Source organism: Staphylococcus rostri (assembly GCF_002902145.1).
Lineage (GTDB): Bacteria > Bacillota > Bacilli > Staphylococcales > Staphylococcaceae > Staphylococcus > Staphylococcus rostri.
On sequence record NZ_PPRF01000032.1, the window covers coordinates 1 to 57,671 of the forward strand.

Genomic DNA, 57,671 nt, shown 5'->3' on the forward strand with positions numbered 1-57,671 from the left:
AAATTATTGTATCTCATTTCCATAATATCGAAACGATGTAGGTTATATGGTATAATGCTTCCGTTAGATTATATATAAAGGAGAAAGTGCATGTTACAAGTTACGGATGTTAGTTTACGTTTTGGTGACCGTAAATTATTTGAAGACGTTAATATTAAATTCACACCAGGCAACTGTTACGGCTTAATCGGTGCAAACGGTGCAGGTAAGTCTACATTTTTAAAAATTTTATCAGGAGAACTTGATTCTCAAACAGGTCACGTATCATTAGGAAAAGACGAGCGTTTAGCGGTATTAAAGCAGGACCACTTTGCGTATGAAGATGTTCGCGTGTTAGATGTTGTAATTAAAGGTCACGAGCGTTTATATGAAGTGATGCAAGAGAAAGATGCCATTTATATGAAACCTGATTTCAGCGATGAAGATGGGATTCGTGCAGCAGAACTTGAAGGTGAATTTGCAGAAATGGACGGCTGGAATGCTGAGTCTGATGCAGCGACCCTATTATCAGGTTTAGGTATCGACACAAGCTTGCATGATAAGAAAATGTCAGAGTTAGAAAATAATCAAAAAGTGAAAGTCTTATTGGCACAAAGTCTGTTTGGTTCGCCAGATGTTTTACTACTGGATGAGCCTACCAATGGTTTGGATATCCAAGCGATTAGCTGGTTAGAAGATTTCTTAATCAACTTTGATAATACTGTGATTGTCGTATCCCATGACCGTCACTTCTTAAATAATGTATGTACACATATCGCCGACTTAGACTTTGGTAAAATTAAAATCTATGTTGGTAACTATGATTTCTGGTATCAATCAAGCCAACTTGCGCAAAAAATGGCACAAGAACAAAATAAGAAAAAAGAAGACAAAATTAAAGAATTGCAAGAGTTTATTGCACGCTTTTCTGCCAACGCGTCTAAATCTAAACAAGCAACGAGCCGTAAAAAGCAATTAGAGAAAATTGAATTAGATGATATTCAACCATCATCAAGACGTTATCCTTTCGTGAAGTTCTCTCCTGAACGTGAGATTGGTAACGACTTATTGTTTGTTGAAGGTGTTTCAAAAACAGTTGATGGCGAAAAAGTATTGGATAATATTTCGTTTACTATGAATCCAAACGATAAAGCTGTATTGATGGGTAGCAGCGAGATTGCGAAAACGACATTGTTGAAAATCTTAGCTGGCGAGTTGGAGCCGGATGAAGGAACGGTTAAATGGGGTGTGACAACTTCACAAAGTTACTTCCCTAAAGATAACTCAGCATTTTTCGAAGGTATTGATATGAACTTGGTTGATTGGTTACGCCAATATGCGCCTGAAGATGAACAAACGGAAACATTTTTACGTGGTTTCTTAGGCCGTATGTTGTTCAGTGGCGAAGAAGTTAAGAAAAAAGCGAGTGTATTATCGGGTGGCGAAAAAGTACGTTGCATGTTAAGTAAAATGATGCTTTCAAGTGCCAACGTCTTGCTTTTAGACGAGCCAACAAACCACTTAGACCTCGAAAGTATTACATCAGTCAATGAAGGCTTGAAATCTTTCAAAGGCTCAATTATTTTCACATCACATGACTTCGAGTTTATTAATACAATCGCAAACCGAGTGATCGATTTAGATGTACCAACAGGTTTATCTAAAGAGATGCCTTACGAAAGCTATTTAGAAGAAAAAGGTATTTTAAAATCAAAATAAGCGTTACGCTCAAATCGGACTGGTGACATACACTGGTTCGATTTTTTGGTAGTGGGACAGGGGTTGGGACAAAAGCGCTTAGGATTTGAGCAGAACCGAACGATGAGCAAAATTGCTTTTCAAATTTTGCCGAAATCGTGGCAGTTCTGTCGAAAATCCTGCTTTTGGGACACCGTTTATCGGTTTCCCAGTGCTTAAATTTATTGTGTCCCACCCCCGTTGTCCCAGCCCTATTGTGATTGTGTGCTTTAAGAACACGACAGAACGCATATGTGTTAACTATGATTAAGGCGCTGTTCCCCTGTTCTTTTACGGTTCTGCATCCAATATTTTAAAAGTAATTATTGTCTGTAAATTAAAAAAAGTTTGCAAATGCTGTTTACAGGTTATGTCATAGTATGTATAATATGAACCATATTAATTAAATATTTTCTGATGAGGCGCATCAATCATGAGTAGATATAATCATTTGTCTGCAAACAATTTATATCGAAAGGGTGCGATGCCGAAATAAACAGACTTTGCAGAATCTGTTTATTGGATTCTAAGGTTAAGAGCTAAGAATCTGTCATTATTCTATTGATAATGGAGTGCATCACTTGTATATAAATGAGACAAGTTCGCACGACGGACTTGTTTTTTTATATATTATGTGACTCTCCCCTAATGTGAGGAGGTCAAAAAATGAAACATATTTTGCTGAAATTGATTGATGATGGATAACAACTAAATTCATCAATAATTTATTTTCTGAATTATGTGAAATGAAAGAATAAAAATAACAATTTAAGAAGATGGAGTGAATAGCATGGTAAAATTAGTAGTCGCAGGTGCAACAGGATTAGTAGGTTCTAAAATTTTGGAGACAATTGATCGTAAAGGCATTCCTTTCGATGAACTTGTATTGTTTTCATCAAAACGTTCTGCCGGACAAGAGATTGAGTTTCAAGGTCAAACGTATACTGTGCAGGAGCTTACTGAAGCAGCGACAGACGGTGACTTTGATTACGTGCTAATGAGTGCAGGTGGTGAGACAAGTAAACGCTTCGCCCCACTGTTTGAACAACATGGTGCGATTATTATCGATAACTCAAGTCAATGGCGTATGACTGAAGATGTAGATTTAGTTGTTCCAGAAGTCAACGCGCCTAAGTTTACACGTGGTATTATTGCCAACCCGAACTGTTCAACAATTCAATCGGTCGTACCGTTGAAACCGTTACAAGATAAATACGGATTGAAACGTGTCGCATATACAACATACCAAGCCGTATCAGGTTCAGGTATGCAAGGTAAAAAAGACTTGGCAGATGGTGCGCATGGTGCAGAACCAAAAGCATATCCACATCCAATCTATAATAACGTCTTACCACATATCGACGTCTTCTTAGATAATGGTTATACAAAAGAAGAACAAAAAATGATCGATGAAACGAGAAAAATCTTAAATGAACCTACATTAAATGTTACTGCCACTTGTGTACGTGTGCCAGTGCAAGACAGCCATAGTGTTCACATTAATGTAACACTAGATCAACCAGCAACAGTTGAAGAAATTCAAGCGTTATTCGATGCAGACCCACGCGTTGTATTAGTCGATAATCCAGCGAACAACGAATACCCACTCGCAATCCATTCAACAGGTCGTGATGAAGTGTTTGTAGGACGTATTCGTAAAGATGATTCGTTAGACAATACATTCCATCTTTGGGTAACATCAGATAACTTATTGAAAGGTGCTGCACTGAATGCTGTACAAGTGTTAGAACAGGTTCTCGAATTGAAAGGAGAATAGTGTTATGACACATATTTTTGAAGGGACAGGCGTTGCAATGATTACGCCTTTTACAAATAACGAGGTAGACTATGAGGCAATTCGCCGACAAGTGAACTTTTTAATAGAGAATGGCATCCAATCTTTAATTGTGAATGGAACAACTGCAGAAAACCCATCACTAACTGGTGAAGAAAAGGATCAAATCTTACAAACGGTAATTGAAGAAAATCGTGGACGCGTACCGATTGTCGTTGGTACCGGCACAAATAATACACAACGTTCAATTGAAGCGTCATTACGTGCAAAAGAATTAGGTGCCGATGCCATTATGTTGATTACGCCCTACTATTTAAAAACGAGTCAACGTGGTTTGATTGCGCACTTTGAAACGATTGCGGATGCAGCAAAGTTACCGGTTATCTTGTACAATGTCCCATCAAGAACGAACAGCACGATTGAACCTGAAACGATTGAACATTTAAGTCAACATCCATATATTGTGGCGTTGAAAGATGCAACGAATGATTTTGATTATTTAGCAGATATTCAATCACGTGTTGATACGTCACAGTTTGCGTTATATAGCGGTAATGATGACAACATTGTGAGATATTTCAATGAAGGTGGACAAGGTCTTATTTCGGTTGCGGCAAACGTTATTCCAGCAGCGTTTCAACGTGTTTATACAGATGCTGAAAATCGTGCCAGCAACTTTGAACCGATTGGTAAGTTATTAACAGCGATGTCGGTTGACGTAAACCCTGTTCCAATTAAATATTTGGCGGCGTTAGAAGGCTTCGGTCAATATGAAGTGCGTTTGCCACTTGTAGCATTGAATGCACAAGAACAAGCGACGTTAAAAGCGGCGTATGAACAATTTAAAGCGGAGGTTCAAGCATGAAAATATTATTAATTGGCTATGGTGCCATGAATCAGCGTGTTGCACGTCTTGCAGAAGCGGCAGGTCATGAGATTGTCGCGGTGATTCCGAATAAAAATCACGATGCAATTCCCTACCCTACTGTCAATCAAATTAATGAAGCGACAGAGGCTGATGTGGCGATAGATTTTTCACATCCGAACTTGTTGTTGCCATTACTTGAACAAGATTTTGAATTGCCATTAGTGATTGCAACAACTGGTGAAAAAGAGACAATCACAGCCAAACTTCACACACTTTCTCAAAAAATGCCTGTCTTTTTCAGTGCGAATATGAGTTATGGCGTGCACGTTTTAACTAAGTTATTAGAAGTTGCTGTGCCATTGCTTGAACAATATGATATTGAGCTGACAGAAGCACATCACAACCAAAAAGTAGATGCGCCGAGTGGGACATTAGTGAAACTATACGATGTGATTGAGCATCTACGTGATGAAGTGCAACCTGTCTATGATAGAAGTCAACAAAATGCGAAACGTGAGAAAAATGAAGTCGGTATTCACTCATTACGCGGTGGTACAATTGTTGGCGAACATGATGTTCTATTTGCAGGTGTGGATGAGACAATTACCCTTTCACACCGAGCACAATCTAAAGATATCTTTGCAAACGGTGCGTTAAATGCGGCTGAAAAGCTCGTTCAACAAGAACCTGGATATTATACATTCGATAATTTATAAGGAGCGTACGTAAACATGGTCAAAAATTTTACTGCGGAAGAAATCATTCAATATATTAGCGATGCAAAAAAATCTACCCCATTAAAAGTATATGCAAATGGGAATTTCAATGGCGTCGACTTCCCCGAACAATTCAAAGTATTCGGGTCAGACGATTCAAAAGTTATTTTCTGTGAAGCAAGTGACTGGCAAGCATTTTATGAAGCGAATGCCGCTGCGATTACAGAATTAGAAATTGAAATGGATCGTCGTAATTCAGCAATTCCATTGAAAAACTTAGTAAATACAAATGCACGTATTGAACCAGGTGCTTTTATTCGCGAGCACGCGGTTATCGGTGACGGTGCCGTTGTTATGATGGGTGCAACAATTAACATTGGTGCTGTTGTTGGAGAAGGCACAATGGTTGATATGAACGCGACATTAGGCGGACGTGCAACAACTGGTAAAAATGTACACGTTGGTGCAGGTGCGGTATTAGCAGGTGTTATTGAACCACCTAGTGCAGAGCCAGTTGTCATTGAAGACAATGTATTAATTGGTGCAAATGCCGTTGTACTAGAAGGTGTGCGCGTCGGTGAAGGTGCGATTGTTGCTGCAGGCGCAATTGTGACGCAAGATGTACCTGCTGGCGCTGTAGTCGCAGGTACACCAGCAAAAGTAATCAAACAAGCAAGTGATGTTGCCGATTCAAAACGCGAAATCGTCTCAGCATTACGTAAACTTGATGAGTAATATCCTGAAAGTCTAAACCCGAGGACGGGATATTAATAGAAACATTCAAATTAAATTTGAGATTTCATATAGAAGGCAGTAGCTGACTGAAGCAAATTGTTATGCCAGTCATCCCTGCCAAAGGGGCTGGGACACAATAAATTTAAGTACTGGGAAGCCGATAAACGGTGTACTAAAAGTAGGATTTTCGGCAGAACTGCCATGATTTCGGCAAAATCAGGAGCACTACAGAAATCTTATGCGCTAGCAAAGATTTCGTTGTAGCGCCCGGCAAGGTTGAGTAGATGTGTGACAAGCCAAGGGTGTAGTCACACATCAGTCAACTACTGCCAGAAGCATGAACAGCATCGTTCGGTTCTGCTCAAATCCTAAACGCTTTTGTCTCAACCTCTTCTGCTTTTGTTACATAACAAGGAGTGAAAAGAATGAGTGAGTTAGAGTTTGTTACGCAACATAGACGTTATTTACACGCCCATCCAGAGTTGAGCCTAGAAGAATATGTGACGACGGACTATATCATACAATTTTTAGAAGCTGAAGGTATATCATATGAACGTCCATTAAAAACGGGTGTCGTTGCCTATTTAGAAGGACAATCTGATAAAACAATTGCTTTTAGAGCTGATATTGATGCGTTACCGATTCATGAAGAAAATGATATTGGCTATCGCAGTGAAGTAGATCAAGTTATGCATGCTTGTGGTCATGACGGCCATACGACAGCATTAATGTTGCATGTCAAACGATGCAAAGCGCTTTATGATGAAGGACGCCTCCCCCACAATGTTGTATTTATTTTCCAACCAGCTGAAGAATCAGGTGGCGGTGCGAATTTACTCATTAAATCTGGAAAGTTAGATGCGTATCAAATTGATGCCATTTATGGTGTGCACATTATGCCGTTCGTTGATGAAGGTTCAGTTGTTGTACGTGATGAAGAAATTACAGCAAGTGCGACGGAATATCGCTTTTATTTAGAAGGTAAATCAAGTCATGTCGCGAACAAAGAACAAGGCCACTCAACAGCTGAAGCGATGCAGCATTTACTCACACAGTTGGCTCAAATTCAGCAATATCACTTGAATGGTTTGCAACGTAATATTGTACATATCGGTCGTTTTCATGCAGGTGAAGCCATTAATACAGTTCCAAGTAATGGTTATTTAGAAGGTACGATTCGCACGTACGATATGGCTGACCTACAACAAGTACAAAGTCAAATGCAAAAAATTGCACAAAGTATAACGTTATTATTTAATGTGCAGTGTGAGGTAAAGTTTGAAGAAGGCTATCCGCCAACAATTAATACGCCAAGTTTGAAAAAATATGTGGTTGAAAGTTTACAACACAATCATCAAACGGTAATCGAACCTAAAACACCGTATTTATTTGGTGAAGATTTCAGTTTCTATCAACAACTCGCTCCTTCTTATTTTGTATTTGTTGGAACGCGTAATGAATCACAACAGTTTGTTCATGGCTTACATACGCCACGACTGAACTTTGATGAGCAGATTTTAATTAACATTGCTGACTATTATGAACGACTATTATTTAACTATGATGAGGTGGTCGAATGACGGCAATATGGCGTGTAGATCGTAAAATTTTCCAACAAAATGTACGACAAGTACGAAATGGTCAACCAATCATGGCTGTCGTTAAAAACAATGCGTACAACTACGGTTTGGCATTTGCGATTGAACAATTTTGGGAAGCGGGTATACGATGTTTTAGTACGACATCGCTAAAAGAAGCGGTTGAAATTCGCTCGCTCGCCCCTACTGCAACCATATTTTTAATGAATCCAATACGTGATTTTGATGTGTTGCGCGAGCATGATATTCACATGACGCTCCCCTCTCTTGCTTTTTATTACGAACATAAACAAGCGCTAGCGGATGTCAAAGTGCATTTAGAATATGAGAATTTACTACACCGTTCAGGCTTTAAAACATTAGCGGAATTACAAGAAGTATTGGCAGATCACGAAGCAAATGATGCGCCTAAAATGCTGATTACCGGTTTATGGACGCACTTTGGCTATGCGGATGAATTTGATGTGCCAGATTATGAAATTGAGCGTACTGCATGGTTGGAAATTGTTGAAAAATTGCTAGACCAAGGTTATACATTTGAGATGATTCATGCACAAAATAGCGCGAGCTTTATACGTGAAGGACACATTTTCCCGCATCATACACATGCACGTGTGGGGATTGCACTGTATGGTTTACGTCCGTATTCATCGCTGTCGAGAGATCAAATCTCCCAAGCATTAACTGTACAAGCGAATGTATTACAAGTACGAACTGTTCAAGCTGGTCAACATTGTGGTTATAGTTTTGCGTATACAGCAGAGCAAGACAACACACGTCTGGCTGTTGTGGACTTGGGGTATGGTGACGGTGTGTTACGTACACGTGCACAACATGACGTCTTAATTAACGGCAAACGTTATCCAATTCGTGCGCTCATGATGAGCCATATGTTTGTCGAAGTTGATGACCATGTCAAAGCGCAAGACGTCGTAACGCTATACAATGAAGATTTACGAATTGATGATTATACATTTAAAGGTGTCGGTGCAAACTCAGAACAATTGAGTGCACTTAACCTGGATTCTTTAACGAAGGAGTACACAAATTAATGACAGTAACTTATAACAAATCAGGAGAACTCACAATTGACGGCACAAGTTTAAAAACAATCGCCCAAAGTTTTGGCACGCCAACAATTGTGTATGATGAAAATCAAATACGTCAACAAATGAGACGCTACCATCAAGCATTTCAACATAATGATATTGGCTATGTACTATCATACGCTTCTAAAGCTTTTACATGTATCCAAATGATCAAACTTGTTGAAGAAGAAGACTTTGACTTAGATGTTGTGTCAGAAGGAGAATTGTATACGGCGATTGAAGCGGGTTATGACCCTAAACGCATTCACTTCCATGGTAACAACAAAACAAAGCAAGAAATTCAATATGCCCTCTCACAAGGGATTGGTTATTTTGTCGTAGATGCACTGGATGAAATCGCCCTACTAGACGAATATGCGACAGATACAGTAGACGTGCTGATTCGCGTTAATCCAGGTGTTGAAGCACATACGCATGAATTCATTCAAACGGGTCAAGAAAAAAGTAAATTCGGCTTGTCATTGAAACATGGATTAGCAGAACAAGCCGTTGAGATGATTCATCAAAGCCATCATTTAAACTTAAAAGGAATTCATTTCCATATCGGCTCACAAATTGAAGAAACAACAGGCATGATTGAAACAGCCAAAATGGTACTCGAATGGTTGAATGAACATGCAATTGAGATTGAGCTACTCAACCTCGGTGGCGGCTTTAGTGTTGAATATGTTGAAGGTGATCAATCATTCGATATTGAGGCAGGTATTACAGAAATCGTTCAAGCTATTAAACAAAAATGTCGTGAGCTGGATTACCCGATTCCAACATTAAGTATTGAGCCAGGACGCTCTATCGTTGCAGAAGCAGGTGTGACATTATATGAAGTAGGTACGATTAAAGACATCCCTTCCGTCAATAAATACATCTCAATCGATGGTGGTATGAGTGACCATATTCGTACAGCACTGTATGATGCGAAATACAAAGTAATGCTCGTTAATCGTAATGAGAAAGCAGATCAAGTCGTTACGTTAGCAGGTAAATTGTGCGAGTCAGGCGACATTTTAATTCACGAAGCGGCACTCCCATCTAGTGTTGCGCGCGGTGATTATTTAGCAGTGTTATCAACGGGTGCCTACCATTACAGTATGGCATCTAACTATAACCAAATTCAAAAACCTGCAGTATTCTTTGTGGCGAATGGTAAAGCGCGTGAAGTTATTAAGCGCCAATCATTACGTCAATTGATTATTAATGATGTAAAATAATGTGATAGAGAAACCCCCGGATTAAGACTTTTTGAAGCATCTTAATTCGGGGGTTTGTTGTATTTACATAGCAAAAAAACGAGCACATGTGATGTGCCCGCTTTTTTGGTAAGTCAACATTGCATCTATTTATTATAGTTTAACAACGTTTGCAGCTTGTGGGCCGCGGTCGCCTTCAACTACTTCAAATTCAACTGCTTGACCTTCATCTAATGATTTGTAACCTTCTTGGTTGATAGCTGAGAAGTGTACGAATACGTCGTTTTCTCCTTCAACTTCGATAAAACCAAAACCTTTTTCAGCGTTAAACCATTTTACTGTACCTTGTTTCATAATATGTGAAACCTCCAAGACTAAAATTCAATATGCGCTATTCGCATATTACAAAAAATACTACGTTTACATCAATATTCTTTGCAATATGGAATAATGCAATTGCTTACATACTATTATAAGGTAAGGTGCTGTCATTTGCAATACAGAAATTAAAAATTTTTAATCAGTTTATTAATGGAATGTTTAAATAAATTTCTTTATTTTTTAATACGATAAAACTATAAAAAATTTGGAGGTCTTCTCCACAATCTTCACAGTAGTTCATATCACAGTTGTTGTAGAAAGCATACATATTATGTTTACCAACTACGTGATTGTTGTATTGTTGTTTTGCTGCTTTGATGGTTGCTTTATAGCCTTCTAAAAATGCGTCATAGGTAGAAAATGTTTGTGTATCGATGATATGTTCTGGCCAGTCATCAAAAAGCCACCAGCCTTCATAGTCTGCACGAATCTTTATGAGTTCCCACATAAAATGTCCTCCATTCAGTACTGACGTTAAAATTGTTTAGGCATCTGGAGGTTGGGACAAAAGCGTTTATCGGTTTCCCAGTGCTTAAATTTATTGTGTCCGAGCCTCTTATGCTTGCCTACTCCAACAACTTAAGGCTTTTAGGGATAAAAATCAAGTTTTTCACCTTAAAGGTTGTATAATATTTGATTCGTCTAACATAGTATTTGATTGCACAAAACCTAATAAAATCACAGCGCCATATGAAATTAATTATTATAATATATAACTCACAATATTAGACGCATTTATATGGCGACACAGATGCTTATAATTAGAGATGAATTACCCTACTATCTTCTCTAGAGACTAAGGCGTGCTCATTCTTCTAACAAGATTCGGTCGGCTCACTTCAGTAAGGATAAATCGGCGTAAAAAATGTGAATAAACGTATTTTCACATCAGTCAACCTCTGTCCTCTGCATGAAATCTTATGTGCTTACTACGTTCCATCCCCTAGTTAGCAAGCATCAATCAAAAATAAAAATTCAGTTTTGAGGGATGTATAGCAATTTAATTATTGAAATATGTTTCACTTATAATTGCGCCCCTTTTAATGAACAATCACCCTACTTCCGATTCTCAATTATTAGTCTTTTATTGTAAAAATCCGTATAATTAAAGAGAGAGGTGATATAACATGCAACGTTATTTAATAAGGGTATATGGTCGTGTACAAGGCGTAGGATTTCGCTATTTTACAGAACGTCTTGCACTGAAACATCATGTTACAGGCACTGTTCAAAATGTAAATGATTATGTTGAGGTTACAGCACAAGGTGAAGGTAGAGATTTAGAGGCATTTGTTCAAGCAGTCATTAAAGGCGCCTCCCCTGCTTCATCGGTTACACATCATCATATCGAAAGCCTCGACGTAGAACCGCAACTTGGAAAATTTAAAGTATTGGGATAAAGGAAGTTGTCACGATGAGATATAATCTATCGCGTATTTTAGGGATTATTGTCGGTATACCTGTCGCAACATTGTCTTTTTTTGCGAGTGTCATTGGACTTGATATTCAATGGATATTCGACGTGTTGATTGGGAGTGCAGGATTTGTTGTAGGTTATGTGCCGACACAAAGGTTGTCATCGAAAAGTTATTTAAACGAATTAGGGTTATCACGTAAAGACTATCGTTATATTCGACATCAAATGAATGTCGCACAAAGTAAGGTTAAACGTATTTTTAAAGCTTTTATTAATGTGCGCTCTATTCAAGATTTTAAGCTAGTCAATGATATTTATCGTCTAGCACGTACTATTAATCAAATTGTTCGCCAACAACCAAATCAATTTTACAATATTGAGAGTTTCTATTATTCACATATTGATAATGCGTTGAATTTAGTTGAAAGCTATACGCATCTGGCTAAAATGCCTATGAAATCAAGCGCCGATCAACAAGCGCTACATCAAACACGTATTACACTTGAAGAGATTAAGCGTACACTGATTGCTGATTTGAAACGTGTGAATGAACAGCATTACAATCAGTTAGATACTGAGATGCGCTTAACGAAACTTTACAAGCAGAATCACGCAAAGGAGTATGATAATGAAAGAAAATAAGCAAACGAATACAACGTCAGCACACCCATTAGATCACTATTTTGAGTCGTTTGAACAAAGCGCACCGATACAACCAACTAACGAGAAAACGGACGTTGTTGCACCACAATTTTCAGAGCAAGATCAACAAAAAATTAACGCATTAGTTCAAGAAATAGAACCGCTCAATAACGATAGTTTATTACAATTTGGGTCGAACGCCCAATCACATTTATCTAACTTTTCACATCAAATGTTAAATGATATTCAAATAAAAGATATTGGGACAATTGGGGAAACATTAGAAAGCTTAATGAAAAAGTTAAAAGAAGTAGATCCTGATGAATTGTCTCAAAAAGAAGCATCGTTTTTAAAGAAAGTATTTAAACGTTCTAAAGCATCATTACAACAAGTTTTTTCACGTATGCAATCTGTGAGCGCACAAGTGGATAGAATTTCGATTGAGCTGGATAAAAATAAGTCGGAGCTTTTAAAAGACGCACGATTGCTTGATGAATTGTATCAACAAAATAAAGACTACTATGATGTGTTGAATCTTTATATTGCGGCAGCGCAAACTAAGAAAGAAGACTTAACACAGAACGTCTTACCACAACTACGTGATAATGCGAAACATACAGATAATCAAATGGCGGTACAAGATGTTGCGGATATGGAACAATTCGTCGATCGTCTAGAGAAGCGTATTTACGACTTGCAATTGTCTCGTCAAATCACGCTTCAGTCTGCTCCACAAATTAGAATGATTCAGAACATTAACCAAGCCTTAGCTGAAAAAATTCAAAGTTCGATTTTAACGAGCATTCCGTTATGGAAAAACCAAATGGCTATTGCTCTAACGTTAAATCGACAAAATAAGGCGGCACAAGCACAAAAACAAGTGACAGATACAACGAATGAAATTTTAATTCGTAACTCTGAAATGTTGCGTCAGAATGCACGTATTACGGCTGAAGAAAATGAACGTGGCATTGTAGATATTGAAACATTAAAAACGACGCAAGATAACATTATTCAAACCATTGAAGAGACGTTACAAATTCAAGCGGATGGTCGTCAAAAACGTCAACAAGCAGAACAGGATTTGAAAAAACTTGAACAGGACTTGCGTGCCCGTTTAACGACAGCACAAGAACAACGTAATGGTTTTAATGGATAATTAACTTGTGACACATAAAAAAGCCCTACCATTGTCGGTAAGGCTTTTTTTCATGCTATTCTTTTTCGTAAACAATCACATTCGATGACTTTGCGAAAGCACCGATAATGTAACCGATAATTAATGTAACAACCGCAATTGGGAACCACTCAAGTGTATATTGATGGAATGGTAATTGTTCGATGAATGGGATTTTAACCCAGCCATTCGCATTCATAACACTTAGAATAGATTCAATTGAAACAACAAGTACTGTGATTTGTTGTGTAATGCGTCGTGTTGGTACAAAACGTGCAATCAAGATTAAGAAAACAGTTGTGATTGCGACAGGATAGATAATCAATAATACTGGAACTGATAATTTAATAACTGCGTTTAATCCTAAGTTAGATAATACAAAACTGATTAAAGTAAAGATAACAACATATGCTTTGTATGATAACTTTGGTAAGATGCTGTTGAAGTATTCACTTACTGATACAATCAAGCCACAAGCAGTTGTGAGACACGCAAGCGCAACGATAATACCAAGTAAGTATTTACCAAATGCACCAAAACCAGTTTCTGCAATTGTGATAAGCAAGTATGCACCAATGTTCTGATCGTTGTCAGTCAATTGTTTCATTGTTGCTTCACTGATGACCATATGGTTACCAATATAACCTAATGAAATATAGATGAATGCAAGTGCAGCTGCAGCGATAAGCCCTGCAATTGCAGTTTGTTTGAAAATATCGTTGGCATGCTTAATACCTGTTGCTTTAATCGCATTAACAACAATCATAGAGAATGCGATGGCAGCGATAGCATCCATTGTTAAATAACCTTCTGTAAACCCTTTTGAGAAACCTGATAAGTTAGAAGAATACACAGCTGGATCAGCTGAAGCATTTGGATTACCACCAAAGTCAAAAATTCCTTTAACAATCATGGCAAGAATTGTGATTAATAATAACGGTGTCAAAATTGCACCGATACGGTCAACAATCTTACCTGGGTTAAAACATAGATATAAAACTATTGCAAAGTACACAACTGAGAAAACAAATAACCAAAGTGGGCTACTAGAATTAATGATTGGTGTAACTGTCATCTCAAATGATGTTGATGCTGTACGAGGAATCGCAAATAATGGACCAATCGTTAAGTAAATTGCAACTAAGAAGATTACTGAAAATACTGGATGAATCTTGTTAATTGCACCAATGTAACCTTGTTTATCAAGTGCACCTACGACAACGCCGAGTAAAGGTAAACCGATACCGGTGATAACGAAAGCGATGATTGATGGCCAGAAATATTGACCACTTGCTAAACCTAGGTTAGGTGGGAAAATCAAGTTACCTGCGCCGAAGAAAATCGCAAATAACATAAAGCCGATAAATAATGTATTTTTGTTCATATTACTTACTCCTAAACCTTCCTTTTTTAAATTTATGCCTCATTTTATCACAATAAAATTCATTCGTCTATTAAATTTCTGAAAATTTCTAAAATCATTCTTTTGCACAAAGAAGTTTTAAAGGGGTAAAAACACGAATCATGTATAGTTGCAACATGAATGATGTTTTACCCCTTTTATAATTGGATATTTTAAAAAGATTTCAGTAACAATTTTTTAAGCAGTGGTGAGAGTTGACTTGGTAAATGTTGAACGCCTTCTACAAAAATGGCAAATGGACCATATATATTGTGAATCGTTTGTTCAATCGCCTCGGTAATTGGCTCTTGGCTTAAAAAGACGTTAAAGATTTCGATGCCTAGCTTACGCGACATTTCAACTGCTTCATACGTATCGAGAATCCCTTCTTGGGCATAATTGAATGCAGAAGGTTCTCCATCTGAAAAGACGATAAGGAATTTTTGTTTTTCAGAACGTGTGAGTAGACGTTCACTGGCAACACGAATCGCTACTCCATCACGGTTATCGTCTTGTGGTGTTAGCGACATAATACGAGGTGCCTCAGCTTGATAGATAGACTGATGATAGTTGATGATTTCATCGATAATGTTAGGTTGATCATCTTCATCAGCATCAAAAGCATCCTCACTAAATGCAAGAATTTCATGGCGAACGTTCAATGCTTTTAGTGTTTCATGGAATAACACAACCCCTTTGATTGTTTCATCCATTTTGTCGTGCATACTTGCCGATGCATCAATCAATAATGTAAATGTCGCATCGAACGATTGACTTTGATCTGCTTTTTTATAAAACAGTTTGTATTGGTCGTCAATAAACCAATTCACCAAGTTACGCTGTAAACGCCCTTTTGTAAGATTCATACGCATATCTTGGAATTCACGATCAATCGTTTTTTTGATAATTTGTATTAAGTCTTTAATCTCATATTGCACATCTGTTTGAACTTGGCGGTACGATTCAACGTATTGTGGTAGGATCGTAGGCACATTCCACTTAATGCGTACGTTTGCGTTGATGCCTGTTAAGGCGAGCAAGCTATTTGAAGGCCCTTGACTGCCCCCTTCTTCATTTTCAAGGGTATCTTGTGACCCTTTGCCTTTTTTGGACAACATATCTGTCATATCATCAGAACTGTCACCTTCACGCGCTGTATCATTATCGCTTAAGGCTTCACTACTTTCACCTTCATGCAGTTCAGTTTCTAAGTATGCTCCGCCTGCTGTATCTGAATCCGCAGACTTAGCGTCAATTTCTTCTGTTTCAACGTCACCTTGCTCATCTGTTTGACCGTCTGTTTGAGCGGCGTCCATACGTTTAATATCGTCTAATGTCATATCTTCCAACGCCTCGTATACATGGCGTGGGATGTGATAGTATTCGTTCAACATATCATCTTTCAACCAGTCGTCTACTTGGAACATGATACGTTGCGTTAAATACATAGCTTCTTCGCTCGTACGAATATTGAAAATGTCCGGTAAATATTGGTACATCATGTCTAAAACTGCATTAATTTCAGGATGTATTTCTGGCACTTCAAAAAAGTTTTCCGTCAAGAATGAGCGTTCTAAATTTAAAAAGAATAGGTCGGTATACATCGTCTTCGTACGGTAAAAATTAATTTGCGTTTCACAAAATTGCAAGCGCATTTGACGACGGACGTTAATAAGCTTTGCTGTTTGTGGACGTTCATTGACGATAAGGTTTAAAACGCGCATTTCTTCAATTAACTTAAACAATTGGCGATATAATTTTGGATGACGAAAGCCTTCTTCATTTGAAATCACTTCATTCACAACTTGTGGTGACATATTGAAATAGCTATATGTCGCTAACAAGATGTCTGTTTTCAAGCCTGTATGTTCGATATGTTCAGGACGATGTGACCAAAAGGAACTACAAATCACTTCATTATTGATTGCATCATAATATGGGAATTTATGAATTTTTACTTGTGTATTTTCATCTTTTAATAGTAATCGCGCAAGGTCTTGTAACATCATGACTTTCATTGCGTCGAGTTGTTCATCGTTAAATAGGATAAAGCGATCGCTCATTTGGTATCACCCTCTAAAAGTTCAGTTCTACAGCATTCTTTACAGCTTGTTGTTCACGCTCATCTTCTAATTTATCAATAATTGTACGTTGAATGGCACGTTCGATCGGCATTACAGTCGCAAGGTCACTCATATCGATTAATGCACGAATACTTGCAGCTTCTTCAGATAATTGACCTTGTTGTGTCATTGTACGCATATCTTCGTTAAATTTAATAATTTGATCGATGAGTGCGTCATCTTGTAATAAACTTTGTGATTTGATAACTTCATGCAATGTGTCACCGTCAATATATTCCACGTTAATAACAACAAAGCGGTTTTTTAATGCTTCGTTCATTGGTAACGTACCAACATAACCTTCATTAATTGCGGCAATCACTTTAAAGCCTGGTGCAGCTTTAATCACTTCTCCAGTAAATGGATTTGTCAATTGGCGACGATAGTCAAGCACACCATTTAAGATTGGTAAAGTTTCAGGTTTTGCCATGTTAATTTCATCAATATATAAAATATGGCCTTCACGCATTGCTTTAATAACAGGTCCATCGATAAAGACAATTTCTTGATGACCTGCGTCTGATGTTTTAATTGTTTTGAAACCGAGTAAACTTTCCGCATCTAAATCGACAGAGCAGTTGATTTGGTGCATTGGGATATTTGTTGTTTCACTTAAAGTTTCCGCAAGACGTGTTTTACCTGACCCTGTAGGCCCTTTAAGTAAAATATTTTTATTTAAGCTAAATAATTTCTCGGCATCACCAAATACTGTTTTGTCTGAGTTGATGTAGCCTGCGTTACGTTGTGTCATGTTTCTTATCACCTTTCTAAAACGAATATTTAATAGTTAGTGTTTTTCTACTTAATATAAAAAAACATAAGAAAAAAGCAGATGGCACCTAGGAGCATCGCTTTTTTCAATGTGTTTCAGTTGTTTGCTTTATACTTCTTCAAAATATGTTTTGTAATAGCCACCAACAAGTCCAGAGTTATCAATGATTTGATAGTACTCTTCCGTTTCATTGACAACATCGTATGTTTTACCAATTGTCAACATATCACTAACTGTGAATTTTTTAGCGTCTGTATGAACGACTTTGACTTGTTTCACTGGTGTTGTTTCTTTCCAAGTTTCATGTAGCATATCAATCACCCTTTTATATTCAATCCTAGTTTATTATGAAATAAATCAGTCACTTTGTCTATAACTTGAGCTATGAAAGTTATGACTGTTTTTGTCTTGCGCACAAGTTATATTATAACGAACTCACAAGCAAAAGTAGCGATTTATGCTTGTGCTTATTGGAAAAAGATACCAAATAAAATAAAAATAATACCTGCATAAAAATAAAAAGCACGTTGTTTTCGTTCTTGTAACACATCGAATCCGTATAACACGATAAGACCGAGGCCAATCGTTTGAAATACTGGCCAATAATTCGTGAGGCCGAACAGACTCGTCAAAATGAAGATGAAATTAACTAAAATAATTAATACGCCAATAGATAAAACTGGAACGAGTAGTTTTTTGTTAATTTGCATATGGCTTTAATCTCCTATTATGAATTAATACTAGCGTACCATACAATGGAAGGTCATAAAAGGGTTGAACAGCCATAAAAAACTGGAGCATCCCTTCTTAAAAGAGACGCTCCAGTTAAATGGTTGAGTTGATTATGATTCAAGTAATAAATCTTCAGGGTTTTCGATAAGTTCTTTAATCGTTTTTAAGAATCCAACTGCTTCTTTACCGTCAATAATACGGTGATCATAGCTTAATGCTAAGTACATCATTGGACGGTTTTCAATTGTATCTTTATCAATCGCGATTGGTCGCGTAATGATTGAGTGCATACCTAAGATTGCTGCTTGGTTACCATTGATGATTGGTGTAGACATCATTGAACCGAAGATACCACCATTTGTAATTGTGAATGAACCATTAATCATATCATCTAATGAAAGCTTGTTATCACGCGCTTTTGCCGCTAAGTTTGCAATTTCTTCTTCAATTTCAGCAAAGTTTTTCTTATCGCAATCACGCACGTTTGGTACTAACAAGCCACCAGGTGTCGATACAGCTACACCGATGTCGTAGAATTGTTTAGTAACCATGTAGTCGCCGTCGATTTCAGCATTTACTTCAGGATATTTTTTCAATGCTGCAACTGCCGCTTTTGTGAAGAATGACATGAAACCAAGTTTTGTACCATTATGGTCTTCCATGAATTTTTCTTTTTTACGTTTACGAAGTTCCATTACATTTGTCATGTCTACTTCGTTAAATGTTGTTAACATCGCAGTGTTGTTGCTTACTTCTAACAACTTACGTGCTGCAGTTTGTTTTCTGCGATTCATTTTTTCGCGAATTACTGGTTTTGATGGATTTTGCGGTGCGGCTGGTTTTTCAGCTTTTGTTTCAGCAGGTTTTGCCGCTGGTTGTGCACCACGTTCAACATCTTCTTTACGTAAAATGTCGCCTGATTTTGCGCTTACTTCAGCTAAATCGATACCTTTTTCACGTGCTGCACGACGCGCTGAAGGTGTTGCATTGACACGTTCATTTGATGATGAAGCAGTTTCTTCTTCTTTTGCCGGTTGTGATTCAGGTACACTGTCCTCTTTTGCTGCTGGTTTATCATTTGATGTTTCAGCAGGTTTTGCACCACCTTCACCAACGATCGCAATTGCTTGTCCCACTTCTACAGTATCTCCAGCTTCGGCAAGTAATTCTTGAATTGTTCCTGCTTCTTCAGATACCACTTCAACATTTACTTTATCTGTTTCAAGTTCTAATAGTGCTTCGCCTTTTTCAACTGAATCCCCTACTTGTTTTAACCACTCTGCAATGGTACCTTCCGTAATAGATTCTGCTAATTCTGGAACTTTTACCTCTGCCATTTTGATATGCCCCCTAGATATTTAAGATATTTTCAATGATTTTATTTTGAACAATTTTGTGAATTTCTCCATCGCCTTCTGATGGTGCTGCACGGTGTGGTCTACCTTCGTACTCAAGCGTATATTTGTCGCCAATAATACGATTAAGTTGTGGATAAACGAAATGCCATGCCCCTTGGTTTTGTGGTTCTTCTTGTACCCATGCGACTGTTTCAAGGTTTGGTAACGTTTCGAAAAATTGTTTGATCTCTGCTTCAGGGAATGGATACAATCTTTCAACGGCTACGAGCGCTATTGAATCATTCGCTTCTTTAGCGAGACGTTCTTTAAGATCTACCAGCATTTTACCTGATGCAAGAATGACTTTTGTTACTTTTTCAGCATCGTGTGCTTCAACCAAAATAGGTTCGAAACCACCAGATGTAAACTTTTCGATTGGTTGTGCAACTGTTTTGTTACGTAACAAGCCTTTTGGTGACATAAGCACGAGTGGTCTCATCGCTTCTGTACCTAAACTTGCAGCTTGTGCACGTAATAAATGGAAGTAGTTACTTGAGCTTGATAAGTTACAAATTGTCATGTTGTTCTCAGCTGCGAGTTGTAAAAAGCGTTCAAGTCGCGCTGATGAATGTTCAGGACCTTGACCTTCGAATGAATGCGGCAACATGAATGTTAAGCCAGAGCGTTCACCCCATTTTGCATTACTTGAAAATACAAAGTTATCAAAATACATTTGTGCCATGTTTGCAAAGTCACCAAACTGTGCTTCCCAAATGTTAAATGATGAAGGATTTTCAACGTTATATCCATATTCGAAACCGACTACAGCTGATTCTGAAAGTGGTGAGTTGTGAATATAGAATGACGCTTTTTGATCAGGTACATGTTGTAACGGGATGTGCACTTTATCGCTATTTTGATCATGTAAGACAGCATGGCGGTGGCTGAATGTACCACGTTCACAGTCTTGACCAGTCATACGGATTGGTGTACCTTCTTGCATTACAGATGCGAATGCTAATTGTTCTGCATGTGCCCAGTCTACAAGACCATCTTCTTTTTCAAATGGTTGACGTCTTTGCTCTAAGATACGTTGCAACTTATTGAAGATATTAAAGTCTTCAGGGTATGTGAGCATTGCATCATTGATTTCTTTTAATCTATCGTATGATAACTCAGATGGATTGCTAGCGATAGGTTCTGAAATGTTGTCTGGACTTACCATATCTGCATTATCATTTTTATTTGTTTTATCGATTTTATCATGAGCTTGACGCATTTCTTTTTGAACATCATCCATAACAGCTTGCATGTCGGCTTCGCTTAGGATACCGGCATCAACCAATTTTTTACCGTAAATGACTTCAACTGTCTCATGTTTCTTAATATTTTTATAAGGCAGTGGGTTGGTCAACATTGGTTCGTCCATTTCGTTGTGACCAAAGCGACGATAACCAACAATATCAATGACAACATCTTTGTTAAATGTTTTTCTGAACTCCATTGCGATATCGATCGCTTCAATTGTAGCCTCCACATCGTCAGCATTGACGTGCATAATTGGTACATCATACCCTTTTGCAACATCAGTAGCATACGTTGTTGAACGACCATCCGTTGGTTCAGTTGTAAAACCAATGCGGTTGTTTGTAATTAAGTGGATTGTACCACCTGTGCTATAGCCCTCTAAGCTACCTAAGTTCATCGTTTCAAAGTTTACACCTTGACCTGGATATGCAGCATCCCCATGGACAATAATTGGAATTGCGCCATTGAAGTCTGTATCTAGTTGTCCAGACTGTGCAACAAAGTCTTGCGCAGCTCTTGTACGTCCTGTGACAACAGGTGCAACAATTTCCAAATGACTTGGGTTGTTCGCTAATGTAATACGTTGCTCAATGCCATGAGTTTGGATTGTTTTTACGCCACCGAGATGGTATTTAACGTCACTAGTCCAACCTGCTGTCAGTTTTAAGCTGCCATCTTCAGGTAGGAATGCCATTGGATCTGTATGCATGAACTCAGAAAGCATCATTTCATATGGCTTTTTCAAAATATGTGTCAGTACATTTAAACGACCACGGTGTGCCATACCGATTTGAATATTAGAAATTTCATTTTCAGAAGCACGTTTAATAATTTGTGCAATCATAGGTACGAGTGCATCGACGCCCTCGATTGAGAAACGTTTCGCACCTACAAAGTTTTTATGAAGATATTTTTCAAACCCTTCAACATGTGCAAGTTGTTTGAAAAGCTCAATTTTCTCGTTATCGTTTAAGGTCGCTTTGTATGGTGTCTCAATTCTACGTTTTAACCATACACGCTCCTTCGTATTATTAATATGTGTATATTCGAACGCAATAGACCCTTTATATCTTTCTTCCATACGCTGAATCGCCTCATAGGCATTGTCATAAATATCTTTAAAATGGTCAGAGACGATTTCTGCAGAGATTTTCTCGAGCGTTTGTTGGTCTAAGTTAAAGTCCTCGATGTTTAACTTCGGAACATTTGTACGTTGTGGTCTATTTACTGGATAGATGTCAGCGAGTAAATGTCCGTATTGTCGAATATTGTCAATCAAGCGCATAACACGTTTAATCGTGCTATCCCCCGAGCTTGATTGTGTTGATGTGTTTGAATATGGTGTGTTGTCATTTTTGATTGTGCCGAATAGCACTTGTAAATCTTCAGAAACTGAGCTTGGATCTTCTAAAAATTGATCATAAAGCTCTAACATTAAGCCTAAGTTAGCTCCGAAATTTACAGGCGCTTCGCTCACCTGTTTATCGTTCTTCATAATCCACCCTCCACTGAAAGAATAAAAACGCTTACAAGTAAATAATAGCATTAAATTGTGAACATTTAAAGGCAAAAAACTAGGATATTTTAATGATGTGCCTTTGCATTAAATGTAATGGTAAAGATTGTGAAAGCACCTTCTTCACTGTTGACTGAGATATGCCCGTCGTACAGTTTTACCATTTTAAGTGCGATTGATAATCCAAGACCATTACCCCCTTGTTGACGTGAGCGTGATTTATCAACGCGATAGAAGCGGTCAAAAATATGTTCCTGATCTTCTTTAGGTATGCCCATACCATGGTCTTTAATTTCGATGAGCACACGGTTGTTCACGTATTTCGTTTTAATACAAATATTGCGATTGATTTGGTCGTATTTAATCGCATTATCAATAAAAATAAGCAAAATTTGTTCCAAGTGAAAGGCGTTCATATTGAGATAAATGAAATCTTGATTGGTTTCAAAGTTGAATTGATAGTCAGGATGAATTTGTTTTAATGAATGCAGACGATTTTTAATTTCCAAGTTAACGTCCACTTCTTCTGTTTGAAATTCAATTGAGCGTGCATCGTCTTTCGTTAAAAGTAATAGTTCTTCAACAAGTTTGGTGATGCGATTCATCTCTTCTATAGAAATCGTTAAAGATTCTTCCAGTACAGCAGGATCCTTTTTACCCCAACGTTGTATCAAGTTTAAGTGACCTTGAATAATTTGAAGCGGCGTACGCAATTCATGCGAGGCATCTTCCACAAATTGACGTTGTTGATTAAATGAATCTTCTAGTTTCACCATCATGCTATTAAAGTTATCAATTAAGGCGTCTGTTTCTTCGTAGTTTGTTGGGACTTCGAGTTTCTCTTGGAAGCCGTTACGACGAATTTGTGTCATTTTTTCAGTAATGATATTGATTGGTTTTGTAATTTGAGATGAGAAAGCGTAACTAATTGATGCGGTTACAAATAATGCAATTAACCCAAAAATTAAAGCAAGATACGTAATGAAATTCAGCAAGTCATCGAAAACATCTAATGGATGGATGATTGTCGCATAACCGTTAAAATATTCTGTGTTGACAGGATTGGATACAATGATAAACGACCCATGAGAATTGTTAATAATCCCAATATTGCGGGAACTGGTTTTTTGAAAATCTGGCGTAAATTGAATGTTATCGGTATTCGCCGTTTCAATTAAATGTTTGCCGTTCTTATTGTATAAAATCGCCTTTTGATAGCTATTTGTTACGGAACTGAATTCTAGCGGTGTAATATTTTTTAAAGGTTGCGTTGCAAGTAGATGTTGCAATTCATCTGCACTGTGTTCCGCCTTTTCAAGTTCATTTTGTTTCAGTAGGCTGCTCACTGCATAAATGATGAGTAGGCAAAATATAAAAATAATTAAAAATGTAATAACTGTTGTGACGAGCGTCCATTTTGTTTTTAGTGTAGGCTGTTTCATTGACGAATCACGTACCCAACACCACGAACGGTTTCGATAATTTTTTCCTTGTGAATTGCTTTCAGTTTGTTGCGCAAGTATCTGATATAGACGTCGACAACGTTTGTTTCAACTTCTGAGTCATAGCCCCACACATGATTTAAAATTTGTTCACGATGCAGCACGTGATTTTTATTTTCTGCAAGTAACAACAGTAAATCAAATTCAGTTTTTGTTAATTCGATTGTCTGGTCACCATAGGCAACGTGGAAAGCAAGTTTATCTATAACGATGCCACTTACCTCAACAGTATCTTTTGAAGCGTGTTGTTCATCTGATGAACGTCTCACGAGCGCACGCATTCGAGCAAGCAGTTCTTCAATTTCAAATGGCTTAACAATGTAATCATCTGCGCCATAATCAAGCCCTAACACTTTGTCATAAATTTCACCTTTTGCAGTAATCATAATAATCGGTGTGTCTTTTTGCTTACGTAGTCGCTTACATACTTCTAGTCCATCGATACCTGGCAACATTAAATCCAGTAATATAATATCGAAGTCTTGTTGTAATGCAGTATTAAGACCCGACAAACCATCATTTTTAATAGCTACATCATAATTTTCATGTTTGAGTTCAAGTTCTAGAAAGCGCGCTAAGTTTTTTTCATCTTCTATAATTAGTACATTTTTCATGTTGTCACCTCACTCTAATGATAGGACAAAGAAAGGGTTTAATAAAGTTAAAAAAGTTTTGCGTTTCTAATTGACAATTATTCTCAATCAGGTATAATGTAATTGAAAATGATTATCAATCCCAACGATCCCCCCACTACAATTCGTTCTTTAGATTGAGTCATTTTCAAGTAATATCCCCTTTTATATGCCCGTATAAAAATTTCGTTGATATTAAACGTATTATAAAAGCCGTTGCATACTCTAAGATGCGACGGCTTTTGTGTTTCATTATGAAAGTTTGAGTGGTTTGTGCAGGATGAGTTGTGTCAGTACGATAAAGAATAAGCCACCTAAAATCCCTGCCATAATATCTGTTGGATAGTGAACGCCTAGATAGATACGAGACGCACAGATGAGCGCAATCATCACGATACATAAGCTGCTCACCCATATTTTTGCTTGTCCTTTAAGGATGCGTAGTGCAATAAAACAGAGACTACCGAAAAAGGCTGTCGACCCCATCGCATGACCACTCGGAAAGCTTAACCCTGAAATATCAATTAAGCGCATGATGTTTGGGCGCTCTCTATCAAAAATATTTTTTAAAATCGGATTTGTGAGTCCGGATAAAATCATCGTAAGTGTTAGAAAAAGTGCTTCCACACGATAGTGATAGCGGATTAATAACAAGACAGTGAGTAATGTTAAAACAACCATTCCGCCAACTTCGCCAATAAACGTCACAATTTTAAATACTGTTGTTGTGACAGGTCCCTCGGTAGCAAAAACTAACGTATACACGTTATGATCAATCCATTTACCGAGTGAAGATTGATGAAAAAATCCAATTGTTGTAAAAATGACTGTACAAACAATTAAAAACAGTATTCTTTTCCAATGTGTCATGGTTAACTCCTTTATGCGCGTACATCCTCAATAATTTTATTAAGCAATGCTTCTTTCGTATAGCTTTCTGTAAAGTTTTGCATTGCTGCGATATACGTATCACGTGATTGTTCTAAGTTATTAAGTGCAGTCGCAATCATACCTTCTGATAAAGTTGATTCATCAAGTGTGAGTGCGTAACCTTGTTTGGCAAAATAGTTTGCATTGTCAATTTGGTCACCGCGAGATTGATCTAAACCAAGTGGAATTAGTAACATCGGTAAGCGTAATGTTAAAAATTCATAAATCGCATTAGAACCCGCACGTGAAATAACAGTATCTGTAATCGCTAATAAGTCAGTGAGTTCATCTGTCACAAACTCATATTGAACATAACCAGGCTTTTGAATCGTTTCATCTTTCAAGCCTTTACCTGTTAAATGAATAACTTGATATTCTTGCAGTAACGTATCAAGTTCTTGTCGCAAGCTCTCATTGATTTTGGCACTGCCGAGACTACCACCCATAACGAGTAGTGTCTTTTTAGTAGGATCAAACCCTGTTAATGCATAGCCCTGTTCTTTGTTACCGTTTTTCAAATCTTCACGAATCGTTGCACCAACAAATACACCCTTGTCTTTTGGTACGTGTTTTAACGTTTCTTCAAAAGTCGTGTAAAGTTTTTTGGCAAATTTGATCGCAATTTTATTTGCGAGTCCTGGTGTTAGGTCTGATTCGTGGACAATAACTGGAATGTTGAGTGATTTTGCAGCTAACACAACAGGAACGGAAACGAACCCGCCTTTTGAAAATACAAAATCAGGTTTTTCACGTTTTAACACTTTGCGCGCATCGAACACGCCTTTCAGCACTTTAAAAACGTCTTTTAAATTTTCCTTTGAGAGATAACGACGTAGCTTACCACTTGAAATTGGATAATAAGGTGTATTAGGTAATTGTGATGTAATCATCTCACGTTCAATGCCTTCCTTTGAACCGATGTACATTGTGTCGTATCCTTTCTCAATTGCTGCTGGTATTAAACTTAAGTTTACGGATACATGGCCGATGGTACCGCCACCTGTAAATGCAATTTTAACCATAATGTTCCTCTCATTCTAATTGATTTTTTTATAATATGCGTAAAATGGTTTTCCTTTATCAAAAGGGAAAGTGTTACTTATCATTTCCCCAGTTTTAATAAAATTATGCTTGTTAAATAAATTTTGTGCACGTTGATTTTCAGAGAAAGTGTCGGTTAGCAGTGTTGTACATTGTTGTTGCACTGCATGTGTTTCAGCAAATTGCATCAATTTTTGTGCTGTTCCAGGATATTGAAACGATGCAACGAGTCTATGAATGACTAGGACGTTATCGCGACGAATCGGCCACTCGAGTTGGTCGTACCAGTCAGGGGCTTCATGATTGATCACAATAAAGCCTTTAATGACGTCATCTTCATCGAGCACATAAAGTGTTTGTTGCGCAATATCATTTTTAAAATCTTGTAACACAGGATAATGTGCGTCCCATTGTGGATTGTTGTCACGTTGCATTAAACCCTTGGCTTCTTCTACTAATGCAAATATTTGTGAAAGGTCGGACATCGTTGCAAGTCTCATATCTCATCACTCCTTCAACTGTTCTAACGTACGATTTAACATCACATCTTCTTCAGATGCTTTTTTAACAAGTTGTTCGGTCATTTTTTGATTTGTTTCGCGGTTAAATGTACCGTCATTTTCTAATTTGTTATCTGCTTGAAATGATTGTATCGCACTTTCAAGTGTCGTATCAAAATTTTCGTTAATTTGACCGACATTGTAGCCTAGTGCATCTAAACCAATTTTAACAGACTTAATATATTTAGATTGGTCGCCAACTTTAAACGTTTTATCAGAAGGAATGACCGTCATATTTTCATACGCAGCACCTTCTACTTTGACGTCCGGTTGAATGCCTTTACCATGAATATAATGCCCATCTGGTGTGAGCCATTTCATTTCTGTAAATTTAAGTAATGAACCGTCACTAAATTCGCGTGTCGTTTGAACGATCCCTTTACCAAATGATTTTTGCCCATATACTTTGGCAATGTGATGGTCTTTAAGTGCTCCTGTAAATACTTCAGATGCACTTGCAGAACCTTCATTTATTAGGATTGCGACATTTAGGTCTTTAATGCCTTTAAGTGGTGCTTGATCTGTTCGAATGGCTTGTCTATCTTTACCTTTTTCTAGTTGGACGACCGTTTCATTTTGGTCGACAAAGAGGTTTGCCATTTTGACAGCTTCATCGAGTAACCCACCTGGATTATTGCGTAAGTCGATTAACAGATTTTTAGCCCCTTGTCGCTGTGCTTTTTCAATGGCTGTTTTTAATTCATTGGCTGTACCTTCTTGGAATTTATTCACTTTAAAGACATGCGTATTTCCATGTTTTTCATGTTTTACACTGTCGACGTGAATGGTATCGCGTGTGACGGTGAAGTCTTTAAGTTCGCCACCACGTTTAATGGTTAACTTAACTTTTGAACCTTTTTTACCGCGCACTTCTTTAACTATTTCGTTGAGTTGTTTGCCTTTCACTTTATGACCATCAACCGCAATTAATTCATCTTTTGGTTGAATACCTGCTTTTTCAGCCGGAGCATCTTTAATTGGACTCGCAATATAAATGTGTTCATCCTTTTGTTCCATTTCTGCACCGATACCAACAAAGTCACCTGAAACATCTTCATTGAATGTTTCCGTTTCTTCTTTCGTCATATACTCCGTGTAAGGGTCGTTTAAGCTCTTTGTCATACCTTTAATCGCGTCATTAAGTAAAGCGTCTTTGTCTGTATTTTTATAATAATCTGTGGCAATCACTTTATATACATCGCCCAATTTTTCAGCATTTTTATCAATCGTTGGGTCTGTCGTACTATGTTTCCAGAACCACATACCCAAAATAATAAATAAAGCCGTTAAGATGATTGTTAAAATAATACTAACAACAAAATGTTTAAGCGGAATATATTTAGGTGTGCCGGATTTTTTTGAATGATTCTTTTTCATCTTACAGCTCCCTATTTATATCAAAGTTTAAATTTCTGGTGATGGGATAACGAAGTCTTTGCTAACGTATGAGATTTCTGATCTTTAATAGAGATTATCTTTATGCTTACCCTATTGCATTTACTGGTTCGTTTATAATTAGTGGCAGTAGCTGACTGATGTCTGACTTCGCCCTTGGCTTGTCACACATCTAGTCATTCTTAATTTTGCCCAAAAAAGGTTGAGATATGTCGTCCCAACCTTTAAATTAATCTATTTGTGATGTGTCCAGAACTATGGGTTGTGCCCTTCGATAGTCTCTAGAATTGAAGCCATTCTTGATATTCTTCAAAAAGTTCATCGAATACGGATAATGGCAACGTATAATTCCCTTCTGTTTCAATATAATCTGACAGTTGATCGAAGTCGGATTCATACTTAGGGAAATCTAAGTCTTGAAAAATCATTTCTGCAAATTCGCCTTTGTCATCACGTCTACCTCTAACGGTCAAAGCAAATTGGTAAAAAGATGCATCTTTCATTATTTAACTGTCACATCAACAACAAGTGTTTGTCCTTTTGTTAACGCTGGTTCTTCATGAATTTCGTGTGTATCAACTTGTTCAGCAAAGTTTGTCATAATGACTGGTGAAATAATAGATTTTGCATTTTGGTTAATATAATCCAAGTCGAATGTAACGAGGTCATCGCCGACTGAAACGCGGTCGCCACTTTCAACAAGTGTTTCAAAACCTTCACCGTTTAATTGAACAGTATCTAAACCGATGTGAACAAGCACTTCTAAGCCGTTATCAGCTTTAAGACCGATTGCATGTTTTGTTGGGAATACGTTATCAACAACGCCATCGATTGGTGATACAACTTTGCCTTCTGTTGGTTTAACACCGAAACCGTCGCCCATCATTTTTTGAGCAAAAACTGGATCTGGAATATCTTCAACTTTTACATATTCACCTGTCATAGGTGCGTAAATTTTAATATCTTTACTTGCTTCATTGCCTTTACCAAATAATTTCTTAAACATATGGTTCACTCCTCTTTATTTATCAAACAATCTCACGAATTCGCCGTAGCCAAGTTGTTCGAGTTTTTCATATGGGATAAATTGAATTGCTGCAGAATTGATACAGTAGCGCAGACCACCGAGTTCTTTAGGGCCATCGTTAAATACATGACCGAGGTGACTGTTACTACCTTCTGAGCGGACTTCTGTACGAATCATGCCAAAAGACTTATCGACGAGTTCAATGATTTCTTGATCATCGATAGCTTTTGAAAAGCTTGGCCAGCCGCAATCTGACTGGAACTTATCTTCTGAAGTAAACAACGGCTTGCCTGATAATTTATCGACATAGATGCCTTTGTCATAGTGATTCCAATATTCATTTTCGAATGGTGGTTCTGTGCCGTCTTGTTGTGTGACAAGATATTCAAGATCAGTTAATTCTGATTTATCTTTTTTAATCATTGTGTGTCCCCCCCAGTGTGCTTCGATAAATGCTTTTCTGCCAGAGCCTTTTTGATATTGTGCATAATGTGCTGGGTTTTTAAGATAATAATCCTGATGATATGTTTCTGCAGGATAGAAGTTCTTATAAGGCTCTACAGGTGTTACGATCGGTTTATCAAAAATACCTTGATCATCTAGTTTTTTAATTTTATCTAATGCAGTTTGTTGTTGTTCTGTGTCGTGATAAAAAATTACAGGACGATAACTGTCGCCTCTATCAAAAAATTGACCATTTTTATCAGTTGGGTCGAAAGTTTTGAAATAAATATCTAAAATCTCTTCATAGGAAATTACTGCTGGATCGTACGTGATCTGAACAGCTTCAACATGACCTGTTGTATTCGTACATACTTGTTCATACGTTGGGTTTTCTACTGTTCCACCACTGTATCCTGACACAATGCCTTCAATGCCATCAAATGATGTAAAAGGCTTAACAAGACACCAGAAACAACCACCTGCAAGTGTTGCGAAAGCCATAGTCATACCTCCTTATTCGGTATTAGTACGTTCCTTCTTTTAAGAGAATAAGTCCAATTGCACCTGTACCTGTATGTGTAGAAATTACAGGTGATGTGTGACCTAATTGGAAACTACCGATATTGAATGTTTCATCAAGTTTTTCTTTAAACTTGTGCATGAAGCCTTCAGCGTCAGCATGTGAAATGCCGACAGCTTCCACTTTATCATTACCAACGAATGGTTTAAGATCGCTGATGATTTGTTTGATACATGCGCCTTGTGTACGGACGTTATGAATCATTTCGAGCTTACCGTCAACGACTTCACCGATTGGTTTAATCTTCATGAGGTTACCCATAATACCCTTTGCTTTACTAATACGGCCACCTTTAATCAGTTGATCGAGTTGACCGATAATCACAAATAACTTGATATTTTTCTGTACTTTCTCAAGTTTTTTCACGATTTCTTCAGTTGGGATACCTTCTTCAATCCACTTCACTAAATATTGAATTTGATATGCAAGTCCCCATGAAATAGATTTTGAATCGATGACAGTAATTTTGCCGTCGACCATTTCGCTGGCTTGACGCGCAGTATGAACAGTACCGCTAAGTCCTGATGTTAAGTGAATACTAATGATTTCAACATCATCTTTCATTAATTCTTCATATTTTTCAACAAATTGTCCAAGTGCTGGTTGACTTGTTTTTAAATCATGGTTACCTTCAGCTAAATATTTGATATATTCTTCTGACGACATGTCAATTTGGTCTACATATGATTTACCATCAATTGTAACGCTCAATGGAATGACATGAATGCCATGTTTTTCAAAAAATGACGGATCTAAATCCGATGTTGAATCTGTAACAATAATACGCTGCATAGTGTATAGCCTCCAGTTTATTTTCTAGTGAGATGTAAAAATGTGTGTGCATATTTATTTTTATCGTCTACTGTGCCTTCAATCGCTGAGTCGACGTGCCAATCTTCAAATGTATATGGTGGGAAGAACGTGTCCGCTTGAAACGTATCTTGAATGACTGTGATGTACATATCATCAACTTTATCAATAAAAGATTCAAACAGTGTCTGCCCTCCGAAAATGAAAACGTGTCCTTCTAATTTTGAAATATCATCAAGGCTGTGAATAACATCTACGCCTTCAGCTTGAAATTCAGGATTACGCGTTAGGACAACATTACGGCGATTTGGTAATGGTTTGCCAATCGATTCATAAGTTGCACGTCCCATCACAAGTGTGTGACCTGTCGTTAACTGCTTAACGTGTTTAAGGTCGTTCGGTAAATGCCACGGCAATTGATTATTAAAGCCGATGCCTCGATTTTGATCATGTGCAACGAGTATGGATAATGTCAAAAAAATCACTCCTCGAAATTATACCGCGATGGGTGCTTTGATAGTTGGATGCGACTCGTAGTTGATAATTTCTAAGTCTTCGTATTCAATGTCAAATATTGACTTATCTGAGTTTATACGTAATGTAGGTGGTTCAAAACTTGTACGTGCGAGCTGTGTTTGAACAGCATCGATATGATTGCTATAGATGTGCGCATCACCGAATGTATGCACGAATTCGCCTACTTCCAAGCCACATTCTCTCGCAATTAGATGTGTCAACAAGCTATAACTTGCAATGTTAAATGGAACGCCTAAGAAGATGTCCGCACTGCGTTGGTATAACTGACAACTTAATTTATTATTTTCGACATAAAATTGAAATAGCGTATGACACGGTGGGAGCGCCATCGTATCAATTTCTGCAGGATTCCATGCGCTAATAATATGACGTCTTGAGTTTGGATATTGTTTGATTTGTTCAATAACTGTCTTGAGCTGGTCATAGTGTTTACCATCAGCACCAACCCAGTCACGCCATTGTTTCCCGTAAACATTGCCTAAATCTCCATGTTTTTCCATAAATGCATCATCGTGAAGAATGGCGTTTTTGAACTTTGCCATTTCTTCGTCATACACTGTTTTAAATTCTGGCTCATTGAGTGCACGATGCCCGAAATTTGTCATGTCAGGCCCTGAGTAGTCTGGGCTGTTTACGTATTTTTCAAATGCCCATTCATTCCAAATATTGTTGTTATATTGTAGTAAGTATCTTAAGTTGGTATCGCCACGAATAAACCAAATGAGTTCAGTTGCTATAAGTTTAAACGATACTTTTTTAGTCGTTAGTAGTGGAAACCCTTTAGATAAATCAAAGCGCAATTGATGACCAAATTTTGAAATGGTACCAGTTGCTGTACGGTCATCACGTTGATTGCCAATTTTTAATATTTCAGCACATAAATCATGATATGCCGTATCAAATGGATTCATGACGCTCACCTCTTTCCTTTACCCTCTATAATAGACGATTTTTAAGCATTTGAAAAATAATAAACAAATGCTGGGTGCAAAGTACCATTTGCCCCAGCATTGTACGATTCTTAACAGTGTGTATCAAACGCCTCTTTGATATCCATTGCTAAATCATTAATATCTCTGCCTTCAATATGCTCACGTGGTGTGAAGTGTACAAGTTGTTGTCCTTTAAAAAGTGCAAATGATGGACTTGAAGGTACTTGTTGAATATAGTTGCGCATTGTTTCAGTCGCTTCTTTATCTTGGCCAGCAAAAACAGTCACTTTATGGTCTGGCTTTTTGTCGTTTTGTTCAGCAACAGCAACGGCGGCTGGACGTGCTAAGCCTGCCGCACATCCGCAAGTTGAGTTAATAACAACAAATGTCGTTTCGTCGTCATGACGTCCGTCCATATATTCAGTTACAGCTTCTGATGTTTCTAAGCTTATAAAACCATTTTGTGTTAATTCACCGCGCATTTGTGCTGCTAATTCTTTCATATATGCATCATAAGCATTCATGAGTGATTCGCTCCTTTGTATTCATGTTTGTGTATTCTTGAGTCATTATAACATCATTTAGCGCGTACGATTTGCAATTTGTTTCCAAACTGAACCTAACGCTGCTTCACCTTGTTCGATACGTGTGATGGCCATTTCAATTTGCATGCGTACTTCATATGCTGAATCGTCTTGATGTGCCTTCAAAGCAGCCAACTGTTCAGGACCGCCTTCATCGAATAAGAACATCGCCGCACGCCAACGGACAATTTTATGCGGGTCATCTAGCGCGCGTGACATCTCAGGCAACGCTTCTGCATAACCTAGGTCGCTCAGCGCATCGCCAGCTGCACGCCTCACTGCCGGACTTTTGTCTTTCAGGCCTTCATACAAGTATGGCAAAGTGTCCTTACTTTCAATCATACTCAATAGTACGATGGCTTCACGTCGCAATTGTACTTTTTCTTCTCGTAAAGCATATGCCAACAATGGATAGTCATCTTCAGTTGGTTTTGGAAAAGCTGTAAGCATTCGTAAGCGTGCCTTCCAATCATCTGCTTGTTGGTATGTGTCTAAAGTAACGTGTTGGTATTGTTTTTGTGGTATATGTGCTGATGTTGTTTGTTGTGCGCGTTCAACGAGTTGTTGTAGCTCACTTTCTGGATAAAGTGCATTTACTTGTTCTTCCACTTCATCCATGACTTCATCAAGCGATCCGTATCGAATACCTAAAGTATGCCATTTTCTTAAAAATACGACATTATCACCTGGTAATTGTGCAGCTGTCATAGCTTCCACAAAGCGATCATGTAGCTGACGACGTACTTCTTCAGTAGGTGTTGTTAATTTAATTTGGTAAGGAATCTCTTTAAATTTAAGTATTTCAGCTTTAATTTCCCCAAAATGTGTGTGGGCTTCAGCATTTTGTGATGTATCAACTTCTTCGCCATTAAGTGTTGCGGTAATTCGTGGCAACACATCTTCCCAGTCCGCTTTCGGCATTTTATCAACAGCTAAAAAGTCTAAAACATAAAAAATAGATTTTACGCCTTCAACTGCCAACAAATGATTAATAAACGTCGGTTGTGATTCGTTGATTTCTGTGTAAGTGGTTGATTGATTATCTTCACGCTTTTCCGAAATAACGATTTTCATCGTATTCGGGCTTGGCGTTGGTTCAATTTTAATAATTTCCATAATGCATTTTACCCCCGTTGTGCAATACGTTATTGCAACTGCTTCCCTAAGGCTTGGATACGTTGACCAATCGAGCATGAATGGATACAAAAATGATGTGCAGCTGTTTTGCTTTCTTCTTTTCTTAAATGAGACTTAATTAAACATTGAGAACAATAGTCTGCCATCAATGAATCAATCGTTGCAATCGCCACTCTTTTTTCTTCAGTTAACATATCTGTCACCTCTCTTTGATAGATTACATAAACATACATAATGGTAACATGATTTGACGTCGTGTTGAAATGTTTGACTCGATTTAATGTTGAATTTTTAATTTTGTTGTTCTATGATAGATAAGTTGTTAAACAGCGGTTTCTAAACACCCGCATTATCAAAATTTAGGAGGATTTTTATGTATAATGAATTTGTAGGCGTTATCGCCTTTTTAGTTACCTTCGTCATGATGGTATTGATGTTTCGCTTTTTCGGAAAGCAAGGTTTGTATGCATGGGTTGCTATGGGTACGATTATTGCGAACATTCAAGTATTAAAAACAGTAGATATTTTTACAATTTCTGCAACGTTAGGAAATGTGATGTTCGCATCAATTTATTTAGCGACAGATATTTTGAATGATATTTATGGTAGAAAAGTTGCAAAAAAAGCTGTATGGCTTGGTTTTACATCAACACTTGTCATGATCATTGTGATGCAAGTGTCATTAGCTTTTACACCGAGTGAAGCGGATATCGCACAAGACGCGTTGAAGACGATTTTTGATGTCATTCCCCGTATTGCGATTGCATCAATTGTAGCGTATATTATCGGTCAACATATTGATGTCTTTATCTTCAATGCCATTAAGAAAGTATTCACTTCAGATCGTACGTTCTTTATTCGGGCATATGGAAGTACGACATTGAGTTCGATTATTGATACTGCCCTATTCGTATTAATCGCATTTTATGGTGGGCCACTACCAAATAATGTCATTTTAGAAATATTCATTACGACATATTTATTAAAATTAGTTTCAACAATTTTCAATGTGCTGTTCGGATATTGGGCGAAATCAATGTATAAACGTGGCAAAGTCAATGATGACGATATTTAAGAAATAATACTAAAAGGTAGCTATAGAAAGTTATGAATGACAGAGAAATGTGATTCAGACTTGTTTAGCTGCCTTTTTTTATATGTAAGGAGTAGCATATAATGGCAAAAATTTACTTTGATGCAGCGACGAAAGGAAACCCTGGATTAAGTGCGTGTGGTGTTGTTATTGTAGATGAAACAACGCGTCATACGTATACACAAGTTTTAGGAGAAATGGATAATCATAGCGCAGAATGGGAAGCGCTGATTTACGCCTTACAACAAGCAATACAGTTACAAGTACCTAATGCATTGATTTACACAGATTCACAATTAATAGAAGATGCGGTCAACCGCAATTTTGTCAAAAACAAACATTTTAAGCCGTATTTAGAACAGTTCAATCAACAGGCAGAGATGTTTGAATTATGTTTTGTAAAATGGGTACCGCGCGGACAAAATAAAGAAGCAAATCAGTTGGCGCAACAAACGCTTTATCAGGCAACGAAATAGTATGTAAAAAGAGACGGCACACGTTCATTGGATATGGAACGCATGTCGTCTCTTTTGCTTATTGCTCGGTTCTTAATTATGTCTTTTACAATTACTGTACTATCGTTTCTTGATTGCTCGCTTGCCAAGGCGTTTCACTTCAACTAATTTTGGGAGCACTACAGAAATCTAATGTTTTAACAAAGATTTCGTTGTAGTGCCCCAGCAAGGCTGAGTAGATGTGTGAGAAGTCAAAGGGTGTAGTCAGACATCACTTAGCTACTGCCAGCTTTGTATTTGTACTTTTAAAGCTTATCTTAATTATGGATTTTCCGTTAGGCTTGTTGCCATAGGCGTCTCGCAATCGAAACGATCTAAGCGTTAGTTTAAAAGTTATACACCCTATCTTAGAATCTACAAAACGGTGTTTGGTGTGTATTTACACAACGCTTTTAATTAAATTTAAATTGTTTTCTTATGTATTAAAAAAGGCGGAATGGCTTAATTGTGCCATCCCGCCTTTTAAGGCTATAGAATACGATTTATAACGATAGAATATATTTTTTTGCGACGCGTAGTTCGTGTTGATCACATACATTTAAAATATGTGCATAGTCAGGTGTAAATGCCATTTGTTGCCATATGTTGCTTGTATCGATTGGTGCGTCACAGACGATTTCGGCAAGTCGTTTTGAACATATTAAGTTGTCCATATCGGCATTAATTTTCTTCTGCTGACCGGCTGTGAGTGATGTGATATTTGAAATAACATTTTCAACAGAACCGTATTGTTGAATGAGCTTGATGGCTGTTTTTTCGCCGATGCCTTTAACGCCTGGATATCCGTCAGCACTATCGCCCATAAATGCTTTGACATCAATGAGTTGCTTAGGTGCTAGACCATAATGTTCACGGAAAGCAGCGGCATCAAATTTTAAATACTCGCTAAAGCCCTTTTTAACGAGCCAAATATGAATGTTATCTGCAGTACATTGGAGTAAATCACGATCTCCTGTAACAACGTATACATGCGCGTCTGTATCATGTGCACTTTGCGTTGCGAGTGTACCGATTACATCATCAGCTTCATAATTAGGCAGTCCAATATTAAAGAAACCGAGTTCTTGTGAAATTTGTTGAACGTGTCCAAATTGAGGGACTAACGCTTCGGGTGGCTCGGGACGGTTTTGTTTATAACCTTCAAACATATCATTGCGAAATGTTGATTTCCCCATATCCCAGCAAATTGCCAAATGCGTTGGCTGAATGTCAGCGACTGCACGTAATACATGACGTACAAATCCTTGCGTCCCGTTTGTAGGAATCCCTTGCGATGTCATCATAAAGTTTTTGTGAACACTTGTAGCATAGAAATGTCGGAATAACAGTGCCATGCCGTCTATTAATAAGATGCGTTTAGTCATAATGTTTATCCTTTAATTCAAGATTTGTTTGAGTTTTGGTAATGCTTCTTGTAATGCTTTCAGCTGCGTTTGGTCCATCTCGAATGCCAATAATTTTTCAATTTCTTGTTGGGCATCTTGTTCGAGTGTATTCAGCTTTTGTTGTGCTTGTGTTGTTAACTCTTCAGCGTACGTATCAAGTGCTGTTTTCAATTGTTCCAGACACGGTTGTAATTGTTCGACAGTCATCTCTTTAATTGCAGTTTGTACTTGTTGTTGCTGCTTTGGCTGTAAAATTGCCTTTTTCGTTAATTGTTTAGGCAATGCGTTCACGAATGACGCTAAGTCCAAATGCATATAAGCTGTGTCAATATTGTCAACTGTGATATGTGTATCAGGCTGTACAATCACATGATGTTGTGCCATTTCGGTCACTACGGGTGCCAGTTGATGTGCCAATTGTGTTTCAAAATGCTTTTTCATACGATTGACAAGTAATGTTTGTTCTAAATACAATTTTTGATGAATTTGATCAAGATATGTTTTAGCAGCATGACGCTTAGCGACTTTAAAGTCATCGTCATGTGTCATTTGCGTATTAAATACAGATTTTACGTCATCTTGTAACTGAATACTAAGTCGTTCGTTTAAGTAATACAATTGGTCATCACGTTCACTACGATATTGTTGCTGTACAGCGTTCATGAGTTGTTCAGGAAAGACACGTGTCTTTTTATAGCGTTGTAAATAGGCATGATTTTGTTCGATTTGTTGCGCGTTATTTTCAACATCTGTGACCATTGACTCAAGTGATTGTGTAATCGCTTCTAACTGATGCATAATTTGCTTTTCAAGTACTTGTTTTGACTCTATATCAGCAAATGTTTGAATAGCTGTATGGAGTTGGTCCACCCCAGAGTCACCAACGCGCAATGCTTCACGGCTTGACACATCAAAGATTTCACAATGCATGCCAACTTGTGCAAGTGCGTCTTTCGTGTAGTCATGTACCGCCACAAGATCTTCCTCTGTCTCCGCTAGGTCCGTCGCATTAATAACCATCTTGAATGCTTGGTTTTCAATCAATTGATTCATGTCTTTCATATGTTCGATAAATGCTTTGTCATTATCTGTAAAGGCATGGTTGAAATAACTCACATATAAAATTAAATCAGCAGTGGCCAATATTTTTTCAGTTTCATTCGTATGACGTTGGTTGTTTGAATAAAGTCCGAGTGAATCGACAATAATTTTATCTTTCAACCACTCGTGTTCAAGTTGTAAATGAACCGTTTTGACAAATGTCGCATATTCATCTTCAGCACTCCACTTTCGAAGTTCATCTTGCGGAATATCCAAATCATAACCGTCTGCAGTAAGTGATTCATATAGTGCGTAATTTTTTTCAATGGCTTCAATAAAGGCAAGTCTGTTTTTATCAATACGCCCTTTTAAATCTTGTAAGTCTTGTGCCAAAAAGTCGGCAATTGAGTCAAAATGATAGTCAACTGTTTCAACAACATCATTCAGTTCATCGAGCAACATCTCTTGTGTTTTGAATGTCACGGAATTGCGATTGCCGTATGAAATTTCAGTTGTCGCAGCAGTCGTTGGATTTGGTGAACTTACTAAATATTGGTCGCCAAGTAATGCGTTGATTAGGCTGCTTTTACCCGCGCTGAATGTACCAAACACCCCGATTTTAATAACTTGATTGTCTAAACGTTGTAATGTGTTTCGCATATTATTTACTTGTGCATCATATAGCGACAGATCAGATAACGTAGCAAGTGCTTGTTCAATATGTTCACGTTGCGACTGCTGATTTTCAGATTCAGTTAATGTTTGTTCAGTGATGTTCCCTGTGTTTTCAACTGTTGAATCTGAAGGTGTATACGTCATCTTTGTACGGTCAATTAATTTGTCGAGTGAATCATCGAGATGAATGTAATAATGTTGATAATTTTCCGTGTCTAAAGATGTTTTTAACGCACGTAATGTATGATAACGTTCATAGACATCCGTCTCATCGTCGACAGTTACGCCTTCTATCTCGACTCGAACGTTAGCAATAATCTCATCATCAAGTGGTTTTGATTGTTTGAGAATATATTGACCAATTTGTTTCATCAATTGTTCAGAAAATGTTAAGACATATTGATTACTAATTTGAACTTGTGTTTGGTATAGGTCTGTTACAAGTGTCGCTGGTATTTCAATATTTTGATCTAAAATGCGTTCATTTAATGAAGTATCGTCAATAAAACGCGTTAAGAATACCATATCTGCTTGCATCGGCTTAATAATTTCTTGTGTCACTTGTGTTTGTAGTGCAGACATAAGTGTAGCAAGACGTTCTTCGCGTGCTTGTTCGATTTTTTTACGCTTATTGAATAAACCGCCTGCTGAAAAATCTTTGGTCATACTTTCTAAATAATAGCGAATGTGTTCACGCATATCGTGTGACATAATGTACGCATTATCAATGACTGCTTTACGCTTGTCTTCTAAGTGACGACTGAGTGCATCGGGAGTGCTAATTAATTGCGCTTCATTATGCACAGATTGTTCCTGTAAATGCTTGTCATACGCTGCATCAAACGCATCTGCTTCAATGTTTAATGCTTCTAAACAACGATCCATTTGTTCAGTTAAATATTGAGATTGATGTTCTTGAATAAACGACACCATACGCGCTACATAGTCAGCAAGTGGTTCGCGATTGGCATCCTGTTCATGCATATATGCTTTTAACGCTGTAAATTGGTTTTCCGGATGTTCAAATTTCGTGATATAAAATACTTTTTCTAATGTAATGTCCCAATCCGTTAAAGACTTTGTCACACGTGCTTTAAACGCATCAAACGACAGTTCAGCATCATTATGTTTATCAATTTGGTTAATAAGAAATGTGACAGGAATGCCCGCTTGATTCAATTGCTTCATAAATTGAAAGTTTAACGCTGATTGGACGTGGTTGTAATCGACTGTATAAAACACCATATTACTCGTATATAAAAAGCGCTCTGTACTGTGACTGTGTGATTTCACGTTAGAATCGACACCTGGTGTGTCTTGGAACGTAAAGCCGTTTCGATAGTCATCAGACTGGAAGCGGATATCGATAGACTCAACGTTATAGTTTTCACGGTTCATCTGTTTGACGTCATCATAGGATGCGAGTTCTGTATACTGTTGTCCCTCAATATTAGCGGTAATTCCAGCCGTGTCAGCAACTGTAACTAATGCTGTATTACTCGTCGTTGGAACTGGTGAACTCGGTAAAATGTCTTGACCAATCAAATTGTTAATGATTGTTGATTTACCGGCAGAAAAGTGTCCGACAAAAGTCATTGTGTAATGTTCTAAATAAACTTTTTTGATGACTTGGTTGATCGTTTCAATAAATGATGTATGGTCAGACTTTTCAACTTCTTTTTTCAATTTGTAAAGTATATCTAACTGTTCGATATTATTCATTATGTAAATTCCCCTTGTTTGTTATGTTTTAAAAAGCGGTATCCTAATTGCTCTTTTTTATAACATGATTCGTACTTATATGTTATTGTATAGCATTTAAGACAAAGTGAAAATATTAGAGCGCTAAATATGTCTACCAAAATAAAAAACTGGTGACCTTGTTTGGATCACCAGCATATGTTTTAAAATCATTATTCATGAAATGCGATTGGTTTTGGCTTGCGACGCATTTTGATGATTTGTGAGATGATATAAATTATAATTCCGAACCAAATAAAACAGAATGTAATAAACTGATCTGTGTTGAACGGCTCTTTAAACACGAAAATGCCGTTTAGGAAAATTAAAGTCGGTCCTACGTATTGAATAAAGCCGATGAGTGATAATGGTATGCGAACGGCTGCAGCTGAAAATGCGAGTAATGGAACGGCCGTTACAACACCTGAGAATAAAAGCCAAAACGTTGCGCTATTCATACCAATGCTGAGTCCGTGTGATTGCCCAACAACAATTAAATAGATCAGTGCCATTGGTGCCGTTGCAATGGTCTCGATGGTAATACTACTGACAGCACTCATAGGAACGAGCTTTTTCAATAACCCATAAATACCGAATGAAAAAGCTAAAATAAGTGAAATAAATGGAAACTCTCCTACTTTAAATGTCATGTAGAGTACACCCATTGTCGCAAAAATAATGGCGCACCATTCAAGTTTATTAAAGCGTTCTTTAAAAAATATCATTGCAAGTACGATACTGACTAAAGGATTAATATAATAGCCTAAGCTTGTTTGTAGCACATAATTTGCATTGATTGCATAAATAAAAGTACCCCAGTTAAGTGTTACGACATAGCCAGCAACAATAATAATGAATAGTTTCTTAGGCGTCTTAATAAATTGTTGCAAATCCGACTTAAGTTGCGGTCCCTGTTTCATTACAGGGATGAGTATCATCATAAATACTAATGACAATACAATGCGATACATCAGTATTTCTGTCGCATCAATTCCTTTGATTAATGCCCAATATAACGGCAAAATCCCCCACATAACATAAGCGGATAAGGCGTAAAAAATCCCCTTTTGAAATGATGATGAATGATTCATTTAAGCACCCCTTTATCTGTTGGATGACATAAAAATTATTTATTCGCCCAATATTGATAATAAGTTGTTTCAATATAACCGTTGAATAACTTACGACGCTTCGTTGCTTTACGATTGACGAGATATTCAAATTCTTTACTGCTTGTCATAATATACATGGATAATTGTGGATTTTGTTGTAATAGCTTGCCTAAGTAGCGATACATCTCTTCTACTTCATCACGTTCCCCGATACGCTCACCATATGGCGGGTTTCCGATTAAACCGATTGGCCCCTCGTGATCAATTGTCAGTGTGTTCACATCTTTCACTTCAAATTGAATGATATCCCCGACACCGACTTCATCCGCATTACGACGTGCAATTTCGATCATTTCTGGATCGATATCAGAGGCGAATATTTGAATGTCTTTGTCATAATCCGCCTGTGCATCAGCTTCAGCACGCATTTTATCGAATAAGTCTTCTGGAATGATGGACCATTTTTCTGATACGAATGAACGGTTGAATCCAGGTGCGATGTTTTGGGCGATTAAGCATGCTTCAATGGCGATTGTACCCGAACCACAGAATGGATCGATTAAAGGCGTTTCACCTGTCCAGTTCGCGAGTTTCACTAGACTTGCTGCTAATGTTTCTTTGATTGGCGCTTCCCCTTGCGCAAGACGATAGCCACGTTTGTTTAATCCAGAACCTGATGTATCGATTGTCAGTAAGACGTTATCTTTTAAAATATTTACTTCAACAGGATATTTCGCACCCGATTCATCTAACCAGCCAGATACTTGGTGTTCAGACTTTAACTTTTCAACAATGGCTTTTTTCGTAATTGCTTGTACATCAGGCACGCTGTGTAACACAGATTTTAAACTACGCCCTTGTACCGGGAACTCACCATCTGCTGGAATGATGTCATGCCATGGTAATGCTTTCGTTTTTTCAAATAACTCATCAAAAGTAGTTGCTTTAAATTGCCCAACGATGAGTTTGACACGGTCCGCAGTGCGCAACCATAAGTTTGCTTTCACAATGGCTTGAGCGTCACCGTTGAAATAAATACGACCATTCTCAACGCGTGTTTCATAGCCTAACTCTTGAACTTCTTTTGCAACAATGGCCTCTAATCCCATTGGACAAACTGCTAATAATTGATACATAATGAACCTCCTACATATGTCATTTCTATTTATAATGGATTGGACACAGTAATTTTATGCTACTGCCATATACATAAAATCTCATGCTTAATTTGAATGTTTGTATTGATGTCCCAGCACCAAAAGCAGGGTTTTCGACAGAACTGCCACGATTTCGGCAAAATAAAAAAGCAATTTTGCTCATCGTTGGGTTCTGCTCAAACACTAACCACTTTTGTCCCAACCTCTTGTTAATATATGAATTCATACATTTAAGGCTGGGACACATATGATGCCCCAGCCTTATTCACTAGTAGTAATATTTCTATAAGCCATGTTCTGTTCCTTAGTACTCAAACGTGCACTAGTCGCACTGGTACGCCGGTGGTAATCATCTGTCTAAGTATGATCAACATACATTCTCGTTTATACGTTGAATTCCGTTAAACAAGTGCTCCTACCAAATTTGGATTGCTCACTCGAGGGGTTTACCGCGTTCCACCTCTGATATTTCTAACAGAGCTACGTCACTGTGGCACTTTCAAACTATTATAACCGTATCCGAAGACTTAGGTTAATTCGTTGCCGTCAATTTACATTGCCTTGACTTATTGTTTCATCAAGCACGAACACTACAATCATCTCAGATTGTGTGAGCATGGACTTTCCTCTATAAAAATTAATTTATAGCGATTACCCAAAATATTACTTCAAAATTATATCATCTCAATGATTAAAAGCAATGATTATTTGCCAAAGACTGCTTTTTCTAAATTTGAAATGCGTTTTAAAATGTCAACGTTACTACTTTGGTTGGTACCTTGACTTGAAAAGCTTTTACTTTCTTGTGGGCGACCTGAAGCCACACGAATACGTAAATCTTCAATTTCTTTTTTGAGTTTATGATTCTCTTCTGAAAGCTTAATCACTTCATTATTCAAGTCTGACATTTTTTGATAATCAACGATAATATCATCTAAAAAAGCATCAACTTCTTCTGGACGATAGCCGCGTACGACTGTTTTTTCAAAATCTTTTTCATAAATATCTTTTGCAGATAATTTTAACGAAACATCTGACATGTGCGCCACCTCATTTGATTCATATTTCATTTGACCACTGTAAATCATTAATAAAACTTGTAATTTCGTCAAATGTCACAACATCACAAGTATAGTGTGTTTGTTCCATAAAATCAACTAACTTTCTTTTAAAATACTTTGGACTCGCTTCTTGTTCTTCGTCATAAATAAGGACCGTAATATCTGTGTGATCAAGCATAAATTGATCGGCTGCTTGAAATTGATGGGGTCCGACATAATCAGAATGAAAGACGCTATTAACGTAATCCGCTTGTGAAATAATCGCTTGATATTGTGCTTGCTGTGTTTCGCGCCATTTAGATGTATGGTTTTGAAATGGTGTAATGATACCGAGCTTTAATTCAGGATACGTTTCTTTAAGTTCAATGACACAAGCGGCTGCCCACAACTCGATGCCAAGCTGACCTTGAATCAACACCCATTCGAGCCCTTCTTCAATATAGCCAATTAACTTTTGCTTAATAAATGCTTTCAAATAAGAAACTTCTTTAGCGTCTTCACTAAAAATATTCAATTCATAAGATTTATAACCTGTGATATACATTGATTGATACATCGATATGGCCACCTATTGCATAATTGTCATAATGTCATGTTTGATCGTTTTCAGTTGATCATAAAATTGCTTCTTACTTGTTCGTGCATCATGACAAGACACGGACAAAGTTTTTAACAGTGTTTCTATTCGTTCACGTTGTGCGATGAACTGCTGCGTTGCTTGTTCTGTCTGTGTAAGATGCGCATCAATTTGGCCGACAAACGGTACAATATCATTGTTGAAATCATATTGCTGTCCTTCTCGAGCGGCGATATATCTAGATTCTACTTCTGAAATATCGGCTAGTAATTGTTGGAATGGACGTTCAGTCATCAGAATCACCTTACCTTCATATTATATCGTACCATAAATTGTACCAAAACTTGATAACACCACGCTTTGGGGTAACAGAGAACGCACATCTATGTTACAATAATGTCAGTTTATGAATGCTAACAATAGGCAAGCGTTTATAAACCACCTACCCTAATATGTGTATAGGGCATAACAGATGGAATGTAGGTGAGACTATGAACTATCCAAACGGTAAGCCTTTTAGACAAAATAAGACTCAAGGCGGAAGTCAGCGTACGCTAAAATCAAGTACGATTAAATATGGTGGTCGTGGTATGTCGTTGGAAAAGGACATTGAACGATCCAACAAGCATTATTTGAATGCGGGTGTCGCAGTGATTCATAAAAAGCCAACACCTATTCAAGTCGTGCATGTTGATTATCCGAAGCGGAGTCAAGCAGTGATTAAAGAGGCTTACTTTAGAACGCCTTCTACAACTGATTATAATGGTGTTTATCGCGGTTATCATATTGATTTTGAAGCTAAGGAAACGACGAATAAAACTTCTTTTCCACTTCAAAATATTCATGCGCATCAAGTGGAACATATGCGACAAGTTGCGCAACATGGTGGTATCGCATTTTTGTTGTTACGATTTAAAGGAAGAGATGAAACGTATTTACTTTCATTTAAAGCATTCATCCCTTTTTGGCAACGCTATTTAGATGACATCAAAAAATCAATTTCAGTTGAAGAAGTGCAAGAAAATGGTTACTATATTCCTTATCAGTATCAACCAAGATTAAACTATCTTACAGCTGTTGATAAGTTGATATTAGATGAAAGTGAGGACCGCCTATGACGGAGAAGAAAGCGGCTTCTAATGGTTCTAAGAAGAAGTCCGGTCAAAAAAAGAATAGAAATATTAAGCGCACACTGATAAAAGTGTTCAGCTTTTGTGTATTAGCTTTTGTCATTTTAGCATTACTTGGTGTGTTACTTTTCGCTTATTATGCATGGAAAGCGCCAGCATTTAATGAAGCGAAGTTACAAGACCCAAGTCCAGCTAAAATTTACGACCAAAATGATACACTCGTCAAAACGCTTGATAATGGTGCAAGACGTGAACACGTTGATTTGAAAGATGTTCCAGATCAATTGAAAGACGCGGTACTTGCGACAGAAGACAACCGTTTCTATGATCACGGTGCTTTAGACTATAAACGTCTATTCGGCGCAGTCATTAAAAACGTAACGGGTGGCTTTGGTTCACAGGGTGCATCTACCCTAACCCAACAAGTAGTTAAGCGAACATTTTTAACAGATCAGAAGTCGATTGAGCGTAAAGCGCAAGAAGCTTACTTATCTTATCGCCTTGAACAAGAGTATTCGAAAGACGAAATCTTCCAAATGTATTTGAACAAGATTTACTACTCTGATGGTGTCTATGGGGTAAAAGCGGCTGCTAAGTATTATTTCGATAAAGATTTAAAAGACTTAAACTTAGCAGAAACAGCATATCTTGCAGGTTTACCACAAGTACCGAATACTTATAACATCTATGATAATCCCGAAGAAGCAGAGAAACGTAAAGATACAGTACTCTACTTGATGGCTTATCATGATCGTATTACTGAGCAACAAAAGAAAGAAGCACAAGATACGCCAATCACTGCGAACTTAGTTGATCGTTCAGCTGAAGATCGTGAAATCAAACCAGATGATAGTTCACAACAGTATGATTCATATCTAAACTTTGTGAAACAAGAATTGATGAACAACGAGCAGTTCAAAGGACGCAACTTGTCGGATATTCTAAACAGTGGTATTAAGATTTACACTTACATGGACAAAGACGTTCAAACTGTCTTACAAAGTCGTATTGATAACGGTGGCTACTACAAGAATGATGAACAACAAGTTGGTGCGACAATCGTTGACAGCCAAACAGGTGCGTTAACGGCAATTTCTGGTGGCAGAAACTACAAAGACGTCGTTCAACGTAACCAAGCAACGGATGTACATCCAACTGGTTCGACATTGAAACCATTCTTAGCGTATGCCCCTGCGATTGAAAACTTGCAATGGGCAACGAACCACTCGATTCAGGACGAATCTGCATACTATCTTGATGGTGGCACATTCCGAAACTACGATGGTAGAGGTCATGGTGTTGTAACGATTTACGACGCGTTACGTCAAAGTTTCAACATCCCAGCGCTAAAAACATGGCAAACAGTTAAAGAACAAGCAGGTGAAAATGCACCGACAGACTTTGCAGCAAAAGTCGGCTTAGAATATGAGAATACAAATATTGGACCTTCTGAAGTATTGGGTGGTTCATCATCTGAGTTCTCCCCTGTTCAGTTAGCATCTGCATATGCATCATTTGCAAACGGTGGTACGTACAATAAAGCACACTCTATTAAAAAAGTTGTTGAAGCAAATGGCAACACGATTGAGTTTGAACACACGAGCCATCAAGCAATGAATGACTATACAGCATATATGATTACGCAAATCCTTAAAGGTACATTTGATACGTATGGTTCAGCTTACGGTAACGGTGTACCAGGCGTAAACGTTGCGGCGAAAACAGGTACAGGTACGTATGGTGATCAAACTTACCAAGAGTATAGCTTACCTGATTCAGCAGCGAAAGACGTTTGGATTTCGGGTTACTCACCGCGCTACACAATGTCAATCTGGATGGGCTTCGGCAAAGTAAAACTTTACGGTGAAAACTCATTCATTGGTAGTGGCGAACAAAAATTACCACAATATCTATTTAGAGATGTAATGGGTGATATTAACCCACAAGATGGTACAGACTTTGACCGCCCTGCTTCTGTTGGTGGTAGTGGTCGTAGCTTATATGTTGCACAAGCCCCAGACGGTAATGTAACAAGTAACTTTACAGAATCAAGTGGTGGCTCAAATAGCAACTCTAACAATAAGCAAAATGGTCAAAACTTGAATAACGCTAACAGCCAAGGAAATGGTAACAGTAATAGTAACAACAACAATAGGGGTGGCTTTTTCAGCAACCTCTTTGGTAATAACTAAATTAAAAGATGGAATGGCAATTAGAATGCTGTTCCATCTTTTTACATTAAGTATGAAAAATTGATTTATAAAGTGTAAAGGGCTTGTTCATATTTATTGTCGTCAATTAACATTTTGATTGTTTGTCTGCGATTTTTGTGTTGAAGTCTGTAACTGATTTCTTTGGATCTTTGGATGTTTTGCTCTTTCATATGCTTAGCGACAACAAGAAATAAAATTTCTAAAGCAAAGCGATATTGATCGAAAACTAACATTAATAATTTGCGAGCTTTCTTTTTATCATAGTGCTTCTGTTCTTTATACAGTCGAATATGCGTACGAACTAAAATAAATGGAATGGCGAAATATGTGGAGAAAGTGAATCTAACGTTACACTCGTAGGCCCATGCAGCGGTGAACATTACTGTGGATAAATAATACAATATGATTGTTGCGATAATATAGATAATCAAAAGTGTTTTAACCATAGACATCAGCCCTTTCATTGATAAATTATCAGTCAATACAATCTTAGTATGATGTTTAGCAACAAATAGTGACTTTAGATATGCATCTAGCCTTATTGAGATGAATCAAAGTGATTATTTAGAGTGTATATTTTTTTTGTTAAACCCATAAATAAAAATATCGAATACACTGGCAATTATTAAGGCAAGTGAAACGATAATCAATACTGTAATATACCAAGTAGCCTCTATCACATCGCTAAATTGTTGGAAGTTAATGACTAAGATGGATACAAATACATTAAAGAAAAGAAAAAGAGATGGAAGCATGTAGCCAATTCGTCTCAATATGACGGAAATGGTACTGTATGTGCTTTTAGCATAATTTTCAATGGCTATTGGTGTGTAATATAAAAAAACACCTAACATTGCGACAGAAAAGTTATGGGTTTTAACGATGGCAAGAATATTTGCGAAAGCGGCGGTTGAAAAATACATCGACCTGATACAATAAATTTTGGTTAGGCTTTTATGATTTTGCATGTGAATATCATTGTACTCTTATGTAATGTCTGTATCTATGTAGCATAAAAATAAATGATTAACGACTCCTTTCTTTTATAATACGAAGATGCTAAGTCATGCTACATTGAATTTTCTGATAACTACGTTAACTATAACATGAAATGAAATGTATGTATATAAGTAAATTAAATATTAATTGGAATTAAAAACCACTCATATAGGGATTTACCTTTATGAGTGGTTTTTTGCACGATAAGCGGCATTCATTTTAACGAGCTCGCTTTTTAATGTCTTCATTTGTTGGTAGCCCATATAATGATGCTTACGTTCTTCAATATAGTCCAGACGTTCATCAAAATTAAATGGCACAATTGGTAATGACGTTAGCTGAACACCTGACAAATCCTGAATGTGATTAATCGTACAGAAATATTCAAGTAAGCACGTATAATATTGGTCAAGTAGTTCAATGCTTTCAGGTTTGCCAATTTTACGTGCTTTTGCAAGCGGGTCTAAATGTGCTTCTAAATCTGTCATTGTTGTTAAAATGGTCATTGTGCTGTCGCCCCTTCCAATCTTAGTGCAGCACGATGACGTTTTTGTCCTTCACGGCAATCGGCAAACAGTGGGCATGCGTCACATTTTGGCTTTTTAGCAAGGCAATGATAACGACCAAAGAAAATAAGTTGGTGATGGCTTTGCGTCCAACGTGATTTCGGGATAATGGATGTTAATTTGCGCTCTACTTCTGCCACACTGTCTTTCCAACGACAAATTCCGAGACGCTTTGACACACGCTCAACATGCGTATCGACAGCAAGTGCAGGTTCACCGAATGCAACACTCATCACAACATTTGCGGTTTTTTGCCCAACTCCTGCAAGTCCAACTAATTGCTTATGCGTGTTTGGGACTTGTCCATCGTATTGGTCGATCAGTGATTGGCACAGTTTTTGAATATTTTTCGCTTTGTTACGATAAAGTCCAATTGAGCGAATATCGTTTTGTAGTTCTTCTAAAGGGACGGCTAAATAATCTTCAGGCGTATGATATTTTTGAAATAATGATTTTGTCACTTTATTAACGGTATTGTCTGTACATTGTGCAGAAAGTAAGACCGCAATAGTAAGTTCAAATGGGTTTTTATGAACTAATTCACATTCAGCATCTGGAAACATTTCATCAATAACATCAATCATTTCCAATGCTTTTTTCTTACTTATCAAATGGGTTCTCTCCTTTCAACCAATCAAATTTTGGAAAGTTTTCGATTTTCTTAACAGTTGGTTGTTGTTTATTAAATTTCGTACGTATCGGTTTCGCATCAGTGACAGTGCGTACATGATTTTTTTCCCAGTTTAACAAAATGCGATCAACATATTTAAGACTTGATTTATCGTGTGCGAGTGCTTCATCAACGGCCGCATTGATAATCGTTATATCGTATTTATTGACATCGAGCCATTGATTGATCGTTTCAATTTCTAATGGAGATAATGAACGACCAAATCCATTTTCGATTTTTTGGAAAAGTGTTTTAAATGCTTGTGCTTTATCCATTTTTTGCATATTTGAATCAATCGTTATAAAAATCTGGCTTAACTGTTCGAAAAAACCATCTAAATTAATATATTCACTTAACTTACCTTCTGAATTTTTTTCAACATGCATTTCTAATAATCCGAGCTGAATGAGTTTTTGAATCGTCATTGTCACTTCAGATTCTTGCATTGTTGACCCTTTTTGTAATGTTTCAATTGAAGGCTGTTCATGACTTGTTTCATACGCGTACAATATCTTCATGAGTATGACTAAGTCGGATTCATTAAGACCTAACTCGCTGTAGTGTTCTAGTAATTCATAGCGACATACAAAAGGTCGTGTTTGCAATTCATAGCTATTCAAAATATCACCTTCTCACATCAGTAGTGCATTAATATCATAACGCATTTAGTCATTAGTTAGTAGCATTTGATTTACAAAAAATTAAAAATGTAAAACCCATTGAAAGTTGCGAGTAAATCAACTTTCAATGGGCTGTTATAAAGCGTCGAGTATATTATGGATAAAGTCTATTTAATAAACGTGGGAATGGTGATGTTTCACGTACGTGTTCCACACCAGAAATCCATGCAACGGTACGCTCTAATCCTAAACCAAAACCACTATGTGGCACGCTACCATACTTACGTAAATCTAAATAGTATTGATAGCTTTCAGGATCTAATTGGTGTGCATCAATGCGTGATTCTAAAAGTTCTAAATCATTAATACGTTCTGAACCACCAATGATTTCACCATAGCCTTCAGGTGCAATCAAGTCTGCACATAATACAGTTTCTTCATTTTCAGGGTTTGGTTGCATATAGAATGGTTTAATTTTTGTTGGATAGTTGACGATAAATACTGGTAAATCATAATGATTGGCAATTGCCGTTTCATGTGGTGCACCAAAGTCATCGCCCCACTCAATATCATCAAAACCAGCTTCATGTAAAAATGTAATCGCATCATCATATGAAATGCGTGGGAATGGTGCCACCACTTTTTCAAGTTTTGATGTGTCGCGATCTAACATTTTTAATTCAAGTGCACAGTTTTTAAGAACAGATTGCACAACAAATGCGACATATTCTTCTTGCACTTTTAAGCTTTCTTCATGGTTTGTGAACGCCATTTCTGGTTCAATCATCCAGAATTCGATTAAATGACGACGTGTTTTAGATTTTTCAGCACGGAATGTTGGACCGAATGAGAACACTTTACCGTGCGCCATTGCAGCTGCTTCCATATATAATTGACCACTTTGAGATAAAAATGCATCTTCATCAAAATATTTTGTATGGAATAACTCGCTTGTGCCTTCTGGAGCACTTGCTGTTAAGATTGGTGGATCAATTTTAGTAAAGCCGTTGTCATTGAAAAATTCATAAGTTGCACGAATGATTTCGTTACGAATTTTCATAACTGCGTGTTGTTTTTTAGAACGTAACCATAAATGACGGTGGTCCATTAAGAATTCTGTTCCGTGATTTTTAGGTGTAATCGGATAGTCATGTGCTTCGTGAATGACTTCGATTGATTTTACTTGCATCTCATAACCTAAGTCTGAACGGTTATCTTCTGTAATCTCACCTGTGATATAAATAGAAGACTCTTGTGTGAGTGACTTAGCTGTTTTGAAGATGTCTTCTTCAACTTCTGATTTCACAACAACACCTTGCATAAAGCCTGTGCCATCACGTAATTGTAGGAATGCAATTTTACCACTAGAGCGCTTATTTGCGAGCCATGCGCCGATTGTTACTTCTTCGCCAATATGATTTTTTGCTTCTTTAATTGTTGTTTTCATAACTAATCTCCTAATTTATTTACTGCTATTATTTTAACAAAAGTTAATTATGACTTCTAGCTTATGCATTAGAAATATCATGGATTAACAAAGATTTTGCTGTTCTGAACCAATTTTATCTAGCTGATTTAAACGTTTTTCAAAATCATCGATATCACCCTGCTGTTGATGATAAGATGCTATTGTTTGTTGGAAGAACGGCTTATAGCGACTCGTAATTAAACGGTTATCAAACGAAACGATGATACCTCTATCATTTTCATTTCTTAATAAACGACCGAGTCCCTGTCTAAAACGTGTTACCGCATCTGGCAAAATATAATCTTTAAAGATATTGGAAAATTCATCTTTTAACAACATCGGTTTAGTCGCGTGTTGATTCATGAATGGTAGCTTTGCAATCATGACACATTTGACACCACTTGCTTGATAGTTAAAGCCTTCAAAAAATGTACTCGTTCCTAACAATATCGCTTTTTCGAAATGATTAAACTTTTGAACGATTTTATGGTTTTGACTTTGTTGTTGCGCCAAAATAACATAATCGTCGAATGCGGCTATTTCATTAAGATATTCCATCACTTCATAAAGCATTTGATAATTGGTAAAAAGAATCAGACATTTGCCGTTAATCGTTGTGACATAACGTGTAATATATTCAACAATTGTCTGTACATATGCTTCGTGATTTTGATAATTGAACGGTTCTATATCAGTCGGTATAAAAATATAACCATTGTCGTAATTCACTGGTTGTGCTTGAATTTGATATAGATTAAATGATGTGTCATCTTTAAACCAATTTTTAAACGCTGCAAAGGATTGATTAAACGTTAAAGTTCCCGAAATAAAAGTTAAAGATTTAAACTGTAGCAGTAATTGCTCAGTAAGTACTGTTTTAACATCTGTTTCTTTAACGTGTAATTTAATTGTTGATTTTTGATCTAAATTTTTGAGTGAGACATAAAATACTTTATTGTGTTTCAAACCATCTTCAATCGGTTTCAACTGGGCAGCAATATATAATAATTGCTTTCTCAATGTTTTGACCGTCTTATGTTTAATGTTTTCAAAGTGCAATAAAGTTTGATGAATTTTTTTAATTAAGCGATGTAAATCCGTTAATAGTGTTTCACTCGATATGTCATAAACATAATATAATTTTGACGACTCATCATTGTGAATGTGTTCCGACTGAATTTGCTCGAAAAGATGTTCAAAGAAAGCGTCATTCATGTCGTGTATTTCAATAATATCTTGCTTAATCATAAAGACATTCATCGGCTGAATATCTAAGTTTTCTTTAAGTCGCTGTTGTTCAAGTTCATCAATTTGGGCAAGCAACTTTTCATTTTCAGTTTTTCCAATTAAACCGAGCTGATACTTCATGTCGGCATACCCTATTTCGTGTACAGCACAATCTAACGCATAATCCGGAAGACGATGGGCTTCATCAATAATACAATGGTCAAATAATTGATAAATCATATTTTCAGATGATGAACGTAAGAGATGGGCATGGTTGGTAATCCCTATTTGAATATTATGTGCGTTCATGCGAATTTGATGATAATAATCAATATCTTTACGCATTGGTACGTATGTTTCGATTTTTTGATCTAAATACATTTTGACGCCGCCACGTAGGTTCAATTCATGAATATCGCCAGTATTGGTTTCTAATAACCATATCAATAATTGTAACTTAAGTAAGTTTACTTCATAGTTATTCGTTTCATCATTCATGATTTGATGAACGAGCCCGAGTGATATGTAATCGCGCTTACTTTTAATAACACATGCGTTAATTTGTGTATTTAGTGCGCGATTAATAAGCGGAATATCTTGTTCTATCAGCTGATATTGTAATAGCTTCGTGTTCGTTGAAATCATCACATGTTCGCCTGTCTCAATGTAATACATTAAGGCAGCGATAAGATACGCTAGTGATTTTCCACTTCCTGTTTCAGCTTCAATCAGTGCCGTGTCATTCTGCATCAATTGATTGTATATGACTTCTGCTAAATAGCGTTGATCTTCACGATATTGATAGCCTGCATATGTAATGACTTGTTCATATAGCTTAGCGAGTCCATCATTAAATGCAATTTGCGGATGATCGAATAAGCTTATCGGTTTGTAGTAAATATCATTAAATTGTGCCAATGTATGATGTGCGACATGTGTAGAATCATGTTGTCGAACAAGTTCAAAAAAGTAGTTATCTAGGTGGAACTTAAGATTTTTACTTAAATGATACAGTTGTTTTTTGCTATCGATTGGTAATGACTCAAATTTAGCAAATGCATGAATCATGATCTTAGCAGTCGTTTTAGCATCTTCATCGGCGCGATGTGCTTGCGCAAGTGGAATATCAAGTGCTTGCGCTAATTCACTCAGTTGATAACTTTTTTCTGATGGGAAAGCGATTTTGAAAAGTTCTAACGTATCAATGATTTGTTTCGGTTGAAAGCTAATTTGGCATCGTTCAAAAGCCACTTTTAAGAAATTGAGATCAAAGTTGACGTTATGTGCTACAAAAATACAGCCTTGTAATTGTTGATAAATCTCATCAGCAATTTCATGAAAATAAGGCGCATGTTCGAGCATATCATTTTCAATTGCTGTTAGTGCCTGGATGAATGTCGGAATTTCTTTATCTGTTTTAATCATGGAATGGTATGTTTTGACGATTTGATGTTGTTCGACAAAAACGATACCGATTTGAATAATATCGTCTATTTGCGCTTGATTACCCGTTGTTTCTAGGTCAATAACTGCATATCTTGGGGATTTCAATGAATTTGACCTCCTTTCTATACAACTTTATGGGAGCTCGATATCTGCACTCATCAAGCGATGTAAATTACCTTGTTCATCGACTACGTGTAAAAAGCCTTCGTCGTCAATTTGAATCACTTTACCGTAAAATTGTTTCTGACCTTCCGTAAAGCGTAAACGACGTTGCCAGATGTTTGAAACCGCAATATATTCATCTTTGATACTGCTAAATGGTTCTTCTAAAAATTGTTGGTAACGTTGCTCAATTTGTAAAATCAAGTCATGTAAAAATGTATAGCGATCAACTAATGAATCACGATGAAGTCGAATACTTGTTGCCTGGAGTGGTACAGATGTATCAAAATCCTCGAGTTGTTGGTTCACGTTAATGCCTATACCACATACAACGGCTTCTATGCCATCAGCATTAGCGACCATTTCTGTTAAAAAGCCGCATACTTTGCGGTCGCCAATATAAATATCATTTGGCCATTTAACAGCAACTTTTTCATCGACATATTGTTGAATGGTATTACAAATTGCAAGTGAAATGAACAAGTTAAATGTTGTCAGCATGGAAAATGGAATGTTAGGACGTAATACAAGCGTCATCCAAACCCCTTGCCCTTTTGCAGATTGCCAACGACGTTTAAAACGCCCTTTACCTGCTGTTTGTTCATCACTTAAAATAAGCATCGTTTCTGCATGATCTACTAAGGCACGTTTGGCGATGTCTTGTGTAGATGTCACAGAATCAAACGTTTGAATTGTTTCGACTAAGTTTTGGTCTTTTAATAGCCCTTGTAGTATACCTGTATGCCATTCAGTCGGATAAGCATTTAAACGATGCCCTTTATTGTGCACAGAATCAATGGACACGTTTTCTGATTTTAATTGATCTATCACTTTTTTAACGCTCATACGTGAAATATTGAGGCGTTCAGCAATCGCTTGTCCTGAAAGATAGTTTGGTTGTGCTTCAGTTAACAAAGCAAGTATGTTATCACGGTATTTCGACATTTCCCTTCACCCATTCAATAATTTCTTGTTCAGTGTTCGTTACTTGTTGTTGGACGACTGCACATTCAGCGCGTCGTAATGCATCTTTAATCCATGGTCCTGCTTTTTTATCAAAAGTTTGCATCAACACTTTACCGTTTATTGCGAGTTGTTGAAGATGTGTAATTGCAAGTGTCTGCCATATTTCAGAAACTGTTTCTGCATTAAATATTAGCTTCGATGGTTGGGATATTGCATTCGTTTCAAGCAACGCCTGCATATCCAATAGTTCTCTGCATATCGAGTCACCAAAATCATATACAAATTGGCGCAGTTCTGTTTTTGACGTCAAAGTGGGTGCTTGTTCGAGCGCTTGTAGTAATCGCTGAGCGTGTCTGATTTCATCATTACTGCGTTTCAGTTGTTTCGTGTTAATATGATGTTCTGATTGGCGCATCACAATTGCCAAAAACTGTGGTAATGTGACAGGTTCTGTAATATGGATACGTTCCATCGGCATTTCTTTAAAATACGGTAGATAGTCCCAAATATGTAAATCTTGCAATGTTGAAAATGTTTCTGAGACATAATTGCCAGCAAGTAGCTTTTCTAATTCCACCATTATACGTTCAATAGCAAGGTGTGAAATATCAGCGGTCTTTTCAACCATTGCGTCGTAAGTTGTTGCATCGATTGTAAAACCGAGTTGTGATTTAAAGCGTAATCCACGTAAAATACGTAGTGCATCTTCGTCAAAACGTTCGCGTGGATCGCCTACTGTACGAATGATTTTAGTAGCAATATCTTGTTGGCCGTTAAAGTGGTCCAAAATGTTAAATTGTGCGTCCATTGCAATGGCATTAATTGTAAAATCGCGGCGTTCAACATCTTGATACAGGTCACGTACAAAATACACTTCGCTTGGGCGACGATGATCGATATAGGCACCCTCTGTTCGGAAAGTGGTTATTTCGTAATTGTCACCTTGCCATACAACGTTAATCGTGCCGTGTTCTTTGCCAATCGGAATCGTATGATCAAACAGCGCTTCAATTTCATCAGGTGTCGCACTCGTTGTCATGTCGATATCGTTAATCGGACGTGCCATTAAATAATCACGGACTGCACCGCCGACAAAATAGGCCTCATAGCCATGGCTCGTAAGCTGTTGCATAACCGGTATTGCTGTTAAAAATGGTGCTTTATCATTCATCATCGGCCGCTCCAATCATTTGGCGGTAATGAGAT

General features: G+C 37.3%; 55 protein-coding genes, 1 other RNA gene, 1 pseudogene and 1 riboswitch (1 of these 58 running past the window's edge). Of the genes and pseudogenes, 15 read left to right on the forward strand and 42 right to left on the reverse strand.

Annotation, left to right across the window (positions count from 1 at the left end; all coding sequences use genetic code 11):
* The first annotated feature begins 90 nt into the window (after window positions 1-90).
* From CD122_RS05290 to lysA, 8 genes are all read left to right on the forward strand, one after another.
* Window positions 91-1,698, forward strand: a complete 1,608-nt coding sequence (locus tag CD122_RS05290) for an ABC-F family ATP-binding cassette domain-containing protein (protein WP_103357956.1) — start codon at window positions 91-93, stop codon at window positions 1,696-1,698.
* A 427-nt stretch (window positions 1,699-2,125) separates the two neighbouring features.
* A riboswitch (Lysine riboswitch) is annotated at window positions 2,126-2,302 on the forward strand.
* A gap of 204 nt (window positions 2,303-2,506) precedes the next feature.
* Window positions 2,507-3,493 (forward strand): aspartate-semialdehyde dehydrogenase, encoded by a 987-nt coding sequence (locus CD122_RS05295; RefSeq protein WP_103357957.1) that lies wholly within the window; start codon window positions 2,507-2,509, stop codon window positions 3,491-3,493.
* A 4-nt stretch (window positions 3,494-3,497) separates the two neighbouring features.
* Window positions 3,498-4,376 carry a 4-hydroxy-tetrahydrodipicolinate synthase gene (dapA, locus tag CD122_RS05300; RefSeq protein ID WP_103357958.1) on the forward strand — a complete coding sequence of 293 codons (879 nt, stop codon included), beginning with the start codon at window positions 3,498-3,500 and terminating at the stop codon, window positions 4,374-4,376.
* Entirely contained in the window at window positions 4,373-5,095 is a 723-nt protein-coding gene (dapB, locus tag CD122_RS05305) for a 4-hydroxy-tetrahydrodipicolinate reductase (RefSeq protein ID WP_103357959.1), read from the forward strand. The genes dapA and dapB overlap by 4 nt, the downstream gene beginning before the upstream one ends.
* Before the next feature lie 15 nt (window positions 5,096-5,110).
* Window positions 5,111-5,830, forward strand: coding sequence for a 2,3,4,5-tetrahydropyridine-2,6-dicarboxylate N-acetyltransferase (gene dapD, locus CD122_RS05310; protein WP_103357960.1), 720 nt, complete (start codon window positions 5,111-5,113; stop codon window positions 5,828-5,830).
* Window positions 5,831-6,255: 425 nt separating this feature from the next.
* Window positions 6,256-7,410: a M20 metallopeptidase family protein gene (locus tag CD122_RS05315; RefSeq protein WP_103357961.1), complete on the forward strand. Its 1,155-nt coding sequence runs from the start codon at window positions 6,256-6,258 to the stop codon at window positions 7,408-7,410.
* Window positions 7,407-8,480 (forward strand): alanine racemase, encoded by a 1,074-nt coding sequence (gene alr, locus CD122_RS05320; protein ID WP_103357962.1) that lies wholly within the window; start codon window positions 7,407-7,409, stop codon window positions 8,478-8,480. Before CD122_RS05315 ends, alr begins: the two co-directional genes overlap by 4 nt.
* Window positions 8,480-9,745, forward strand: coding sequence for a diaminopimelate decarboxylase (gene lysA / locus CD122_RS05325; protein ID WP_103357963.1), 1,266 nt, complete (start codon window positions 8,480-8,482; stop codon window positions 9,743-9,745). Before alr ends, lysA begins: the two co-directional genes overlap by 1 nt.
* A 132-nt stretch (window positions 9,746-9,877) precedes the next feature.
* Here lysA and cspA read toward each other — a convergent pair whose 3' ends face one another.
* Both cspA and CD122_RS05335 read right to left on the reverse strand, forming a co-directional pair.
* Window positions 9,878-10,078, reverse strand: a complete 201-nt coding sequence (gene cspA / locus CD122_RS05330; RefSeq protein ID WP_103357964.1) for a cold shock protein CspA — start codon at window positions 10,076-10,078, stop codon at window positions 9,878-9,880.
* Window positions 10,079-10,244: 166 nt separating this feature from the next.
* Entirely contained in the window at window positions 10,245-10,553 is a 309-nt protein-coding gene (locus CD122_RS05335) for a DUF1033 family protein (RefSeq protein WP_103357965.1), read from the reverse strand.
* Between the two features lie 679 nt (window positions 10,554-11,232).
* Between CD122_RS05335 and CD122_RS05340 the strand changes: the two genes are divergently transcribed.
* The 3 genes from CD122_RS05340 to CD122_RS05350 are packed head-to-tail and all read left to right on the forward strand — an operon-like array spanning window position 11,233 to window position 13,323.
* Window positions 11,233-11,505 carry an acylphosphatase gene (locus CD122_RS05340; protein WP_103357966.1) on the forward strand — a complete coding sequence of 91 codons (273 nt, stop codon included), beginning with the start codon at window positions 11,233-11,235 and terminating at the stop codon, window positions 11,503-11,505.
* A gap of 14 nt (window positions 11,506-11,519) precedes the next feature.
* Complete coding sequence (locus CD122_RS05345) at window positions 11,520-12,164, forward strand: 5-bromo-4-chloroindolyl phosphate hydrolysis family protein (RefSeq protein WP_103357967.1); 645 nt, start codon at window positions 11,520-11,522, stop codon at window positions 12,162-12,164.
* Window positions 12,151-13,323, forward strand: coding sequence for a toxic anion resistance protein (locus tag CD122_RS05350; RefSeq protein WP_103357968.1), 1,173 nt, complete (start codon window positions 12,151-12,153; stop codon window positions 13,321-13,323). Before CD122_RS05345 ends, CD122_RS05350 begins: the two co-directional genes overlap by 14 nt.
* A 55-nt stretch (window positions 13,324-13,378) precedes the next feature.
* Here CD122_RS05350 and brnQ3 read toward each other — a convergent pair whose 3' ends face one another.
* The 23 genes and pseudogenes from brnQ3 to CD122_RS05460 all read right to left on the reverse strand — a co-directional run bounded on the left by brnQ3 (window position 13,379) and on the right by CD122_RS05460 (window position 34,836).
* Window positions 13,379-14,725 (reverse strand): branched-chain amino acid-like transporter carrier protein BrnQ3, encoded by a 1,347-nt coding sequence (gene brnQ3, locus CD122_RS05355; RefSeq protein ID WP_103357969.1) that lies wholly within the window; start codon window positions 14,723-14,725, stop codon window positions 13,379-13,381.
* A 191-nt stretch (window positions 14,726-14,916) separates the two neighbouring features.
* Window positions 14,917-16,806: a vWA domain-containing protein gene (locus CD122_RS05360; RefSeq protein WP_103357970.1), complete on the reverse strand. Its 1,890-nt coding sequence runs from the start codon at window positions 16,804-16,806 to the stop codon at window positions 14,917-14,919.
* A 13-nt stretch (window positions 16,807-16,819) separates the two neighbouring features.
* Window positions 16,820-17,617: an ATP-binding protein gene (locus CD122_RS05365; RefSeq protein WP_103357971.1), complete on the reverse strand. Its 798-nt coding sequence runs from the start codon at window positions 17,615-17,617 to the stop codon at window positions 16,820-16,822.
* A 129-nt stretch (window positions 17,618-17,746) separates the two neighbouring features.
* Window positions 17,747-17,950, reverse strand: a complete 204-nt coding sequence (locus CD122_RS05370; RefSeq protein WP_103357972.1) for a DUF6501 family protein — start codon at window positions 17,948-17,950, stop codon at window positions 17,747-17,749.
* A gap of 155 nt (window positions 17,951-18,105) precedes the next feature.
* Window positions 18,106-18,348: a hypothetical protein gene (locus tag CD122_RS05375; protein WP_240624124.1), complete on the reverse strand. Its 243-nt coding sequence runs from the start codon at window positions 18,346-18,348 to the stop codon at window positions 18,106-18,108.
* Between the two features lie 132 nt (window positions 18,349-18,480).
* Window positions 18,481-19,707: a dihydrolipoyllysine-residue succinyltransferase gene (sucB, locus tag CD122_RS05380; RefSeq protein WP_103357973.1), complete on the reverse strand. Its 1,227-nt coding sequence runs from the start codon at window positions 19,705-19,707 to the stop codon at window positions 18,481-18,483.
* 13 nt (window positions 19,708-19,720) lie between these two features.
* On the reverse strand, window positions 19,721-22,510 hold the full coding sequence (locus CD122_RS05385) for a 2-oxoglutarate dehydrogenase E1 component (RefSeq protein ID WP_103357974.1): 2,790 nt from the start codon (window positions 22,508-22,510) through the stop codon (window positions 19,721-19,723).
* Window positions 22,511-22,599: 89 nt separating this feature from the next.
* Window positions 22,600-23,973 carry a HAMP domain-containing sensor histidine kinase gene (locus tag CD122_RS05390; protein ID WP_103357975.1) on the reverse strand — a complete coding sequence of 458 codons (1,374 nt, stop codon included), beginning with the start codon at window positions 23,971-23,973 and terminating at the stop codon, window positions 22,600-22,602.
* Entirely contained in the window at window positions 23,970-24,647 is a 678-nt protein-coding gene (locus CD122_RS05395) for a response regulator transcription factor (protein WP_103357976.1), read from the reverse strand. The genes CD122_RS05390 and CD122_RS05395 overlap by 4 nt, the downstream gene beginning before the upstream one ends.
* A 270-nt stretch (window positions 24,648-24,917) precedes the next feature.
* Entirely contained in the window at window positions 24,918-25,535 is a 618-nt protein-coding gene (locus tag CD122_RS05400) for a phosphatase PAP2 family protein (protein ID WP_103357977.1), read from the reverse strand.
* An 11-nt stretch (window positions 25,536-25,546) separates the two neighbouring features.
* The gene (locus CD122_RS05405) at window positions 25,547-26,617 is read right to left on the reverse strand and encodes an undecaprenyldiphospho-muramoylpentapeptide beta-N-acetylglucosaminyltransferase (protein WP_103357978.1); all 1,071 of its coding nucleotides are present in this window, start codon (window positions 26,615-26,617) and stop codon (window positions 25,547-25,549) included.
* Between the two features lie 15 nt (window positions 26,618-26,632).
* Window positions 26,633-27,136: a GNAT family N-acetyltransferase gene (locus CD122_RS05410; protein WP_103357979.1), complete on the reverse strand. Its 504-nt coding sequence runs from the start codon at window positions 27,134-27,136 to the stop codon at window positions 26,633-26,635.
* Window positions 27,137-27,142: 6 nt separating this feature from the next.
* Window positions 27,143-28,573, reverse strand: coding sequence for a S41 family peptidase (locus tag CD122_RS05415; protein WP_103357980.1), 1,431 nt, complete (start codon window positions 28,571-28,573; stop codon window positions 27,143-27,145).
* 299 nt (window positions 28,574-28,872) lie between these two features.
* Complete coding sequence (locus tag CD122_RS05420; RefSeq protein WP_103357981.1) at window positions 28,873-29,094, reverse strand: YozE family protein; 222 nt, start codon at window positions 29,092-29,094, stop codon at window positions 28,873-28,875.
* The gene (locus tag CD122_RS05425) at window positions 29,094-29,597 is read right to left on the reverse strand and encodes a PTS sugar transporter subunit IIA (protein WP_103357982.1); all 504 of its coding nucleotides are present in this window, start codon (window positions 29,595-29,597) and stop codon (window positions 29,094-29,096) included. Before CD122_RS05425 ends, CD122_RS05420 begins: the two co-directional genes overlap by 1 nt.
* 15 nt (window positions 29,598-29,612) lie before the next feature.
* The gene (gene msrB / locus CD122_RS12295) at window positions 29,613-30,041 is read right to left on the reverse strand and encodes a peptide-methionine (R)-S-oxide reductase MsrB (RefSeq protein ID WP_240624125.1); all 429 of its coding nucleotides are present in this window, start codon (window positions 30,039-30,041) and stop codon (window positions 29,613-29,615) included.
* 72 nt (window positions 30,042-30,113) lie between these two features.
* Window positions 30,114-30,569, reverse strand: a pseudogene (msrA, locus tag CD122_RS12300) (peptide-methionine (S)-S-oxide reductase MsrA); the annotation flags it as partial.
* A gap of 16 nt (window positions 30,570-30,585) precedes the next feature.
* Window positions 30,586-31,434, reverse strand: a complete 849-nt coding sequence (locus tag CD122_RS05435) for a DegV family protein (RefSeq protein WP_103357984.1) — start codon at window positions 31,432-31,434, stop codon at window positions 30,586-30,588.
* 17 nt (window positions 31,435-31,451) lie between these two features.
* On the reverse strand, window positions 31,452-31,928 hold the full coding sequence (locus CD122_RS05440) for a dihydrofolate reductase (RefSeq protein WP_103357985.1): 477 nt from the start codon (window positions 31,926-31,928) through the stop codon (window positions 31,452-31,454).
* Window positions 31,929-31,946: 18 nt separating this feature from the next.
* A complete protein-coding gene (locus tag CD122_RS05445) occupies window positions 31,947-32,900 on the reverse strand; it encodes a thymidylate synthase (RefSeq protein ID WP_103357986.1) in 954 nt (317 codons plus the stop codon).
* A gap of 110 nt (window positions 32,901-33,010) precedes the next feature.
* Complete coding sequence (gene brxA, locus CD122_RS05450) at window positions 33,011-33,445, reverse strand: bacilliredoxin BrxA (protein ID WP_103357987.1); 435 nt, start codon at window positions 33,443-33,445, stop codon at window positions 33,011-33,013.
* Window positions 33,446-33,502: 57 nt separating this feature from the next.
* Window positions 33,503-34,621, reverse strand: a complete 1,119-nt coding sequence (locus CD122_RS05455) for a conserved virulence factor C family protein (RefSeq protein ID WP_103357988.1) — start codon at window positions 34,619-34,621, stop codon at window positions 33,503-33,505.
* A 29-nt stretch (window positions 34,622-34,650) separates the two neighbouring features.
* Window positions 34,651-34,836, reverse strand: coding sequence for a zinc-finger domain-containing protein (locus tag CD122_RS05460; protein WP_103357989.1), 186 nt, complete (start codon window positions 34,834-34,836; stop codon window positions 34,651-34,653).
* A gap of 179 nt (window positions 34,837-35,015) precedes the next feature.
* On the opposite strand from CD122_RS05460, the gene CD122_RS05465 reads away from it, so the two are divergent.
* Both CD122_RS05465 and CD122_RS05470 read left to right on the forward strand, forming a co-directional pair.
* Window positions 35,016-35,717, forward strand: a complete 702-nt coding sequence (locus CD122_RS05465; protein WP_103357990.1) for a queuosine precursor transporter — start codon at window positions 35,016-35,018, stop codon at window positions 35,715-35,717.
* Between the two features lie 101 nt (window positions 35,718-35,818).
* Window positions 35,819-36,211: a ribonuclease HI family protein gene (locus CD122_RS05470; protein WP_103357991.1), complete on the forward strand. Its 393-nt coding sequence runs from the start codon at window positions 35,819-35,821 to the stop codon at window positions 36,209-36,211.
* A 521-nt stretch (window positions 36,212-36,732) separates the two neighbouring features.
* On the opposite strand, the gene CD122_RS05475 is transcribed toward CD122_RS05470, so the two are convergent.
* The 8 genes from CD122_RS05475 to CD122_RS05510 form a co-directional block, all read right to left on the reverse strand.
* On the reverse strand, window positions 36,733-37,614 hold the full coding sequence (locus tag CD122_RS05475) for a 5'-3' exonuclease (protein ID WP_103357992.1): 882 nt from the start codon (window positions 37,612-37,614) through the stop codon (window positions 36,733-36,735).
* Window positions 37,615-37,626: 12 nt separating this feature from the next.
* Window positions 37,627-41,073 (reverse strand): dynamin family protein, encoded by a 3,447-nt coding sequence (locus tag CD122_RS05480; protein ID WP_103357993.1) that lies wholly within the window; start codon window positions 41,071-41,073, stop codon window positions 37,627-37,629.
* Between the two features lie 191 nt (window positions 41,074-41,264).
* Window positions 41,265-42,182, reverse strand: a complete 918-nt coding sequence (rarD, locus tag CD122_RS05485; RefSeq protein ID WP_103357994.1) for an EamA family transporter RarD — start codon at window positions 42,180-42,182, stop codon at window positions 41,265-41,267.
* A gap of 35 nt (window positions 42,183-42,217) precedes the next feature.
* Window positions 42,218-43,339: a THUMP domain-containing class I SAM-dependent RNA methyltransferase gene (locus CD122_RS05490; protein ID WP_103357995.1), complete on the reverse strand. Its 1,122-nt coding sequence runs from the start codon at window positions 43,337-43,339 to the stop codon at window positions 42,218-42,220.
* A gap of 302 nt (window positions 43,340-43,641) precedes the next feature.
* Window positions 43,642-44,023, reverse strand: an RNA gene (gene rnpB, locus CD122_RS05495) — RNase P RNA component class B.
* 41 nt (window positions 44,024-44,064) lie between these two features.
* Window positions 44,065-44,400 carry a cell division regulator GpsB gene (gpsB, locus tag CD122_RS05500; protein ID WP_103357996.1) on the reverse strand — a complete coding sequence of 112 codons (336 nt, stop codon included), beginning with the start codon at window positions 44,398-44,400 and terminating at the stop codon, window positions 44,065-44,067.
* Between the two features lie 19 nt (window positions 44,401-44,419).
* Window positions 44,420-44,977 carry an SLOG family protein gene (locus CD122_RS05505; protein ID WP_103357997.1) on the reverse strand — a complete coding sequence of 186 codons (558 nt, stop codon included), beginning with the start codon at window positions 44,975-44,977 and terminating at the stop codon, window positions 44,420-44,422.
* Window positions 44,978-44,989: 12 nt separating this feature from the next.
* Window positions 44,990-45,292, reverse strand: coding sequence for a DUF1798 family protein (locus CD122_RS05510; RefSeq protein ID WP_103357998.1), 303 nt, complete (start codon window positions 45,290-45,292; stop codon window positions 44,990-44,992).
* Window positions 45,293-45,489: 197 nt separating this feature from the next.
* On the opposite strand from CD122_RS05510, the gene recU reads away from it, so the two are divergent.
* Window positions 45,490-46,116, forward strand: a complete 627-nt coding sequence (recU, locus tag CD122_RS05515; RefSeq protein WP_103357999.1) for a Holliday junction resolvase RecU — start codon at window positions 45,490-45,492, stop codon at window positions 46,114-46,116.
* On the forward strand, window positions 46,113-48,320 hold the full coding sequence (locus tag CD122_RS05520; protein WP_103358000.1) for a transglycosylase domain-containing protein: 2,208 nt from the start codon (window positions 46,113-46,115) through the stop codon (window positions 48,318-48,320). Before recU ends, CD122_RS05520 begins: the two co-directional genes overlap by 4 nt.
* A 65-nt stretch (window positions 48,321-48,385) precedes the next feature.
* On the opposite strand, the gene CD122_RS05525 is transcribed toward CD122_RS05520, so the two are convergent.
* The 9 genes from CD122_RS05525 to bshA all read right to left on the reverse strand — a co-directional run.
* Window positions 48,386-48,787 carry a hypothetical protein gene (locus tag CD122_RS05525; protein WP_103358001.1) on the reverse strand — a complete coding sequence of 134 codons (402 nt, stop codon included), beginning with the start codon at window positions 48,785-48,787 and terminating at the stop codon, window positions 48,386-48,388.
* A 735-nt stretch (window positions 48,788-49,522) separates the two neighbouring features.
* A complete protein-coding gene (locus CD122_RS05535) occupies window positions 49,523-49,846 on the reverse strand; it encodes a YpoC family protein (RefSeq protein ID WP_103358003.1) in 324 nt (107 codons plus the stop codon).
* On the reverse strand, window positions 49,843-50,517 hold the full coding sequence (gene nth / locus CD122_RS05540; RefSeq protein WP_103358004.1) for an endonuclease III: 675 nt from the start codon (window positions 50,515-50,517) through the stop codon (window positions 49,843-49,845). Before nth ends, CD122_RS05535 begins: the two co-directional genes overlap by 4 nt.
* Complete coding sequence (locus tag CD122_RS05545; protein ID WP_103358005.1) at window positions 50,507-51,196, reverse strand: DnaD domain-containing protein; 690 nt, start codon at window positions 51,194-51,196, stop codon at window positions 50,507-50,509. Before CD122_RS05545 ends, nth begins: the two co-directional genes overlap by 11 nt.
* Window positions 51,197-51,350: 154 nt before the next feature.
* A complete protein-coding gene (gene asnS, locus CD122_RS05550; protein ID WP_103358006.1) occupies window positions 51,351-52,643 on the reverse strand; it encodes an asparagine--tRNA ligase in 1,293 nt (430 codons plus the stop codon).
* Between the two features lie 84 nt (window positions 52,644-52,727).
* The gene (locus CD122_RS05555; protein WP_103358007.1) at window positions 52,728-55,442 is read right to left on the reverse strand and encodes a helicase C-terminal domain-containing protein; all 2,715 of its coding nucleotides are present in this window, start codon (window positions 55,440-55,442) and stop codon (window positions 52,728-52,730) included.
* A gap of 27 nt (window positions 55,443-55,469) precedes the next feature.
* Window positions 55,470-56,444, reverse strand: coding sequence for a biotin--[acetyl-CoA-carboxylase] ligase (locus CD122_RS05560; RefSeq protein ID WP_103358008.1), 975 nt, complete (start codon window positions 56,442-56,444; stop codon window positions 55,470-55,472).
* The gene (locus CD122_RS05565) at window positions 56,428-57,636 is read right to left on the reverse strand and encodes a CCA tRNA nucleotidyltransferase (protein ID WP_103358009.1); all 1,209 of its coding nucleotides are present in this window, start codon (window positions 57,634-57,636) and stop codon (window positions 56,428-56,430) included. Before CD122_RS05565 ends, CD122_RS05560 begins: the two co-directional genes overlap by 17 nt.
* Window positions 57,629-57,671: the end of an N-acetyl-alpha-D-glucosaminyl L-malate synthase BshA gene (gene bshA, locus CD122_RS05570; RefSeq protein WP_103358010.1), read on the reverse strand. It continues 1,091 nt past the right edge of the window; the window shows 43 of its 1,134 coding nt (coding positions 1,092-1,134); its start codon lies off the right edge, out of view; the stop codon is at window positions 57,629-57,631. The genes CD122_RS05565 and bshA overlap by 8 nt, the downstream gene beginning before the upstream one ends.

Excerpts from the sequence above, each read along its gene's own strand:
- CD122_RS05290 (WP_103357956.1), top strand. The coding sequence starts at position 91 with ATGTTACAAGTTACGGATGTTAGTTTACGTTTTGGTGACCGTAAATTA.
- CD122_RS05295 (WP_103357957.1), top strand. The coding sequence starts at position 2,507 with ATGGTAAAATTAGTAGTCGCAGGTGCAACAGGATTAGTAGGTTCTAAA.
- dapA (WP_103357958.1), top strand. The coding sequence starts at position 3,498 with ATGACACATATTTTTGAAGGGACAGGCGTTGCAATGATTACGCCTTTT.
- dapB (WP_103357959.1), top strand. The coding sequence starts at position 4,373 with ATGAAAATATTATTAATTGGCTATGGTGCCATGAATCAGCGTGTTGCA.
- dapD (WP_103357960.1), top strand. The coding sequence starts at position 5,111 with ATGGTCAAAAATTTTACTGCGGAAGAAATCATTCAATATATTAGCGAT.
- CD122_RS05315 (WP_103357961.1), top strand. The coding sequence starts at position 6,256 with ATGAGTGAGTTAGAGTTTGTTACGCAACATAGACGTTATTTACACGCC.
- alr (WP_103357962.1), top strand. The coding sequence starts at position 7,407 with ATGACGGCAATATGGCGTGTAGATCGTAAAATTTTCCAACAAAATGTA.
- lysA (WP_103357963.1), top strand. The coding sequence starts at position 8,480 with ATGACAGTAACTTATAACAAATCAGGAGAACTCACAATTGACGGCACA.
- cspA (WP_103357964.1), bottom strand. The coding sequence starts at position 10,078 with ATGAAACAAGGTACAGTAAAATGGTTTAACGCTGAAAAAGGTTTTGGT.
- CD122_RS05335 (WP_103357965.1), bottom strand. The coding sequence starts at position 10,553 with ATGTGGGAACTCATAAAGATTCGTGCAGACTATGAAGGCTGGTGGCTT.
- CD122_RS05340 (WP_103357966.1), top strand. The coding sequence starts at position 11,233 with ATGCAACGTTATTTAATAAGGGTATATGGTCGTGTACAAGGCGTAGGA.
- CD122_RS05345 (WP_103357967.1), top strand. The coding sequence starts at position 11,520 with ATGAGATATAATCTATCGCGTATTTTAGGGATTATTGTCGGTATACCT.
- CD122_RS05350 (WP_103357968.1), top strand. The coding sequence starts at position 12,151 with ATGAAAGAAAATAAGCAAACGAATACAACGTCAGCACACCCATTAGAT.
- brnQ3 (WP_103357969.1), bottom strand. The coding sequence starts at position 14,725 with ATGAACAAAAATACATTATTTATCGGCTTTATGTTATTTGCGATTTTC.
- CD122_RS05360 (WP_103357970.1), bottom strand. The coding sequence starts at position 16,806 with ATGAGCGATCGCTTTATCCTATTTAACGATGAACAACTCGACGCAATG.
- CD122_RS05365 (WP_103357971.1), bottom strand. The coding sequence starts at position 17,617 with ATGACACAACGTAACGCAGGCTACATCAACTCAGACAAAACAGTATTT.
- CD122_RS05370 (WP_103357972.1), bottom strand. The coding sequence starts at position 17,950 with ATGCTACATGAAACTTGGAAAGAAACAACACCAGTGAAACAAGTCAAA.
- CD122_RS05375 (WP_240624124.1), bottom strand. The coding sequence starts at position 18,348 with ATGCAAATTAACAAAAAACTACTCGTTCCAGTTTTATCTATTGGCGTA.
- sucB (WP_103357973.1), bottom strand. The coding sequence starts at position 19,707 with ATGGCAGAGGTAAAAGTTCCAGAATTAGCAGAATCTATTACGGAAGGT.
- CD122_RS05385 (WP_103357974.1), bottom strand. The coding sequence starts at position 22,510 with ATGAAGAACGATAAACAGGTGAGCGAAGCGCCTGTAAATTTCGGAGCT.
- CD122_RS05390 (WP_103357975.1), bottom strand. The coding sequence starts at position 23,973 with ATGAAACAGCCTACACTAAAAACAAAATGGACGCTCGTCACAACAGTT.
- CD122_RS05395 (WP_103357976.1), bottom strand. The coding sequence starts at position 24,647 with ATGAAAAATGTACTAATTATAGAAGATGAAAAAAACTTAGCGCGCTTT.
- CD122_RS05400 (WP_103357977.1), bottom strand. The coding sequence starts at position 25,535 with ATGACACATTGGAAAAGAATACTGTTTTTAATTGTTTGTACAGTCATT.
- CD122_RS05405 (WP_103357978.1), bottom strand. The coding sequence starts at position 26,617 with ATGGTTAAAATTGCATTTACAGGTGGCGGTACCATCGGCCATGTATCC.
- CD122_RS05410 (WP_103357979.1), bottom strand. The coding sequence starts at position 27,136 with ATGAGACTTGCAACGATGTCCGACCTTTCACAAATATTTGCATTAGTA.
- CD122_RS05415 (WP_103357980.1), bottom strand. The coding sequence starts at position 28,573 with ATGAAAAAGAATCATTCAAAAAAATCCGGCACACCTAAATATATTCCG.
- CD122_RS05420 (WP_103357981.1), bottom strand. The coding sequence starts at position 29,094 with ATGAAAGATGCATCTTTTTACCAATTTGCTTTGACCGTTAGAGGTAGA.
- CD122_RS05425 (WP_103357982.1), bottom strand. The coding sequence starts at position 29,597 with ATGTTTAAGAAATTATTTGGTAAAGGCAATGAAGCAAGTAAAGATATT.
- msrB (WP_240624125.1), bottom strand. The coding sequence starts at position 30,041 with ATGATTAAAAAAGATAAATCAGAATTAACTGATCTTGAATATCTTGTC.
- CD122_RS05435 (WP_103357984.1), bottom strand. The coding sequence starts at position 31,434 with ATGCAGCGTATTATTGTTACAGATTCAACATCGGATTTAGATCCGTCA.
- CD122_RS05445 (WP_103357986.1), bottom strand. The coding sequence starts at position 32,900 with ATGAATCCATTTGATACGGCATATCATGATTTATGTGCTGAAATATTA.
- brxA (WP_103357987.1), bottom strand. The coding sequence starts at position 33,445 with ATGAATGCTTATGATGCATATATGAAAGAATTAGCAGCACAAATGCGC.
- CD122_RS05455 (WP_103357988.1), bottom strand. The coding sequence starts at position 34,621 with ATGGAAATTATTAAAATTGAACCAACGCCAAGCCCGAATACGATGAAA.
- CD122_RS05460 (WP_103357989.1), bottom strand. The coding sequence starts at position 34,836 with ATGTTAACTGAAGAAAAAAGAGTGGCGATTGCAACGATTGATTCATTG.
- CD122_RS05465 (WP_103357990.1), top strand. The coding sequence starts at position 35,016 with ATGTATAATGAATTTGTAGGCGTTATCGCCTTTTTAGTTACCTTCGTC.
- CD122_RS05470 (WP_103357991.1), top strand. The coding sequence starts at position 35,819 with ATGGCAAAAATTTACTTTGATGCAGCGACGAAAGGAAACCCTGGATTA.
- CD122_RS05475 (WP_103357992.1), bottom strand. The coding sequence starts at position 37,614 with ATGACTAAACGCATCTTATTAATAGACGGCATGGCACTGTTATTCCGA.
- CD122_RS05480 (WP_103357993.1), bottom strand. The coding sequence starts at position 41,073 with ATGAATAATATCGAACAGTTAGATATACTTTACAAATTGAAAAAAGAA.
- rarD (WP_103357994.1), bottom strand. The coding sequence starts at position 42,182 with ATGAATCATTCATCATCATTTCAAAAGGGGATTTTTTACGCCTTATCC.
- CD122_RS05490 (WP_103357995.1), bottom strand. The coding sequence starts at position 43,339 with ATGTATCAATTATTAGCAGTTTGTCCAATGGGATTAGAGGCCATTGTT.
- gpsB (WP_103357996.1), bottom strand. The coding sequence starts at position 44,400 with ATGTCAGATGTTTCGTTAAAATTATCTGCAAAAGATATTTATGAAAAA.
- CD122_RS05505 (WP_103357997.1), bottom strand. The coding sequence starts at position 44,977 with ATGTATCAATCAATGTATATCACAGGTTATAAATCTTATGAATTGAAT.
- CD122_RS05510 (WP_103357998.1), bottom strand. The coding sequence starts at position 45,292 with ATGACTGAACGTCCATTCCAACAATTACTAGCCGATATTTCAGAAGTA.
- recU (WP_103357999.1), top strand. The coding sequence starts at position 45,490 with ATGAACTATCCAAACGGTAAGCCTTTTAGACAAAATAAGACTCAAGGC.
- CD122_RS05520 (WP_103358000.1), top strand. The coding sequence starts at position 46,113 with ATGACGGAGAAGAAAGCGGCTTCTAATGGTTCTAAGAAGAAGTCCGGT.
- CD122_RS05525 (WP_103358001.1), bottom strand. The coding sequence starts at position 48,787 with ATGGTTAAAACACTTTTGATTATCTATATTATCGCAACAATCATATTG.
- CD122_RS05535 (WP_103358003.1), bottom strand. The coding sequence starts at position 49,846 with ATGACCATTTTAACAACAATGACAGATTTAGAAGCACATTTAGACCCG.
- asnS (WP_103358006.1), bottom strand. The coding sequence starts at position 52,643 with ATGAAAACAACAATTAAAGAAGCAAAAAATCATATTGGCGAAGAAGTA.
- CD122_RS05560 (WP_103358008.1), bottom strand. The coding sequence starts at position 56,444 with ATGTCGAAATACCGTGATAACATACTTGCTTTGTTAACTGAAGCACAA.
- CD122_RS05565 (WP_103358009.1), bottom strand. The coding sequence starts at position 57,636 with ATGAATGATAAAGCACCATTTTTAACAGCAATACCGGTTATGCAACAG.